Raw genomic sequence first — 57,525 nt, 5'->3', positions numbered from 1 at the left:
CGAGGGCCGCGTCGCCAGCGCCTACGACACCGGCATTACCGGATGGGACCCGGACCCGGCCGCGACCTTCTCCGGCTTCGAGGACCCGCTCCTCACCGCCATGCAGGCGCCGCTGACGAGCGCCATGATCGATCTCTACGGCACGAAGCTGAACTACCGCGTGCCCGACCTGCGCTACGAACTCCTCAACGGCTCGGTCAGCCGGGGCTGGGGATGGGGCGGCGGACGAATGGCGCCGGAATCACTGGGGGCATTGCGCGGCGCCATGGCCCTCGACGGCAATCTGCGCGTCCTCGTCGCCCATGGCTTCACCGACCTCGTGACGCCGTACTTCACCTCGAAGCTCCTCATCGACCAGCTGCCGGCGCTTGGCGGCGGCAAGCGGATCGAACTCGCGGTGTATCCGGGCGGCCATATGTTCTATTCGCGTCCCGATTCCCGCGCCGCCTTCCACAAGGATGCGTCCGATCTCTACGCGGCGGCACTGAAGGCCCGGTCCAGCCCATCGAAAGACGTGAATTGACGAATCTTTCGCCTCACCCCGCGATCGCCGCTGCCAGTTTGGCGACCCTCGTTCTTCTCGGCGCCTGCACGACCAGCGAGCGCGACGCTCCGGTGTCGGTCCAGGCGAAAGTCGTCGTCGCCCCGCCTCCCTCGCCGAGCGTCACGGGGCCGGTGCTCAACCCGGATGGGACCTGCACCCAGACCGCGCCGGGCTCGGTGAGCGCGATCGAGACCGGGATCGGCGAATGCGATCTCGTCCGCCTGAAGGCCAAGCCGCCGACGGACGTCCTGGTCGGAGAGGGGCGTTCGGGCCGCGAGGTTCAGGTTCTCTACAGCGAGCCGGGGGCGAAGGAGCTGTACTTCTTCGTCAACGGCCGCCTCGACCGGATCGTGAAATCCTGAGCCGGGCGCGTCAGTAGGCCGGCACCAGCCTGTCGTCCCGCAGGGGCGCGACCATGCGGAATTGCAGGCCGTCGGCCTCGTAGGCGATGGTCACCTCGGCATTGCATTGCTGCGCGAGGACGCGCTGGAGCAGCGTCGAGCCGAAGCCGCGCCGCTCGGGCGTCTTGACGGCGGGGCCGCCGCTTTCCTTCCAGCCGAGGTCGAGCACCCGGTCGCCCTCCCGTCGATCGATGCTCCAGCACACCGTGATCCGCCCGGACGGTACCGACAACGCACCATGCTTGGCCGCATTGGTGGTCAGTTCGTGGATGGCCATGCCGGTGGGCACCGCGAGATCCGCCGCCAACTCGATCGCCGGTCCCTCGAGGGTGATCCGCTCGGCCGACGCGTCATTGTATGGGCCGAGTTCGTTCTGGAGGAGTTCGCGCAGCGGGGCGGTCTGCCAGTAATCCTCGGTGAGCAGGTTGTGCGTCTTGCCCAGCGATACGATCCTGTCCGAGAACGAGTGGTAAAACGTGTTCACGTCGTTCGACGAGCGGGCAGTCGCTCCGAGCAAGCCCTGCACGGTGGCGAGCGTGTTCTTGACGCGGTGATGCAGCTCGCGGATCAGCAGGGCTTGCCGCTCATGCGTCCGCTGGCGCTCTTCCAGATGGACCTGGACCTCGCGCTGCCGGCGGCGTGCGCGTAGGGCCGAGCGGACCGCGTTCGCCAGCACCGCCGGGTGGAACGGCCGTTCCAGCACGGTCGCATTGCCGAGGAGATCGGTCAGCCGCACGTCCGGCGGTCCACCGCGATAGCTCAGAAGCACGAAGGGAAAGTCTGACCAGGGCGGCTGTCTCTCGACCCAAAGCGCGATCTCGCTGCGGTCCCAGCGCTGCAGCGCTTCCTCCGTCACCACCGCGCAGGCGGCGCGGTCGAGATCGGCCACCAGGGCGTCGAGGGTCGGGACGATCTCGGAGGCGATGCCGACCTCGCTCAGGATCGCCATGGCCACTTTCGCGTCGCGACCCACCGGCGCGAGGATGTGAACGATCGGATCACGATGCGGCATCGGGCCCGCGCTTGTTCAAGGGCTCGCGGCCCGTCCCGGTCCGTTCGTTGAGCAGGTCGTCCCGATTGCCGTCATAGGTCGGCACTCCGGTCAGGACGCCGCGGAAATCGTGGAGCGGATCTCCCACCCGCAATCCACGCGCGTCGATCTTGAATTCGCGGATCGTGTCCTCGTGCGGTCCGGTCCGTTTCTTCAGGACGGACAGAGCGCGCCGCACGCGGCCGGCGGCCTCGAAGAAGCGCAGCACCACGACGGTGTCGCTGACGTAGGTCAGGTCGACCGGAGAATCCATGCGCCCCACCATGCCGTGCTGGGCGAGGATCAGGATCGTGACGATGCCCTGCTGGTTCAGGTAGGTCACCAGTTCGTGCATCTGCAGGACCAGATAGGGCTGGCCAGACATGGCGCTCATGTAGCCGGTGAGGCTGTCGATCACCACGAGCCGGGCACTCTCGTTCTCGACCGCATCGCGGATGCGGCCGGCGAAATCTCCGGGCGACACGTCGGCGGGATCGATCTGCTCGATCCGCAGCAGGCCCGAATCGAGGAACTCTTCGAGCGGCATCCCGACGCTGGCCGCCCGCTGCAGGAAGATGCCGCGGGTCTCGTCGAAGCTGATGACGACGCCACGCTCCCCACGCCGAAGCCCGGCGATGAGATAGCTCAAGGCGAGGGTGGATTTGCCCGCTCCCGACGGTCCGACGACGAGGCTCGTCGTCCCCCGGTCGAGCCCGCCGCCGAGGACTCGATCGAGCTCGGGCACACCGCTCTCGACCACGTCCCTCGTGAAGCTGCGATGGTGGTCGCTGGCGACGAGGCGCGGATAGGTCCTGATCCCGCCCTTCTTGATGACGAAGTCGTGGTAGCCGCCCTGATACTGCGTCCCGCGCATCTTGATGACGTGGAGGCGACGCCGCGCGGCTCCATATTCCGGCGTCACCTGCTCCAGCCGGATCACCGCGTGGCTGATCGAATGCAGGTTGAGATCGTCATCCTCGGCGCTGAGGTCGTCGAGCATCAGCACGGTGGCGTTGTTGAGGAGGAAATAGCTTTTCAGCGCGAGAACCTGGCGGCGATAGCGCAGGGAACCCTGCGACAGCAGCCGGATCTCCGACAGGCTGTCGAACACCACGCGGCTCGGCTTCACCCGCTCGATCTCGGCGAGCGCCATCCGCACGGTCTCGCCGAGTTCGAGGTCGGACGAATGCACGAGGCTCTGCTGCTGTTCCGAATCGAGGCTGAGTTCCGGTGGAACGAGCTCGTAGATATCGATCCCGTCCAGCGACCAGCCATGGCGTTCGGCGACGGACAGCAGCTCCCGCTTACTTTCGGACAGGGTGATGTAGAGGCTGCGCTCGCCCTGCGCGTGCCCGTCGAGGAGGAATTGCAGGCCGAGAGTCGTCTTGCCTCCGCCCGGTCGTCCCTCGATCAGGTGGGCGCGGTGGGCGGCGTATCCTCCCGACAGGATCTCATCGAGGCCTGGAACTCCGGTGGGGACGGGAAGGGCGTCGGAGGCAGGATCAATCGACATCATCATGTCCGATGGTACGGCATCAGGGCACCATAGGTTCCACGCATATCCGCGTCCTCAACAAATCGGCAACGTTCCGGGCGCATCCCGCTCGACGAGGCCGCGAGTGCGGACTTTGCATAAGCCGCGTCCGGCCTTATCAGACCGTGCCGCCACGATGCGACGAGGCACTCGACGCCGCCTCGCGCGCTACCAACCCACCCGACATTCCGGAGTTCGGATCCCATATGCGCGAACCGAACGCGATCGACTTCTGGCGCGGCCTCGCCCTCGTGACGATCTACGTCAATCACATCCCGGGCAACACGTTCGAGCGCTACACCTATTCGCAATACGGCATCTCGGACGCGGCCGAACTTTTCGTGTTCCTGGCCGGATGGTCGATCGGAATCGCCACACGGGGACGTGACGGCGAACCCGAACCGCGCCTCAAGAGCGTGCTGCGGCTGCTGTCGCGCACGATCGAGGTCTATCGCGCCCAGATCACCACCATGGCGATCGCGCTGGCCATGATCGCCGGGACGGCGCTGCTGCTCGACAACCCGCTCCTCCTCGAATGGCACAATGCCGGCGGCTTCTTCGCGGACCCGATCCAGACGGTGGTCGGTTTCGTCGTGCTCACCCACCAGCTCGGCTTCTTCAACATCCTGCCACTCTACGTGGTACTCCTGGGCATCGCGCCCTTCTTCGTTCTGGTCGCCCGGGTGAGCCGGCTCGCCGCGCTCGGCCTGTCCTTTTCCCTCTACGCCGCCAGCCTCGTCTTCGAATGGAATCTGCCGTCCTGGCCGGGGGAGGGGGACTGGTTCTTCGACCCGCTCTGCTGGCAGCTCCTGCTCGTGCTCGGCTTCGTCGCCCAGGATCTCAATCGCCGGTCCACCGCGCTCCGCATCTGGTCGAAGCGGCTGATGCCCCTGGGCGTCGTCATCGTCCTGCTCGGAATCGTCCTGTCCGTGTTCGAAATCCGCCCCGACCCGTTCTTGGTGCCCGATCCGCGGCTCGTCTTCTCCTTCGACAAGACCTATCTGTCGCCGGCCCGGCTGATCCACTTCATCGGGGTGCTACTGGCCTTTCAGGGCGTCTACGCGCTCATCTTCCCGCGCATTGGCGTCGTGGGCAGATATTTGACAGGACTTGGTCGTAATTCACTGGCAGTCTTCTCCATCGGCTCGCTCTTGAGCCTTGCCGCCCAACTCGTGCGGTTCTGGACGGGCGGCGGCATCCTCGTGGATGTCGGCGTCGTAGGATCGGGCTTGTTCGCTCTGGGTTTCACCGCATGGTTCGTCGAATGGCGCTCGCGCAAACCTCGACTCTCCTGATCGCACTCGGCCTGACCGCTCTCGGGACGATCGTCGGATCGTCGTCGGCCGGAGCGGAGGGAGGCGCGACCGTGATCTCTCCGCCGACCGCCGCCGCGCCCGCCCCCGGCGGCGAGGGTTCGGAAGCGGTCGACGTCAGTCTGTCTCCGGAATGCCGGGTGCCGGGCTCCAAGCTCTACACCCTGGCCCGCCTCGGCGCGGTGAAGGCGGCGCTTAAGGAGAAGCGTCCGGTCCGCGTCCTCGCCATCGGATCGTCATCGGCCGGCGCCGGAGCCTCGGCGACCTATCCGGTCAAGCTGGAGACGGCTCTGGAGCGCTCGCTCCCCAATGTCGACGTCGAGGTCGAGAGCCGAGGCTTGCAGGGCGAGATCGCGTCCGGTGCCGCCGAGCGCCTGCGCGGCATGGTGGCGGAGGTGGAGCCCGACCTCGTGGTCTGGCAGGTCGGTACCCACGACGCGCTCGCCCGCGTCGATATCGATGCCTTCGCCAGTGCCCTCGACGAGACGGTCCAGTGGATCAAGTCGCACGAGATCGACGTCGTGCTCGTCAATCCCGTCTACACGGCGTCGCTCGCCCAGGACGAGTATTACAACAGCATCGTCCGCAAGGTGCAGGAAGTGGCTCTGCGCGAAGGCGTGCCCCTGGTGCAGCGCTACGAGGCGATGCGCTACCTGTCCGGCCATAGCGACAAGGGCGAGGGGCACATGCTCGGGCGCCAGTTCCGCCTGAACGATCTCGGCCTGCGCTGCATGGCCGAACACGTGACGCGGGCGATCACCCTGTCCCTGCTCCAGCCCGATCCGACATCGACCGGCACCGCCACCGCGCCGGCCCTCATCGTCGCGCCGCCCAAGGATGCCACTGTGAAGCCGCCGTCACCGCCCCGGGGAGGCACCGTGCCGGCCCAGGACCAGCCCTGACATGCGAGGGTTCGCTTAACCCGGACGCAACGGCCTCGCGCTAGGGTCCGGGTTCAGGTCTGGGGGTCGGAGTGGGCATAGCGACGGACGGGACGGAAGGCCGAACCCTCGGCGCGGCGCTCCTCCGCGTCAGGACGTTCCGTGCCGGTGCCGCCGGGGCGGCCCTCGACGTCTTCGCCATCCGCATCGCCGGAGCAGCCTTCGCCTACGTCGCGCAGGTTCTCATGGCGCGCCTGATGGGGCGGACCGAGTACGGAATCTTCGCCGCGGTCTGGGTCTGGATCGCCATCCTCGGACATTCCTCGACATTGGGATTCGCCCAGGGCGCCTGCCGTTTCCTGCCGGCCGATCAGGCGAGGGGCGACATCGCCCATATCCGCGGATTTCTCATCGGCGGTGCGTTCGCGACCGGAATCTGCGCCTGCGCCGTCGCGCTCATCGGCCTCGCGCTGGTCTGGATACAGGGCAGCCTGCTCAATGGGCCCTATGCCGGGCCCCTTCTCTTGGCGGCACTCGTCCTGCCGCTCTTCACGCTCCAGGATTACCTCGAAGGCGTTGCCCGCAGCCAGAACTGGGCGGTCCTCGCCATCGCGCCGCCCTACCTCCTGCGCCAGGGCCTGATCATGGCGGCGATGGTGGGAGCGGTTGCCCTCGGAGCGCCGGCGGAAGCCTGGGTCGCCGTCGCCTGCACCCTGGCCGCCACCGGCTTCGCCCTGGCAATCCAGGCCGGACTTCTCATCCTGCGGCTGAGGTCCGTGCTGCCCCCCGCAGAGCCGCGCTATCGCTGGCGGCAATGGCTGCGGGCCTGCCTGCCCATCGCCGCGACGGAACTCGCCCATTCCGCCTTCAACATGATCGACGTCGTCGTCCTCAGCGTGATGATGCCGCCGATGGCGGTGGGCCTGTATTTCGTCGCGACCCGGATCCAGCAATTCGTCCCCTTCGTGCAATTCGCGGCGTCGGCCGCAACTGCCCAGCGCTTTACCGCCATCCATGCATCCGGCGACGCGCCCGGCCTTGCGGAGCTCGTCCGCTTGCAGGCCCGGTTGACCTTCGCCGCGACGACCGCGATCGGCGTCGCCGTCATCGCGGCCGGGCCGCTCCTGCTCGGCATGTTCGGGCCGGAATTCCAGGGCAGCCTTCCGATCCTCGCGGTGCTGGTGGCGGGCAATGTCGCCGCGAGCCTGTTCGGTCCGGGAGAAGATCTGCTCACCATGATCGACGGCGAGCGGCTCTGCGCCGCGATCACCGTGGCGATGCTCGCCCTCGCGGCCCTGCTCTGCGCCGTCTTCGTTCCGCCGCTGGGCCTGCTGGGGGCCGCCATCGCCATGGCGATCGCCAACGTCCTGCGCGGCGCCGGCATGGCGATAGCGGCCTTCCTCGTGCACGGCATCGCGACGCCGGTCCTTCCGTTCTTCGGCCGTCGCCATCCATGAATACGAGGCTCGGACGGGCGGGGGACCCACGCTCCGTTTCCATCGTCACCTACTCGGACCTCGCCGCCGATCCCGCCTCGTGGGACGCGCTGATGGAACGGGCCCTCACGACTCATCCGCATTACAGCCGCCACGTCATCGCCGCCCATCATGCGGCGGGGCTCGCCGATGCGAGCCTCGCCTTCGTCGCCGTGCGGGGGGAGGGCGGGCTCGAGGCGCTGATGCCGTTCCGGTCGAGGCGCGACATCAGCGGGCTCGGACTGAATGTGACGCGCCCGTTCCTGTCGCCCTTCATCACGCAGACATGCCCGCTCGTCGCCGACGGCCCGGATGTCACCGGGACGCTGGACCTGCTGGTGGCGGGGTTGCGAAACGCATCGGCCGGACGGCCCTGGCGCTGGCCGCTGCTTCCTGCGGAAACCAGGCTCGGGCGCGGGCTGCTCGCAGCGATGGACCGGGCCGGATGGGTGCATGGCGTCGTCGGCCGTTTCCAGCGGCCCATCGTCGAGCGGCGTGACTCCTACGCCGCCTTCCTCGACGGGCATCCGCACCGGTCCCGGATGAAGGATCTGCGCCGCCGCCACCGGCGCCTGTCGAAACACGGTTCGCTCAGCCTCGGCGTCGCCACCCATGGCGATCCGCTGATCGATGCGGTCACCGGTTTCCTCAGCCTGGAACGGGCGGGGTGGAAGGGCCGGGCCGGGACGGCTCTCGCCTGCGACCCGCAACACGAGGCCTTCGCCCGGGCGCTGTTCGCCGATGGCGGCGGCCCGATCGGTCTTCGCGCGGATACCCTGCTGCTGGACGGCCGCCCTCTCTCCATCAGCCTCGCTCTGCTGGCGGGCGAGACCGCCACCCTGCTGAAGACCACCTACGACGAGAATGCGCGCTCGCATGCGCCGGGCCTCCTGCTCGAAGCGCGGATCATCGAGGCGATGCACGAGACCGGATTTGCCCGGCGGCTCGATTCCGCGACGCTGGCAGGCTCGGTGCTGGAGAACCTGTATCCGGACAGGGAAGCGATCTGCGAGATCATCGCCGTGCCGGACGGCGCGTCGCAGCTGATCTCCCTCGACCGGCGTCTTCGCCTCGCGATGATGGAGCGCGATGCCAAGGCCCTGATCAAGCGAGTGCTGGGCAGACGCTGACGGCGACGCGAAGCCGTGCTACTGCGCCCGTCCGGCACGCCAGACAGGAACCATCCGCATGCGTCGTCCGCTTCTCGCCCTCACCGGAGCCTTGTTGATCGCCATGACCGCTTCCGCATCCGCCGAGACCGTGACCACGCCCTCGGGCCTCCAATATCGTGACGAAGTCGTCGGAACCGGCCCCTCGCCGGAGACCGGCAAGAAGGTCAGCGTCCATTACACCGGCTGGCTCGACGACGGCGGCAAGCCCGGCAAGAAGTTCGATTCCTCGCGTGACCGCGGCCAGCCCTTCAGCTTCACCCTCGGCATCGGCCAAGTCATCGGGGGCTGGGACCAGGGCGTCGCCACGATGAAGGTGGGTGGCAAGCGCACGCTCATCATCCCGTCCGACCTCGGATACGGCGCACGCGGCGCCGGCGGGCTCATTCCCCCCAACGCCACGCTCATCTTCGACGTCGAACTGCTCGGCGTGAATTGAATTGAGACCAGACCTCGATGAGCGTGACTCATCGAGGTCTGCCCGAGCGGCGGCGATAGTCCGCCACGCTTCAGATGAAATCGTGAACCGCCTCGACGACGTCACCCGCGCAAGGCCGTGCGGGTGACCAGCCTCTGAGGCGCTGACGGTTCGAGACGAACGATCAGGGCGCGAGCCCGAGAATCGCGCGCGCCTCGTCGGCTTTTGCCACCGAGCGGCCGTGGCCGAGGATCCGCTCGACCGCGACACCGACCAGTTCGGCATTGCTCGCCGCCAATCTGTGCTTCGTGATCCGGATGTTGTCCTCCAATCCGGTCCGCACGGCGTCGGCTCCCCGTGCGAGCGCCCAATCCATGACGTCGGCCTGATGGCGCCCGATGCCGGCGGCGGTCCATGTCGCCTCCGGCAGAACCTGCCTCAATTCGCCGAGGAGCAGGTCGAGCAGGCGCTCGTCGGGCGGCAAGGCGTTCTTCACGCCCATCACGAACTGGACGTGGGGGCTGGCATCCATCAGCCCCTCATCGACCAGCCGCCGGGCTCCATGAAGATGCGAGAGGTCGAAGATCTCGATCTCGGGCCGCACGCCGTGGTCCCGCATCTGGCTCGCCAGATCGGTGACGAGGCGTGCCGGGTTCTCGTAGACGATGGTCGGAAAGTTCACCGATCCGGTGGAGAGCGAGGCCATGTCCGGCCGGTGACGGAGGGACAGGCCACGGCTCGCCGGATCGCGGCCCCGGCCGCCGGTCGAGAATTGCACGATCATGCCGGGGCAGTGCAGCCGTATCCCGTCCTGCACCGCCGCGAAGCGGTCGGGATCGGAGGAGGGCGTCTCGTCGTCGTTGCGCACGTGGATATGGACTAGCGCGGCGCCGGCCTCAAAAGCCTGATGCGTCGACTCGATCTGCTCTGCGACGGTGACCGGCAGAGCGGGATTGTCCGATTTGCGCGGGACGGAGCCGGTAATGGCGACGGCGACGACGACGGGTTTCATGATCCTGGCCCCGAATGTCCGACGGAGAGGAACCGGGAGATAGTGCATTCCGCCCGGGAGGCGAAGGGGCCGCGAGCCGATGGACGCGCTTCCGGCTCAGCCCTGGAACAGCAGGGTTGCGCTGGTTCCCGGGCCGTTCGGGCGATAGACCAGGACGGAGCGCAGGTTCGTGGCCATCGCCCTGACGATGCGGGAGCCGAGACCCGTACCGCGCGGCTGGCCCTCTCCGGTCCAGCCGATGCCGTCATCCTCGACGGTCAGGGTGAGGCCGTCGCTCCCGTCGCGACCGAGCGCGACCCGGATCTCGCCCACGACTTCGGGCGGGTAGGCGTATTTATAGGCATTGGTGACGAGTTCGGTGACGACCACGCCCACCGAGACGGCCTTGTCGGTAGCGAGACGAATGGGCTCGGCGATGAGGCGGATGGCATGGTCGCGGCCCGCTGCCTTCATCGAAGCCTGCAACTCTTCCACGAGGCTCGCGAGATAGGCGTCGAGCTCCACCGCCTCGACATCGTCGGACGTGTAGAGCCGGCGGTGGATCCCGGCGATGGCCGAGATCCGCGCCTGCATTTCGCGTAGCGCCGCCTTGGCCGCCGGGTCGGAGACCGCGTTGGTCTGCATATGCGTCAGCGCCGCCACAAGGGCGAGCGAGTTCGCGACCCGGTGGTTGACCTCGCGCAGGAGCATCACCGCCCGGTCGCGCGCTTCGCGCACTTCCGCCTCCGCCCGCTCTTTGTCGCGTCTCATCTCCTCCTGCCGCAAGGCCGTGTCGATCGCCTCGCCCAGGAGTTCGCGGAACTGGCCCTGAAAGTCCTTCCAGACGTAATCGACCGCCCCGGCCTTCAGCGCCGCGACGGCGACGCGGCTGTCCTCCGACCCCGTGACGTAGATGACCGGCGGAGCGGAGGGCATGGCGCGGATGATGGGAAGTACGTCGAGTCCGGTCTGGCCCGGCATGTGATGATCGAGAGCCACGAGGTCGATGCCGCCCTGGGACAGGCGCGCGAGCCCCTCGTCGCCGGTGGCGGCGAGTTCCACGACGTAACCGCGCGCCCGCAACGCTTTCTGCACGAGGCGTGCGAGACCGGGATCGTCGTCGACGTAGAGGACGCGGCCACGCTCCGGGGCGGCGGGGGCGCTCATGATCTCGACGGTCTCATGGGTTCTCGGGCACCTGCATCACCGAGAAGAACAATCCGAGCTGACGAATGGCATTCGCGAACCCCTCATAATTCACCGGCTTGGTAATGTAGACGTTCGCGCCGAGATCGTAGCAGCGCTGGACCTCGCGGCTGTCATCCGTCGTCGTGAGAACCACGACCGGCGAGCGCCGCGTATGCGGGTTCGCCTTCACCTTCTCGAGGATGTCGATGCCGGTCATGTCCGGCAGATTGAGGTCGAGCAGGATCAGGAGCGGACGCTTGGCGCTGACCTCCCCCGAACCGTCGGGGCCGAGAAGGTAGGCGAGCGCGGAGGTGCCATCCCGGAACGGGATGATCTCGTTGTTGACGCCGGCGCGGCGGATGTTGCGTTCGATCAGACGAGCGTGGCCCTCGTCATCCTCGATCATCACGATACTGACGGAGTGCACGTTCGGTCCCGACCTCATTCCGCGGCGAGGGGCGTCGGCGCGGCGCCCCTGTTCGAAGCTGTAGCGCTCTCGCGGGGCAGCGTCACGCTGAAGGTGGTGCCGTCCCCGAGCCGGGAGGTGATGTCGATCCGTCCGCCGAGCGACCGGACCAGCGCTTTGACATGGGCGAGACCGATTCCCTCGCCCGGCCGGTCCTGTGCGCCCGAGCGTCGGAACAGCTCGAACACCCGGGCGTGGTCGCGCTCGGCGATGCCCCGGCCGTTATCCGTGACGTCGATGCGGATTCGCGAGCCGACCGGAACGGCGTCGATGGCGATCCGGCCGGGGCGCGCGCGGTCGAGATACTTCACCGCATTGTCGAGGAGATTGCCGAAGATCTGCTCGACCGCCAGCCGGTCGGCTGTGATCTTCGGAAGATCCGGAGCCACGATCACCTCGGCGCCCGCGGCTTCGGTCTGGTGGCGCTGGGCATCGGCGAGGCGCTGGAATAGCGCCGTCAGTTCGAGGGTTTCGGGCATGAAACTGCGCCGGCCTTCGCGGGACAATTTCAGGATCGCGGCGATCAGGCTCTCCATGCGGGTGACGGCGGCGCTGATGAAGCCGAGCGCCTCGCCGAGATCGGCGTCGATCCTCTCGGCATCGGGATGATTGTCGAGCGCGGTGCGAATGTCGTTCCGCGTCGCGTCGAGTTCGCTCGTGAACCCCATGACGTTGACGAGGGGCGCACGGAGATCGTGGCTGACGATGTAGGCGTAGCGCTGGATCTCCTCGTTCGATTCCCGGAGCTCCGCTTCGGCCTCGCGCTGTTCGGTGATGTCGGTATGCACGCCGACCCATTCACGAATGGCGCCGTCGGGCGCCAGGACCGGGACGGCACGGATGGCGTAATGCCGCCACGTCCCATCGCTCGAGCGGACCCGGTGCTCGTGGACGAAGGTGCGCTTCTCGCGCACCGTCTCGCCCCACGCCTCGATGGACGATTCGGCATCGTCAGGGTGCACGGCGTCGGCCCATCCGAAGCCCTGATACTCCTCGCGCGACTGGCCGGTGATCGCCGACCATCCGGGCTGGTCGCCGACCATCCGGCCCTCGGCATCGTTGGTCCAGAGAACGCCGCGCACCGCCTGGACGGCGGCGCGGAATCGTTCTTCGCTGGCGCTCAAGTCGCGTTGGACGCGCTGCTGGTCGATCGAGGAGGCCAGCATGGCGAGGAACAGGATGAGAAAGGTCGCCCCGCCGACGAACAGGGCGAGGTTCTGTTGGCTCGGAGCGAGCGCCGACATATGCGCCGCATGCGCGCCGGCCTCCTCGGCGGTGAGGGTCGCGGCCGCCATGCCGGTATAGTGCATCCCGGCGACGGCGAGCCCCATCACGAAGGCGGCCGCGATCTTCTGCCAGACCTCGTGCTGACGGAAGGTCAGCCAGAGCGCGGCCGTGGCCGCCGTGACGGCGATCAGGACCGACACGATGACGACGGGAGGGCTGTAGGCGAGGTTGCCGGGCACGGTGAGCGCGGCCATACCGGTATAGTGCATGCCGGCGATGCCGACCCCCATGAGCGGGCCGCTCACCAGGATGTCGCGCGTCGCGGCATCGTTCCGGCTGACCCAGGCGAAGGCGCCACCCGTCGCGCCGATGGCGATGAGCAGCGACAGCAGGGTGAGGCCGGTATCGTAGGCCGCCGGCATCCCCATCTCGAAGGCGAGCATGCCGACGAAATGCATCGACCAGATCCCTCCCCCCATCGCGAGGGCGGCTCCGCCGATCCAGGCGAGGCGCCGGCCGGGCGCGGCACGCACCCGCGATGCGAGGTCCAGAGCGGTGTAGGAAGCGAAGACGGCGATGGCGATGGAGAGCGCGACGAGGGCGGGATTGTAGCCGGTATGGACCATCGGACGACCGCTTCTGGAAAGTGACGGGCACGCGCTGCTGTTCGCAGCCCATTTCGTAGCCGGTCGCCGCCGACGCGGCCACTCCCACCCGTATCGGGGGGAGCATCGGCTCGGAGACGAGGCGGTCAGGCGATGCCGAGGGCCCTGATGAGGATCAGGCTGATCGCGAGGAGGATGGCGAGGGAGCCGGTCACGGCGAGCGTCACCCGTCCGCCCATACGCGCCAGAACCCGCACGTCGACGCCGAGGCCGAGGGCGGCCATGGACATGATCGTCAGGAAGCCGGCCAGTTGTTTCACCGGCCCGGAAGCGGCCTCGGGGATCAGGCCGAGCGAGCGGAGCGTAGCGAGCCCGAGGAATCCGAGGATGAACCAGGGGACGAGCCTGGTAAAACCGAGCCGCCCCGGCATGGTCTTCCGTGCACCCGCTTCCGCCGGCAGGCGATGCGCGATGAGCGAGAACGCGACCACGACCGGCCCGAGCATCAGCACCCGCACGAGCTTGACCAGCGTGCCGACCTGCGTGCTGAGCAGCCCCACCGGCACGGTCGCAGCAAGCACCTGCGGCACGGCATAGACGGTGAGTCCCGCGAGCACGCCATATTGGTGGTCCGAGAGCCCGGCGAGCGGAATGAACAAGGGCAGGCCGAGCACCATCAGCACGCCGAGCACGGCGGTAAAGGCGATGGAGCCGGCGACATCCTTGCTGTCGGCCCCGATGACCGGCGCCACGGCGGCGATGGCGGAGTTGCCGCAGATGGCGTTGCCGCACGCCACCAGGATCGCCATCCGCGCCGGCAGGCCGAGGCCGCGACAGATCGCGTAGCTCGCGGCGATCGCCAGGACCACCGTGCCGACGATGCCGGTGAGCAGCGCCGGCCCCGAGGCGACGATGGCGCCGAGGCTGATCGACGCGCCGAGCAGCGTGACGGCGACTTCGAGCACCTGCTTGGCGCTGAAGGCGATCCCCGCCCGGAACCGCTCGCCGGGAGTCCAGACGGTGCGGATCGCGATCCCGAACAGGATCGCGACGACCAGGGCCTCGATATAGGGATGCCCGGTCGCTCTCTCCTCCAGAGCCTGGACGGCCATGGCGATGGCGGTGACGGCGAGGCAGAGGACGATGCCCGGCAGCAGCGCCGGGACCCTGCGGATGGTGGCCGGGCCCGCAGGAACGGTCGGGTTCGAAGATGCCTTCACGCTCGCTCTACCCACCCGGACACGCCGCCGAGGCCTTCAAACAAGAAACTTCTGCCGCGCGCTTCGAAAAGAGAAAACCGCTCTCCGGAACGTCACAACTTCAAAAGACGCATCCATTGATCGATGGCAAGCAAAACACGATCTTACCCCGGATGAGCACGCGTTCCGATCACGGCGTCCTGAACGGTGGCGCCACCAGCTTCGACCCTTACGGCGAGCCGGTCTGCGATGATCGCACCACCAGCATGACGCAGGGTGATCGGCGGGCGCGCAACGTCGCCATCGCGGTGTTCTGGATGCTCGCCCTGACGCTGACCGCCGGACGGGTCTATTTCAGCGACCAGAGCCTCGGTCAGACCCTTACCCTGGCTCAGGCGCAGATCGCTTCCTACGTCACAGCGATCCGCTGACGCGACGCGACAACCGGCCCGGTCAGTAGGTCGCGGCGAGATAGGCGGCGATCGCCTTCGCATCCGCCTCGTCGATGGGGGCGTGGAAGACATGCACCATCTTCGTGACCTCGCCGGTCCAGAACGCAGCCCCTTTGCCCGGCGGCTGCGTGAGGATGTAGTCGACCGAGTGGCAGACCGTGCAATTGGTCTGGGCGGCTTCGAACCCGGCCTCGTGGCCTTCAGCGGGGCGCAACTGGGCGGTCGCCTCCGGCACGTCGTAGGTGCGTGGCCCGGCCTCGGCACCTCCGCCGACGAAGAGGGCGACCGATAGGAGCGCGGCGGCGAAACGATAGCGGGTCATGCGATTCTCCCTCAGATCGCCTGGATGCGGGTCGTCTCGACGACGTTTCGCTGATAGCCGGCGGGGTTCCAGCGCGGATCCATCGGCTGCGTCGTGCCGTCCTTGGCCGTGGCTCGCACGCGAACCGCATGGGCGCCCGCCGACAAGTCTGCCTCGAAGGTCCAGGGTCGGAAGGAATAGCGTCCGAGATCGTCACCGAGCCGCGCCGGCGACCATGTCCTGCCATCGTCCAGGGATACGGCCACGTCCCTGACGCCCGAGCCGCCGTCGAAGGCGATACCCCGCAATGCCGCCCTGCCGACCGGGACCTTGGCGCCATCCGCCAGATTCGTGACGAAGGAGCGGATCGGGAGACGGTTGATCGGAACCGTCTTCGCCGCGCTCGTTCCCGGCTCGACGCAGGCGCATTCGTTGTCGGGAATGCGATAGGCCTTCTGCATCCAGAACCCGTCGAAGGGCGTGTCGAGCACCGTGATCGTGCTGAGGTGCTTGACCCAGTAGGTGCCGTAGAAACCAGGCACGACGAGCTTCAGCGGGTAGCCGTTGAGCCAGGGAAGGTCCTCCCCGTTCATCGCCCAGGCCAGCATCACCTCACCGTCGCGGGCATGGTCGATGTCGAGCGCCTTCGCATAGCGCGGCGTCTCGGGCAGGACCGGCCCGTCGAGGCCGGTGAAGGAGACCTGGACCGCGCCCGCCTTGACGCCGGCCTTGTCGAGCACGGATTTCAGCGAGACGCCGGTCCAGCGGGCATTGCCCATCGCGCCGTTTCCGAGCTGGCCACCGGCCACGCGCGGAACGACGAAGCCGCGCGAATTGCCCGAGCACTGGTTCACCGCGACGAGTTCCGTACCCGGAAGGCTCTTCAGCTCCGTAAGCGACAGCGAGACCGGTCCGTCGACATGGCCCTTGACCTCGAGGCGGAACAGTTCGGGATCGATGGAGGTCGGGATGTCGGCCAGATGATAGCGCACGAAGAACGCGTCGTTCGGGGTGAGCACGCTCTCGTCGAAGACCGAGAACGGTGTTTCTAGCTGGGGCGGCCGTGCGGTCGTCAGCATCAGCGGGCGTTTGCCGGGATAGGCGACCAGGGGCCGCTCGCCATTGGCGAAGGGCAGGGTCGCGACCTCGCCGGCCAAGGCCCGCAGCGATGGGAGCGCGATCCCCCCAGCCGCGACGGCGCCTCTCAAAAAGTCCCGCCTGCCGAGTTCGACCATCGCCTTCCCCCCAACCCTCCAGCATCGCGAATGCGATGGCCGGCCCCACTACGATCCGCGACGGCGCCGAGACCAGTCACTTTATGGAGGAGAAAAATGAAGGGAACGATGCAAAACGTCTGACATATTCGCGAACGAATAATTTACGACAGCTGACAGCCAGCTATCTTGAAATAGTCATATTCTTAAATCGATATGTAAAAATATAACTATCATTATATCGAAGTGCGTGCAAAATCCATTACGATAGGTATGCTGCGCGGATTTCTCAGAAATATCGAAATTGAGTATGAAACGTATAATTATAAATAATTATTCTGAATGATAAGACAACATCGGGATTTTGTAAAATTCCTTGACGCTGATAACTAAAATTTACCAAACACAAACAGACTACGTTCTTGTTTGCATGTTTTGCATTTTAAAATCAGCCCTCGTCTTGAAAACGAAAGGTTGCCACAAATTTCACACGCCGAATCTACATGATCTGCATCGATATTTACGAGTTTTGGGCGAAAAACGTCAGCAAATCGCGTTTTCGCGACTGCTTCCCAGGCGCCCGTAAATTTGATTAGCTCACCTATATTTGAATATCTTTCGACAACTGACTTTGGAAGTATAAGGTGTTCAGCAAATTTATTTGCCTGCCATTCTGCAGAGTGTTCATTTTCAAAGTACTTGATCTGTGAATTTGAATCTTTAGAGTATCCCTTCGGAATATCGGAGTGCAATAAAATATGTCCGATTTCGTGAGCGACTATGAATTGAGGGTAGCCCTCTCTCATATCAGCTCGTCGCCAAATTGAGCGATCTACATTGATTACGTCCGGCTTAAATGAAACATGAGCCGGTGGCTGTTCAGTTCCATCTCGGTCAAAAGTATCAATAGATAGAGCGGCGGTTCTATTACTCATAAAAGTGTGAATCAAGAATTCGACGACGCAAAAATCATCGCCGAATGTCATTTCATGCAAGGATCGCCATTCATTGGCGATCCTTGCAATCTTGTCCTCGCTCAAAAAGGATACTGGTATATCTCTAAATGGCGAGGACATTGCCTTCGTCCTTATGAGCAGCCAGTTGTGCTGCCACAGGTGTCACATTTCAGGCAGGTGCCATTTCGGACAAGAGTGAAGTTAGCACACTCAGGACATGCCTCGCCGACGTAACCCTTCAGCTTTGCTTCTTCTCGCTTAAAGGCCACCGAGTTACGTGGTTCTTCGGCGGGATGAGAAAATCCCAGTACGACCTGGGCATCCTTATCTTCCGCCTTCAGCGCCGTCGCGCCCCGCATGGCGTGGACGACCCCGCCGGCCGGGGCGCTCGCCCCGGCATGGCCGGAACCGATGCCCATCGTGCCGCCGGCCGGTCCGCCCTGGATCAGGGTGAGCCGGTCGGCCGAGCCGCGCAGCAGGCCGCGCGAGACGATGCTGGAGGCCACCGGGTCCGGCCGGTCGCCGCTGCGCGTGCCTTCACCCTCACCCTTGCCCATCACGGTGTTGCCGATCTCGGACGGGTCGACATGGGCCAGATCCATCCGGCCGAGATACGAGATCGCCAGTTCGCGGAACACGTAGTCGAGGATCGAGGTGGCGTTCTTGATGGCGTCGTTGCCCTGTACGAAACCGGCCGGCTCGAACCGGGTGAAGGTGAAGGCGTCGACATATTCCTCCATCGGCACGCCGTACTGGAGCCCGATCGAGATCGCGATGGCGAAGTTGTTCATCAGCGAGCGGAAGGCGGCGCCCTCCTTGTGCATGTCGATGAAGATCTCGCCGATGCGGCCGTCCTCGTATTCGCCGGTGCGCAGGTAGACCTTGTGTCCGCCGACGACGGCCTTCTGGGTGTAGCCCTTGCGCCGGTCGGGCAGCTTCTCGCGCGAGCGGATGCGTTCGACGCGCTCGATCACCCGCTCGACGATCTTTTCCGCGAGCTGTGCCGCCTTGGCGGTGGCGGGCTGCGCCACCAGAGCCTCGATCACCTCGTCGGCATCGTCGTCCTCATCGGCGATGAGTGCCGAGTTCAGCGGCTGCGACAGCTTGGAGCCGTCGCGGTAGAGGGCGTTCGCCTTGAGCGCCAGGGTCCAGGACAGCTTGTAGGCGTTCTTGCAATCCTCGACCGTCGCGTCGTTCGGCATGTTGATGGTCTTGGAGATAGCGCCCGAGATGAAGGGCTGCGCCGCCGCCATCATGCGGATGTGGCTCTCTACCGAGAGGTAACGCTTGCCGATGCGGCCGCACGGATTGGCGCAATCGAACACCGCGTAATGCTCGACCTTGAGGAAGGGGGCTCCCTCAAGGGTCATCGCACCGCAGATATGGGTGTTGGCGGCCTCGATGTCCTTCCGCGTGTAGCCGAGGAACGGCAGGATCTCGAAGGTCGGGTCGGCGAGCTTCTCGGCCGGGACCTTGAGCACGTCCTTCAGGAAATCGTCGCCCAGGGTCCAGCGGTTGAACACGAACTTGATGTCGAAGGCCGATTTCAAGCCCGCCTCGATGGCGGCGATCTTGTCGTCGGTGAAGCCCTTGGCGCGGAGCGAGCCGGCGTTGACGGCCGGCGACTGACCCATCGAGCCATGGCCGACGGCATAGGCCTCGATCTCGGCGATCTCGGATTCGCGGTATCCGAGCGAGCGCAGGGCGTCCGGCACCGCCCGGTTGATGATCTTGAAGTAGCCGCCGCCGGCCAGCTTCTTGAACTTCACCAGGGCGAAATCCGGCTCGATCCCGGTCGTGTCGCAATCCATCACGAGGCCGATCGTGCCGGTAGGCGCGATGACGGTCGCCTGGGCGTTGCGGTAGCCATGCTCCTCGCCGAGCGCCAGGGCCCGGTCCCACGCCACCTTGGCGCGTTCCGCGAGGTCGGCCTGGGGCACGTTGGGGATGTCGAGGGGGACGGGGGCGATCGAGAGGAACTCGTAGCCCGCCGCTTCGCCATGCGCCGCGCGGCGATGGTTGCGGATCACCTTGAGCATGGCGTCCGCGTTCTCGTCGTAGCCCGCGAACGGACCGAGCTCGGCCGCCATCTCGGCCGATGTGGCATAGGCGACGCCGGTCATGATCGCGGTCAGCGCACCTGCGAGGGCCCGGCCCTTCAGCGAATCGTAGGGCAGGCCCATGCTCATCAGCAGGCCGCCGATATTGGCGTAGCCGAGGCCGAGGGTGCGGTAGCGGTAAGAGAGTTCGGCGATCTCCTTCGAGGGGAACTGCGCCATCATCACCGAGATCTCGAGGACGACGGTCCAGAGACGGTTGAGATGTTCGAAGGCGGCGACGTCGAATTGGCCGCTGGCCCGGTCGTACATCGTCAGCAGGTTGGTGCTGGCGAGGTTACACGCCGTGTCGTCGAGGAACATGTATTCGGAGCACGGGTTCGAGGCGCGAATCCGGCCGGCGGACGGGCAGGTGTGCCAGTCGTTCATGGTCGTGTTGAAATGCAGGCCCGGATCCGCCGAAGCCCAGGCGGCCTCGCCGATCTGCTCCCACAAGTCGCGTGCCTTCAGGGTCTTCACCGGCTTGCCGGTGGTGCGGGCAATGAGGTTCCAGTCGCCATCCGCTTCGACCGCCCGGAGGAAGTCGTCGGTGAGCGAGACGGAATTGTTCGAGTTCTGGCCGGCTACCGTGAGGTAGGCCTCGGAATCCCAGTCGGTGTCATAGACGGGGAAGTCGATCTTGGTGAAGCCCTGCTTGGCGAACTGGATGACGCGCTTGGTGTAGGCGTCCGGCACCATCTCCTTGCGCGCGGCCTTCACGGCCTTCTTGAGCGCGGGGTTACGCTCGACGTCGAAGCAGGCATCGCCTTCGGCCTCGCACTGGGTGCAGGCCTTCATCACCGCCTGCAGGTGCTTGGAGACGATCTTCGAACCGGTCACCAGGGCGGCGACCTTCTGCTCCTCCTTCACCTTCCAGTCGATATAGGTCTCGATATCGGGGTGATCGATGTCGACGATGACCATCTTGGCCGCGCGGCGGGTGGTGCCGCCGGACTTGATCGCGCCGGCCGCCCGGTCGCCGATCTTCAGGAACGACATCAGGCCGGACGACTTGCCGCCGCCGCCGAGCTTCTCGTTCTCGCCGCGCAGCATCGAGAAGTTCGAGCCGGTGCCGGAGCCGTACTTGAACAGGCGCGCCTCGCGGACCCAGAGGTCCATGATGCCGCCCTCGTTCACGAGGTCGTCCTGGACGCCCTGGATGAAGCAGGCATGCGGCTGCGGGTGCTCGTAGGACGAGGCCGACTTGACCAGCTCGCCGGTGCGGTAATCGACGTAATGGTGGCCCTGGGCCGGTCCGTCGATGCCGTAGGCCCAATGCAGGCCGGTGTTGAACCATTGCGGCGAATTCGGCGCGACCATCTGGCGGGCGAGCATGAAGCGCAGCTCGTCGAGGAACGCCGAGGCATCCTCCTCCGAGGTGAAGTAGCCACCCTTCCAGCCCCAATAGGTCCAGCAGCCGGCGAGGCGATCGAAGACCTGGGTCGAGGAGATTTCCGAACCGGACCGCTCGGCCTCGGGCAGTTCGGCCAGCGCGGCCTCATCGGCCACCGAGCGCCACAGGAAGGAGGGGACGTCGTTTTCTTCGACGCGTCTCAGCCGGGCCGGCACACCGGCCTTGCGGAAGTATTTCTGCGCCAGCACGTCGCTCGCGACCTGGCTCCAGCTGTCGGGCACCGAGATGCCGTCCAGCCGGAACACGATCGATCCGTCCGGGTTGCGGATCTCGCTCAGCGCCTTGCGGAAGGCGATGGTCGCGTAGGGGGATTGCCCGGCCGTGGTGTATCGCCGCTCGAACCGCATGAACCCTGTATCCCTTGTCGAAGAGTCGACGATGCCGCCGCGCTCCGCGCAGCCGCCGGTTTGCTCAAGTCTGAAGAAGGCGAGTGCCCGCGAACGCTCGCGGTGCGCTGTCAGATGGCCGAAAATACTCAGAGCCGCCGTACCGACGCGACTGCTTCGGCTACCATCGAAAGCTATCGCGGTCAGGGCCCTCACGTCAACAACTTGTGTGTGCCGGCTACGTTCCGCGCTAGATGTTGTGGCGGCGATAGAATTCCTGTGGATATCGCGACCGCGCCGATAAGTGCTCTTTTTGCTTGAAGGAATCCGCCCGAGAATTTTTTGCATTCACAGGTCGGACGGCGAACTCGCGACGTAAGCTTTTGGTTAAGACGCATCGGCTGTGGGATTCCAGCCGCACTCGGGTGCTCGAACCGGGTCACGGAATGGTCGGATGCAGCCGGCGCGCCCGAGTCGCGCTGGACTTCGCCCGAGCCCCTCACCATAGTCCCGGCCAACGAAGGACGGGCGGTCGCGCCGGTCCGGTTCAGGCGAGTGCGATGGCTCTGAAGGACACGCTTCTGCGGATCTTCACCTGGTGGAACGGGCAGACCATGTCGCTCGCCGTCATGACGGCGCGGCACGGCCAGCTCGTCGGCACGGACGATTTCGGAAACACTTATTACAAGGCCCTGGGACCGCTGATCGACCGCTCGGTCGGTCCGGAACGCCGCTGGGTCGTCTATAACGGCTATGCCGACGCCTCGAAGGTGCCGCCCGGCTGGCGCGGCTGGCTCTGCCACAACGGCGATGTTCCCCCGAGCGAGGAAAGCTACACCCCGCGCGAGTGGCAGAAGCCGCACGTGGAGAACCTCACCGGAACCAGCGCCGCCTATCGTCCGAAGGGCTCGCAGCTCAATCCGGGCAACAAGCCGGCCACGGGCGGGGATTACGCGGCCTGGAGCCCCGAATAGCGCGCGGCCGATCGGGAGCCACGCGTTCGCCGCGGCCCCGCCAGACCGTCACGTCGCCCTTTTTACACCACGCTTGGCCTGTCTATCGGTGCATGACATCGCGACCGCCCGGGCTTAGGGCAGACGCCTCATCGTCCCGCTCCGGGTTAGCCGCATGCTCGTTCGCCGCACATTGCATCTCGCCTTCAGGGCCGGCCTCCTGCTCGCGGGTGCCGCGACGCTGGGCCTGCCGATGGCGGGCCAGGCCCTCGCCGACAAGATCAAGAACCCGACCGCGGTGTTCTCCGGCCTCGACAAGATCACGGGCCGGATCGTGTCGTTCGAAGTCGCCGTCGATGAGACCGTGCAGTTCGGCGCGCTGCAATTGACCCCGCGCGTCTGCTACAGCCGGCCTCCGACCGAGAGCCCGAAGACCACGGCCTTCCTCGAAGTCGACGAGGTGACGCTCGACAACAAGTATCGCCGCATCTTCACCGGCTGGATGTTCGCGGCGAGTCCGGGTCTTCACGCCATCGAGCACCCGATCTACGACGTGTGGCTCGTGGATTGTAAGGGCGGCAACGACATCATCGCCGAGGCGCGCGAACAGGAAGACGTGCCGGCCATGGCCTCGAAGCCCGAGAAGACCAGGCGCCAGAAGAACACCGACCCGACGCGGACGGCCCAGCAGGTCAACCCGAACGGACAGGTCGACGTCGAGGCGCCGCGCGGCGTTCCGGTCCAGCCCAAGCAGAAGCCATCGCGGAAGTTCTTCCCGACCAACGAAGGGCCGGCACCCGCGCCGCCGCCGCCGGCACAGCCGCAATCGATCTTCGATTCCATATTCCGCTAGGATCTGCACCCGGCAGAATCCGGCGGCCGACAGGATACTGTGCCATGCCCGACAGCGTCACCCTCCTCGCCTTCGCGGGCGTGTCGCTCGGGATGGTGCTGACGCCGGGGCCGAACATGGCCTATCTCGTCTCGCGCGCCATCTGCCAGGGCCGCGGCGCGGCCCTCGTCTCCCTCGGCGGCGTCGCCCTTGGTTTCGTCTTCTACATGCTCTGCGCGGCCTTCGGCATCACCGCCCTGGTGCTGGCGATCCCCTATGCCTACGACGCGCTCAGGCTGACCGGCGCACTCTATCTCGGATATCTGGCCTGGCAGGCCTTGAGGCCCGGCGGCCGCTCGCCGTTCGAAGTGCGCGAATTGGCGCCCGACAGCAGGACGCGCCTGTTCGCCATGGGCTTTCTCACCAACCTGCTCAACCCGAAGATCGCGATGCTCTACCTCGCGCTGCTCCCGCAATTCGTGGCCACGTCGGGCGGCAGCATCCTCGGCCAGACAGTCATGCTCGGCTCGGTCCAGATCGTCATCAGCGTCGCGGTCAATGCCCTGATCGCCCTGGCAGCGGGCTCCATCGCCCACTTCCTGTCGCGAAATCCGGGATGGCTCAAGGCTCAGCGCTGGATCATGGGCGGCGTGCTCGGCGGCCTCGCCATCCGCATGGCGCTCGATAGTCGGCGCTGACTATTCAGGATCGGGGAGCGAGCGCGGCGAGCGCGTCCTGCCCGCTGACGGCCCGGTCCCTCGGCCAGACGTACCAGTTCGCATCCTCGACGATCGCTTCGGCGAGGCGCCGCTTGTAGACGTGGCGCGGCAATTCCTCGGCACCGAACTGCGTCAGATGATCGGTGACGAACTGGGTGTCGGCGAGACGATAGCCCCCGAGCCGCAGCCTCGCCATCAGATGCACGAGGGCGACTTTCGACGCGTCGCGGGCGATGTGGAACATGCTCTCGCCGAAGAATGCCGCCCCGAGCGAGACGCCGTACAGCCCTCCGACGAGCCGTCCCTCGGCATAGACCTCGATCGTATGCGCATGTCCGGCATCGAACAGGGCACCGTAAAGCTCGCGGATGCGCGCGTTGATCCAGGTCCGCTCGCCATCACCCCGTGGGGCCGCGCAGCCGGCGATGACCGCATCGAAGTCGAGATCGGCCCGGACCTCGAACTGATCGGACCGCACCGTTCGCGCGAGCCGGTGGGAGACGTGGAAGTGATCGATCGGCAGAATGCCGCGCGCCTTCGGCTCGACCCAATAAATCGTCGGGTCGTCGGCATCTTCCGCCATGGGAAAGATCCCGGCGGCATAGGCCTTCAGCAAGATCTGTGGGGTGATCTCCACGCGTTCGCCGTCGTGGTCGTGCTGCATGGCCATCAATGTGACCCCTCCGGCGGCCGAATGCCAGAGAAACGATGCCGCGCCGAGGCCTACGCGCAACGAAAGACGGCAGGGCTCTCGCCCTGCCGTCTTGTCCGTCCGAATGCAGCGGAATTAGAATTCGGGACCGCCCGAGGTCGTGCCCAGATTCGGGTTCGCGCGCTGGTTCTGCTCGGCATTGCCGCCTTTCGCCGAATCCTCGAACACGGCCTCGCGATTCGAGATGAAGGGAGCGCCGCGGACGCTGCCGGTATCGTCGACATCCAGGCGGTCGTCGGCATTGCGATAGGCGCCGTAGACGGACGGATGATCGATCGGACCACCGGCAGTGGTCCCGGCCTGCGGGTAGGCCCGCTCGGGCTGGCCGACATTGCCGGAGGGCGACTGGGCGAGGGCAGCGGTCGCGCTCAAGGTCGCGGCGACGAGGGCGAGGGTCAGGGTGCGCATGATCGTAGCTCGGTATCCGGTGGAGATGATCGGCCTCTCGGTAGCTGCCTCCTGAAAGAAGCGGGGCGCTTGCCGGGCCGGCATGTTCCAACAAGACGTTCCGACCGCCAGCGTTCCTGAACAACTGAGCCGGCGATGTGTCGCAGTGTCATGGGGATGACAGAGGATCGACCGTTCCCATGGGCTCAAACGACCGGGCCGCAACTGGAAATTTCTTCTCTTTCGGCGAGAGGAACAATCCGAATGGGGATGAAAGCAACCTCGCGGCACCAATGCTGCTAGTATTGAACTATCCGTGATCGGTGACGCTGCGCACAAGCCGATGAATGCAATAGCCTTCTCGTCATTCAAAATAAAAGAGCCGGCCCCTCGGGGCCGGCTCTTCTCATCGATCGATCGCTGCGTCGGATCGGGTCAGCGTGCGGGACCACCGGAGGTCGAACCGGTATTGGCGCCCATGCCCTTGTTGGTCTGGTCGGCGTTGCCGCCCTTGGCGGAATCGACCGCGCCTGCGCCGGGCGCCATGCCGTTTTCACCCGCCGGGCGGCTGGTGCTGCCCGTCGCGGGCGGCATATCGCGGGTCGAGGGGTTGTCGAGCGGCCCGCCCGTGGTCGTGCCCGCCTGCGGAACCGCCCGTTCCGGCTGCGAGACGTTGCCCGACGGCGACTGGGCCAGGGCAGGGGAGGCTGCGAGGAGCAGGGCGGCGACGGTCAGCTTCGCAAGACGCATGGAGTTCATCCTTCTCGATTCGTCGTCACGTTGCGCGGGGCCATCGCCCTGAATTGCGCGCAACGAAACACACTTCACCGAGAGAACGAGATTCAAGCGGGGCAGTTCCTCTTAGCCGCCTCCCGAAGGCGTTCAGTTCGTGGTGTCAGCGAGGCCGCCGGCCTCCAGGAAACCTTCCAGCCAATGGATGTCGTAGTCGCCATCGAGGACCTGCGCATTCCTCACCAGGGTGCGGAACAACGGCAGGGTGGTATCGACCCCGTCGACCACGAACTCGTCGAGGGCCCGCCGCAGGCGCATCAGGCATTCATGCCGGGTGCGGCCGTGAACGATGAGCTTCCCGATGAGGGAATCGTAGTTCGGTGGAATGCGGTAGCCCTGGTAGGCCGCCGAATCCACGCGCACGCCGAGTCCGCCCGGCGGGTGGAAATAGGTGATGAGACCGGGCGACGGCCGGAAGGTCGCCGGATGCTCCGCGTTGATCCGGCATTCGATGGCGTGGCCGGTCACCTTGATGTCGTCCTGCGTCACCGAAAGCGGCAGGCCGGCGGCGACGCGAATCTGCTCGGTGACGAGATCGACCCCGGTGATCATCTCGGTCACCGGATGCTCCACCTGGATACGGGTGTTCATCTCGATGAAATAGAAACGGCCATCCTCGTAGAGAAACTCGACCGTGCCGGCGCCGATATACTGCAATTCCTGCATCGCGCGGGCGCAGATGCCGCCGATCTCGGCGCGGGTCGCCTCGTCGATCACCGGCGAGCCGCCTTCTTCCCACACCTTCTGGTGCCGACGCTGGAGCGAGCAATCGCGCTCAGCGAGGTGGACCGCCTTGCCGCGACCGTCGCCGAGCACCTGCACCTCGATATGGCGCGGCTTCTCGAGATACTTCTCAAGATAGACCGCATCGTCGCCGAAAGCCGCCTTGGCCTCGGTGCGGGCCATGCCGAGCGCCTGTTCCAGGTCGGCCTCGGTGCGCGCCACCTTCATGCCGCGACCGCCGCCGCCGGAAGCGGCCTTCACCAGCACGGGGTAGCCGATCTCGGCCGCGATGCGCTTGGCTTCCACCGGATCCTCGACACCACCCTCGGAGCCGGGCACGCAGGGGATGCCGAGACGCTTGGCCGTGCGCTTGGCCTCGATCTTGTCGCCCATGATGCGGATATGCTCGGCCTTGGGGCCGATGAAGCCGATATTGTGGTGGGCGAGCACCTCGGCGAACCGCGCATTCTCCGACAGGAAGCCGTAGCCGGGATGCACCGCATCCGCCCCGGTGATCTCGCAGGCGGCGATGATCGACGGGATGTTGAGGTAGCTGTCGCGGGCGGCGGGCGGGCCGATGCAGACGCTCTCGTCGGCGAGCCGCACATGCATCGCATCGGCATCGGCCGTGGAATGCACCGCCACGGTGGCGATCCCGAGCTCCTTGGCCGCGCGCAGGACGCGCAGGGCGATCTCGCCACGATTGGCGATCAGGATCTTTTCGAACATGGGGGGCGCCATCACTCGATGACGAGGAGAGGTTCGCCGAACTCGACCGGCTGGCCATCCTCGAAGAAGATCGCGGTCACGGTCCCGGCGCGGGGCGCGACGATCTCGTTGAAGGTCTTCATCGCCTCGATCAGGAGCAGCTTCTCGCCCGCAGCGACCTTGGAGCCGACATCGACGAAGGCCTTGGCATCCGGCGAAGGCCGGCGATAGGCGGTGCCGACCATGGGAGAGGGCACGGCGCCCGGTTGACCGGCCCCGGCCTTGGCACGCTCGACGGCTGCACCCGGACCGGCGACGGACAATGCCGCCACGGGAGCGTGCGCCACCATGGCTGGGGCGGGGGCCGCCACCTGCACATGGACGGGCTCGATCCGGCGCACGACGCGGATGCGCAGGTCACCCTTCTCCACCTCGATCTCGGTCAGATCCGTCTCGGTCACGAGTTTGGCGAGTTCGCGCACGAGTTCGGGATCGAAAGGTTCGTTCTTAGGCATCGGCACCTTGGCCATTCCGGTCAGTCTTGAGAGGTGGCGCCCGACGAGACGTCGGACGGGAGAGGAGGCAAACGATCGCGCATCAGCCGCGCCAGGGCATCCAGGCCGAGACCGTAGCTGTGCGGGCCGAAGCCGCAGATGAGTCCGGCGCAGACCGGAGCGATGAGCGAGACGTGCCTGAAGGCTTCGCGCGCATGCACGTTCGAGAGATGCACTTCCACCGCGACCGCCCCGCTGCCCGCGATCGCATCGCGAAGCGCAATGGAAGTATGGGTATAGGCCGCCGCGTTGATCAGCACGCCGGCACCGGCGAGCCCCGCTTCCTGCACGAAACCGACCAGCTCGCCCTCGTGGTTGGTCTGGCGCACGGTGAGCGCGACGCCGAGAGTCTCCGCGCGCGCGCGCAGATCACGCTCGATGTCGGCGAGCGTCGCGGTTCCGTAGATGCCGGGCTCACGGCGTCCCAGGAGGTTGAGGTTCGGTCCGTGAAGGACGTGGATCGGGATCATGCCATCGCGTTCGAAGCGCCGGCTGCGCCGAGCAGCCGGGCCGGTGGTCCTAGACGATCGCCGCGGATTGCGACAGGTGCATACCGGGACGATCGCCTGCGAGGGTGTGCCTCAGCAGCTCGCGTGGCCGCATTGGCGGATGTCGCCGATGGTCTTGCGGATCGGGTCCACGCCGACGGCACCGGGGATGATCTCGTCGCCGATGATGAAGGCCGGCGTGCCCGAGAGGCCGAGCTTGTCGCCGAGGCCGACATTCTCGGCGAGCGCGGCCTTCACCTCGGCACCTTGCGCATCCTTCTGCAGCTTGGCGACGTCGAGGCCCATATCCTTGGCCAGCGCGATCGCGCGCTCGCCGTTGACCCGGCCCTTGCTCTCCAACAGCTTGACGTGGAACTCGAACAGCTTGTCGCCCTTGAGCTGCTGCTTGGCCGCGAGCGCGATCTTGCTGGCCTCCAGGGATTCCGCGCCGAGCACGGGGAAATCCTTGAGGACGACGCGCAGCTTCGGATCGGCCTTCACCAGGGTCTGGATGTCGGCGAGCGCCTTGCGGCAATAGCCGCAATTGTAATCGAAGAACTCGACCAGGGTGACGTCGCCGGTCGGGTTGCCGACCACGACGCCGTGGGGCGAATTCACCAGGGCCTCGCGGGATTCCTTCAGAGCGGCGGATTGCGCCAGCTTCTGGGTCTCCTGCTGGCGCCGCTCGCCCTCGGCGATGGCCTCCTGAAGCACGTCGGGATTCTTGACGAGGTAATCCTTGATGATCGCCTCGATCGCCGAACGCTGCCCATCGGTAAAGGCCGCGGCCGGAGCCGTCTGCGCCGGAGCAGGCGTCGTCTGCGCGAAGGCGGTGGAGATGCCGGAAGCCAGCGCGCCCGCGAGGGCGACGGTCGAGAGAAGGTGGCGAAGCAGGCGCATTGATCCTCGCGGGGTCGCGTCCCGTCGGCCGTGATCGGGCGCGGGACAACCGGTCGTTAGTCTCCGGGTTAGGCGTTTTCGCGGCGGCGGGTCAATCGTGCCGATCGACGTGATGAATCTTGCAGCCCCGGCGTCGAAGGCACCGGCGGGTCGTGAGGACAAGCCGGCTTGGAAGCGAAGGCCGTGGCGGAGTAAGCCGGGGACATGACAGCATCAGCCGATCGTCCAGACGCCGAGGCCCCGTTGAGAGCCTCATTGCGTGCGAGCCGCGTGGCCCCCTTCCTCGCCATGGACATCATGGCCGCCGCCGCGATCCGTGACCGGCAGGGCGACGGCGTGATTCATATGGAGGTCGGTCAGCCCTCGGCTCCGGCCCCGCGCGGCGTGGTCGAAGCGGCGCGGCGCGCCCTCGAATCCGGCAGGCTGCCCTATACCGACGCGCTCGGGATGCCGGCCCTGCGCGAACGCATCGCCCGGCATTATCGCGACACCTACGGCGTCGCGGTGGCGCCCGAGCGGATCATCGTCACCACCGGCTCGTCGGCGGGTTTCGTCCTGGCTTTTCTTAGCCTGTTCGATGCCGGCGCGCGGGTCGCGGTGCCGCAGCCGGGCTATCCGGCCTATCGCAGCATCCTCCATGCGCTGGACTTGATCCCGGCGCCCATGATCCTGCGGGACGAGGACCGCTTCGCCCCGACGAGCGAGGCGTTGCGGGCCCTTCATCGCAAAGAGGCCTTGTCCGGCATCCTGGTCATGAGCCCGGCCAACCCGTCGGGCACGGTGATCGAGCCCGCCCGCCTCGCGGACCTCTGCGCGACCGCGCGCGATCTCGGCCTGCCCTTCATCTCCGACGAGATCTATCACGGGCTCAGCTACGGCGTTCCGACCGAGACCGCGCTGAAGTTCGACGACGACGCCATCGTCATCAACTCGTTCTCGAAGACCTATTGCATGACCGGTTGGCGCATCGGCTGGATGGTGGCGCCGCCCTGGCTCGTGCGGCCGATCGAGCGGCTGGCCCAGAATCTCTACATCTCGCCGCCCTACCTGTCGCAGGTGGCGGCGCTGGCGGCCTTCGACGCGATGGAGGAAGCGGAGGCGATCCGCCTCGGCTATGCCGCGAACCGGGCGCTGCTCCTCGACGCATTTCCCTCCCTCGGCCTCGGACGGACCCATCCGGCGGACGGCGCCTTCTACCTCTATGCCGATATCGCCAACCTCACCGACGACGCCTCCGCCTTCTGCAGGCGGATGCTGGACGAGGCCGGCGTGGCGGCGACCCCCGGCCTCGATTTCGATGCGGCGGAAGGAGGCCACCATGTGCGGTTTTCCTTCGCGGGCTCCGAGCAGGATTGCGTGGAGGCCGTTCGACGCCTGAAGGCTTGGCTGCGCTAGCAACTTGATTCGCCCGAAGCGTTTCCGGCGATCGGGCATGAAAAAGGCCCCGGAGCGATCCGGGGCCTTTCTGGTCCGTCGAACAGGTCGGCGCTTAGCGGAACAGGTTCAGGAAGCCGCCCGGCTCGGCATAGATGCCGGGCGCCGCGGTGGAGGTCTGGAACGTGATCGAGCCGATCACCGCATCGCCACACCATTTCGAGGTTCCGCCATTGGTGATCTGGCGGAAGTCGCCGGAGAACGCGGCGCACTCGGTCTTGGTCAGGTCGGTATTGTGGTAGCGGACATCGAGGACGATGTTCTTGTAGGTGTAGGACAGTCCGACATTCCCGTAGAGGTAGCTCGGCAGGTTGAACGAGGCGAAGCGACCGATGCTGGCATCGAAGCCGGTGGCCGAGCTCTTGGCGGAGCCGAGGAAGAAGTAGCCGAGTTCCGACGAGAGGGAGAAGCCGCCGGCATAGGCCTCGGGCAGGAACGGGAAGAAGCTCGCCGGCAGCGTGTAGGCGAGGGTACCCGACGCGTAGGTGCTGTTGGCGTGGGTTCCGAGGAAGTTCGGCGAGAAGAAGACGTTGGTGCCGACGGTCAGCGAGTCGGTCGCCGTGTACAGCATCTTGCCGGCGGCTTCGTAGTAATCGGTATTGCGCGTGGTGAACGGGCTGCCGTTGTTATTGAACAGCTGCTGCTCGTTGGGATAGAAATAATACAGGATGCCGAGATCGAAGGCGAACTTGTCGAAGGTCGGGCGAATACCGGCAACGAGATCGAATTCCATGTCCGGCTTGGTCGGCAGGCGCACCTGATAGGTCGCGAAGCCGGCATAGGCGAAGTTGTTGAAGAACTGCGCCTCGAAGAAGGTCTGGTAGCTGCCCTGCAGGTTCGACTGCGACACGCCGCGGAAATTGTAGTCGGTCTGGTAGCGCGTGCCGAAGGAGAAGCCGATCAGTGGATCAGCGGCCTTCGCCTCGACCGGCATGGCCTTGGGAATGGCCAGATCGGCCGACAGGGCCGGCGACATCGCCAGTCCGGCGATCGTGCCGAGGGCCAGTATCGAAGTGTTCAAGCGGCGCATGGCCCGGTCCCCTTAGTGAAAGACGGAGGGGAGGTGCTGCCACGCCCCCCGTTCTGATGAGATCTACCGGGCTGCTACACCGACGTGTCGATACGCCGGTCTTCTCGCGCCAGTTAAGGCTCCCTGGCAGCAGCCGCCTCTTCCGACGTCGCAGCCCTGGCATCCAACTCAGGCTTGACCGTATGGGATGGCAACTTGGGAAAAAAGGACATTGCTGCAACAGCTCTGCCCAATCACATATATTGGACTGGAAATCGGGCTTGATTGGCAGATCGGCGGCAATCTGCACAATATTGATACTGGAGATGCACAATAATTGGATAGCTGATGCGGAGTATCAGGGCACGGCGGCAGCGTGAGACGCGCAGGTCGCCGAGCTGACGGGCCGTTGTCCCCATTCCCGATCATGCATGGCGTCCGCGAAATGGCGTTCTCGCCTTTTTGCCCCCCCGAAACGTCGCGTTTCTGAACCGGACACGAAAACGGGCCGCATCCCTGCTGGGATGCGGCCCGGTCAACCATTCTGAGGGCGTGCTGGCGTGTCGAACTTATTCGCCGGTGAGCGCGGCCTTGGTCCTCGACCACCATCCAGCGCGCTTCGGGCGATCGGGATCGCTCGGCGTCAACACCACGGCCACCGGCTCCGGTGCCGGGGTGGGCGCGGGTGCCGGTTCGGCGACGACGTCCGGTCGGGTCGCGACGCTTGCCTCCGGTTCGAAGGTCGCCGTCTCCGGAGTGACGATCTGCTGAGTGACGATCTGCTGAGTGACGATCTCTTGGGTCACTGCATCCTGGGAACGGGCTGAGGGCTCGTCGTCCACCGGCAGGTCGACGGAGACGGGCTCGGGCGCAGCCTCCGTTGCTGCCTGTGCAGAGTCGGTCGGGGCGGGGGCAGAATCCTCCGCGGAGACGGCCTCGCCCCGGTCTTCACTGGCTTCGTCGCGCGGCCGGCTTTCATTGCGGTCGCGGCCACGTCCACCCCGACGTCCACGGCGGCGGCGGCGGCCGGCGCCTTCGTCGTCGGACGATTCGGGGCGAGGCGCTGACGCCGTCTCGCCGTCCTGAGCTTCGACCGCGACGGCCCGATCGGCCTCGCCGCCGTCATTCTCGCGATTGTCGCCGTCACGGCCATCACCGTCCTGGCCCTCGCCATCCGCGTCGTCGTCGCCGGACTGATCGTCCTCGCCCGCACTCTGTTCGCCCGTCGACTCACCGGTCTCGTGACGACCACCGCGACGGCGACGGCGACGGCGGCGACCGCTGGAGCGGCCCTCGCCATTACCCTCGGCCGACTTCTCGCGCGCGGCCTCGGTCTCGGGCTCGGCCACGTCGGCCTCAGCCTCTGCAACCGCCTCCTCCTCGTCATCGCCCTCGAACTCGTCGTCGGCATCGAGGAGCGGAGAGATCGCCACGGCGCGCACGCCGGTCACCGGTGCTTCGTTCCGGATCGCGAGCTCACCGCGATCGAGCTGGAAGGCCGACGTCGCGGCCAGCCGCTCGTCGGCGGCGATGGTGACGCTGACGCCGAAGCGGATCTCCAGCTCGCGCAGATGCGCGCGCTTCTGGTTGAGGATGTAGAGCGCCGCCTCGGTGCGGGTGCGAAGCACGAGGTTGTGCGTCGTGCTCTTGAGCAGCGATTCCTCGATGGCGCGCAGGATCTGCAGGGCCACGGACGCGGTGGCGCGGACATAGCCCGAGCCGCCGCAATGGATGCAGGGGAGGGAGGAGCTTTCCAGCATGCCGGTGCGGATGCGCTGGCGGCTCATCTCGAGCAGGCCGAAGGGGGAGATGCGGCCGACCTGGATGCGGGCGCGGTCGTTCTTCAGGCAGTCGTTGAGCTTCTTCTCGACGGCGCGGTTGTTGCGCTTCTCCTCCATGTCGATGAAGTCGATCACCACGAGGCCGGCAAGGTCGCGCAGGCGCAACTGCCGGGCGACCTCCTCGGCCGCCTCCAGGTTGGTGCGAAGCGCGGTGTCCTCGATATCGTGCTCGCGCGTCGAGCGGCCCGAGTTCACGTCGATGGAGACCAGCGCCTCCGTCGGGTTGATAACGAGGTAGCCGCCGGATTTCAGCGTGACATGGGTCGAGAACATCGCATCGAGCTGCTGCTCGACCCCGTGGCGCGCGAAGATCGGCGTCGGGTCGCGGTAGGGCTGCACCACCTTGGACTGGCCCGGCATCAGCATGCGCATGAAGTCGCGGGCCTCGCGGTAGGCGTCGTCGCCCGCCACCAGGATGTCGTCGATGTCCTTGTTGTAGAGGTCGCGGATGGCGCGCTTGATCAGCGAACCTTCCTCATAGACCAGGGCCGGTGCGGAGGAGGACAGAGTCAGCTCGCGCACGCTCTCCCACAGGCGCATCAGATATTCGAAGTCGCGCTTGATCTCCGGCTTGGTGCGGGAAGCACCGGCCGTGCGCAGGATGACGCCCATCCCCTCGGGCACCTCCAGATCCTGAGCGACTTCCTTGAGGCGCTTGCGGTCGGCCGCCGACGTGATCTTGCGGGAGATGCCGCCGCCACGACCGGTATTGGGCATCAGCACCGAGTAGCGGCCGGCCAGCGACAGGTAGGTGGTGAGCGCCGCACCCTTGGTGCCACGCTCTTCCTTGACGACCTGCACGAGGATGATCTGGCGGCGCTTGATCACCTCCTGGATCTTGTAGTGACGACGGTAGCTGCGCGGACGCTCGGGGATCTCGGCGAGCGCATCGCCATTGCCGCCGACCTGGGCGATCTTGTGCTCGCCGTCCTCGCCTTCATGCTCGTCGTCCGAATCCTCGTCGTCGGATTCGTCCTCGTCCTCGTCGTCCGAATCGTCGTCTTCGTCCTCGTCGGATTCCTCATCCTCGTCGGATTCGTCCACGGCGGCCGCGAGATCGGGATGACCCTCGGCGACCGGCTCCGGGGCGGGCGCCTCTGCGGTCGACACCTCGGATGAGGTGGCCTCATCGGAGGCGGCTGCAATCGGCTCGGCCGAGGGTCCGGCATCGCCTTCGAGGGCGGCGGGCGGCAGGTCGGACGAGGCGTCCGAGCCCGGCTCGACGGGCACAGCCTCGACAGCGGCGGCCTCCGACGATTCAAGTCTGTCCGTCGTGCCTTCATGGGCAGCGTCGTCAACAGCAGCGTCGGGTGCGACCGGATGCTCGCCGGACTCGTTGTTCTGCGGCTCGTGCTCGTCGGGACGACCACCCTCGACGGCCTCGGACACGTCCTCGGAGCTCACCGTCTCGCCGGTCTTGGCGGACGCGGCCTCGGCGCGGCGGCCACGCGAACGGCGGCGCGGCTTGCGCTCCTCGCGTTCGCGATGTTCCTCGGCGTCGCGCGCCTCGTCCTCGAGCAGCGCCTGACGATCGGCGAGCGGGATCTGGTAATAGTCGGGATGGATCTCGCTGAAGGCGAGGAAGCCGTGGCGGTTGCCGCCGTATTCGATGAAGGCGGCCTGGAGCGACGGCTCCACCCGGGTCACCTTGGCAAGGTAGATGTTTCCGCGAAGCTGACGCCGGTTGGCGGCTTCGAAATCGAATTCCTCAACCCTGGAACCGTGAACCGTGACGACCCGAGTCTCCTCCGGGTGCATCGCGTCGATGAGCATCTTGTTGTTGTTGGCCATGACAAGCTTTCATGGCGGTCGACGTCGTCCTTCTGGAGCCGAACTGTCCCGGCGAAGCGCTGCCCGGTCCCGGCCCATCGGCCGTCGAGGGGAGTGCGCGCCAAGGCCCGAAGACGCGGGCCAGGGGGGCTTTGGGGAAAGGATTGCCGTCAACCGCCGCTGGGCGCCGGCGATCGGCGCGCGTGGGGTTGAACCTGGCCAGGGCCGACGGCGAACCGGCGCCACGCGAAACGCGTACGCTGTGAACACGAGCAACGGCAACCGATGCTGTGCGTCCGTCCATCCGCTCCCTGACCTCACGAAGACTTTGAGGCCGGTCAAATGCCGGCCGCTGATTTCAAGAACGGCGCGTCGGCGAAAAAACCGCCGCATGAACCGATACCCACCCGGACTGAAGACGCCGACGAACTTGACGCGGAGAGCCGACTGCGAGGCGACACGGCGACATGCCATGACGCACCCGCGGGCCGCGGATGAGACCGCACGACACCCGGGAAGGGGACATTACCATTACAGATCGTCGCGGGCGCTTGGCAAGCAGCAACGCTCGCGCCGCCACAACTTTGCCGACGTTCCGCGAATGCCGCCATGCTCCGGATCATAGCGTCGACCCTGTTCCCCGACAGCAACAGGCTGGCCGCTTCGTCGTCGCGGCCGAGAGGAACGGTTAACCATCCCGGCCGTATCCCTTACCAACGCCGGTCAAAACCCGCGCCGCGAAACATCCCGCGTTCTCAGGACAACGACTGCCGGATCGATGCCGCCTCTCGCTCGCCTGCTCCGCCGCGCCCTCATCCTGTCCGCCCTCGCGATCGCCGTACCGGTCGCGGCTCAGGATGGCGTGCGCACGGGCGCGACGGTTCCGGGCCAGCAATCGGCCGTTGCCATCGCCGCCGACCTGTCCACCGGCGCGGGCGGATTGACCAAGCTCACTCTGACCCTGTCGAAGCCGATCGAGGCCCGCGCCTTCGTGATGGAGCGGCCGGACCGGGTGGTGATCGACCTGGCGGAGGTGAACTTCCAGCTCGGACCGGAGACCGGGCGTCGCCGGGAGGGACTGGTCTCCTCCTTCCGCTACGGATTGTTCGCTCCCGGCCGCTCGCGCATCGTCGTCGACCTCGCCCAGCCGGCCACGGTCGGGCGCATCGAGACCACGACCCGGACGCGCGACGGCGCGATCCTCCTCTCGGTGGAGTTCCAGAAGGCCGATCGTGACGCCTTCCGCCGCGCCGCCGTGGCCAACGATCCCGCTCCTCCGAGCCGTAAGGCCACTCTCTCCGAACCGACGGATTCGCGTCCGCTGATCATGATCGATGCCGGGCATGGCGGGATCGATCCGGGCGCCATCGCCGCCACCGGCATCTTCGAGAAGGACATCGTCTTCGGCTTCGCCCAGGCCCTCGTCGGCAAGCTCGAAGCCTCCGGCCGCTACCGCGTGCGGATGACCCGCGACCGCGACGTCTTCGTGCCCCTCGCCGATCGGGTTCGAATCGCCCGCGAGGCCAGTGCCGACCTGTTCGTCTCGATCCATGCCGATTCGATCTCGTCGGCGCCGCAGGTGCGCGGCGCCACCATCTATACCGGCTCCGAGAAGGCCACCGACGCCGAATCGGCCAAGCTCGCCGAGCGCGAGAACAAGGCGGATGCGGCTGCGGGCACGGATTCGAGCGAAGGCCCCGGCCATATCGCCGACATCCTGCAGGAACTGACCCTGCGCGAGACCCGCACCTTCTCCTCGGGCTTCGCCAAGGGGCTGATGTCCTATCTCGGACCCGTCATGGAGATGAGCAACAAGCCGCATCGCGAGGCCGGTTTCGTGGTGCTGCGCTCGCCCGACGTGCCCTCGGTGCTGGTGGAACTCGGCTACCTGTCGAGCAAGCGCGACCTCGACCTGCTCCAGTCCGAAGCCTGGCGGGCCGACGTCACGGGCGGGATGGCGAAGGCCATCGACGCGTTCTTTGCCAACCGCACCTCCCTGACCCGGCCGGTGCCGCCGCGCCGCTCTGCGGCAATCGCCCCAGTTTCACCATAGATACGGTGTGAAACCGGGGCTCACGGCGCCCCGGCCCGGAACTGGCGTTCAACGTCTTCCGAACGATCGCGGGTCGTCGCGTCACTCTTGCCTTTCCGGGACAATCGAGGTCTCGGTCATCCTCGCCTCTCGGCCGGACCGGCAGCGGCAGATCATCGACGGACGGGACCCGGATGCGCTTCATCCTTCGTTTCTTCGGCTTCCTGTTCAGCATCGGTGCGATGCTGTTGGTGCTTGTGTCTGCGGCCGGCTCATATTTCCTTTATGTCTATAGTCGGGATCTTCCCGATCACGCCGCGCTCGCCAATTACGAGCCGCCGGTGATGAGCCGCGTCCACGCGGCGGATGGCAGCCTGCTCGCCGAATATGCCAACGAGCGCCGGCTCTACCTGCCGATCCAGGCGATGCCGAAGGTCGTCGTGGCGGCGTTCCTCTCGGCCGAGGACAAGAATTTCTACAAGCATGGCGGCATTGACCCGGAGGGCATCGTCCGCGCGATCCTGACCAATGCCAAGAGCGGCAAGAAGCAGGGCGCCTCGACCATCACCCAGCAGGTGGCCAAGAACTTCCTGCTCACCAACGAGCAGACCTTCGACCGCAAGATCAAGGAGGCGCTGATCGCGCTCCGGATCGAGTCGACCTATTCCAAGGACAAGATCCTCGAACTCTACCTCAACGAGATCTTCCTTGGCACCATCGTGCCCGGCCGCAACCTGCACGGCGTCGCCGCCGCCGCGCTCGATTATTTCGGCAAGTCCGTCCACGAGCTGACGATCAACGAGGCGGCCTATCTCGCCGCGCTGCCGAAGGGCCCGAACAACTACCACCCCTATCGCCAGACCCAGAAGGCCCTCGACCGCCGCAACGAGATCATCGGCCTGATGGCTCAGAACGGCTACATCACGAAGGAAGAGGGCGAGGCCGCCCGCAAGATGCCGCTGGGCGTGAACCCGCGCGTCGCCTTCGCCAATGCCGCCAACGCCAATTACTTCACCGAAGAGGTTCGCCGCGAGATCAGCGAGCGCTACGGCGAGAAGAAGCTCTACGAAGGCGGCCTCTCCGTGCGCGCCACCCTCGACCCGAAGATGCAGGCCTGGGCGCGCAAGGCCCTGGTCGACGGCCTGATCCGCTACGACCAGTCCCACGGATGGCGCGGGGCGCAGGCCAAGGTCGATCTCGTCGGTCGCGACTGGGGTCTGGCCGTGGCCGAAGTTCCGGCTCTCGGCGACGTGCAGCCCTGGCGGCTCGCCGTCGTGCTGAGCACCACCGGCGGCGCCGCACAGATCGGTCTCCAGCCCCGCCGCGAGGCCTCCGGCCAGGTCTCCAAGGACCGCGAGACCGGCACCATCGCCGCCGACGGCACCCGCTGGACCGGCCGCTCGCCCTCCGCTGCTCTGAGTGCCGGCGACGTGGTCTATGTCGAGGCGATCGACGGCGGTCGCGGGCTGTTCCGCCTGCGCCAGCGCCCGGAGATTTCCGGCGCCATCGTCGCGATGGACCCCTATACCGGGCGCGTTCACGCCATGGTCGGCGGCTTCTCCTATGACGAGAGCCAGTTCAACCGCGCGACGCAGGCCCAGCGCCAGCCCGGCTCGTCGTTCAAGCCGATCGTCTATTCGGCTGCCCTCGACAACGGCTACACCCCGTCCTCGATCGTGCAGGATTCGCCGATCACCATCGAGGCCGGCCCCGGCCAGGAGGCGTGGACGCCGTCGAACTACGACGGCAAGTCCGGTGGGCCGCACACGCTCCGCTACGGCATCGAGCATTCGAAGAACCTGATGACGGTGCGGCTGGCCAAGGATGTCGGCATGCCGCTCATCGCCGAATATGCCCGCCGCTTCGGCGTCTACGACGACATGCTCCCGGTCCTGCCGATGTCGCTCGGCGCCGGCGAGACCACCGTCATGCGCATGGTCACCGCCTATTCCATGCTGGCTAATGGCGGCCGCCGCATCCGCCCGACCCTGATCGACCGCATCCAGGACCGGGTCGGCGAGACGATCTACAAGCACGACAACCGCAAGTGCCTCGGCTGCGACGCGGAGAAGTGGTCCGGCCAGGACGAGCCGAAGCTGGTGGACGATTCCGAGCAGGTGCTCGATCCGCTCACCGCCTACCAGATGGTCTCGATCATGGAGGGCGTGGTCCAGCGTGGCACGGCGACGATCCTGAAGCAGATCGGCAAGCCGCTGGCCGGCAAGACCGGCACGACGAACGACGCCAAGGACGCGTGGTTCGTGGGCTTCTCGCCGGATCTCGCCGTCGGCGTCTATCTCGGCTTCGACAAGCCGCGCTCGCTCGGCGACCGCGCCACCGGCGGCGGCCTCTCAGCGCCTATCGCCCTCGACTTCCTGAAACAGGCGCTGAAGGACAAGCCGCCGACGCCGTTCCGCGTGCCGCCGGGCATCAAGCTGATCCGCGTCAACGTGGCCTCCGGCATGCGTGCCGGCTCGGGCGAAGGCGCCGGCACCATCCTTGAAGCGTTCAAGCCGGGCACCGCCCCGCCGGACGCCTATGTCGCCGCACCCGCCGCTCCGGGCGGCGCACCCGCTGCCGCCCCGGCCGATGCGGACCGCGCCGCCCAGGCCGGCGGTCTGTACTGAGAAGCGGTTCTTACTGAGCATGCGCGGGCGATCCACGATCGGATCGCCCGTGCCTGGACCGTCGTCGCGTGTGTGGAACGCGACTCGGATCGTGAAGCGGCCGGGATAGTCGTTCTCAGAACGACGCCCGCACGCCTCCGAAGAAACTCCGGCCGACACCGGGATAGAAGGCCGTCGGGCCACCGGCGAAGGTGGAGGCGTTGTTCACCACCGAAATGTCCGAGACGTAGCGGACATCCGCCAGGTTCCGGGCGTCCAGGAACAGCGACACGCCGTTGGAAAAGTCGATCCCGGTCTGGACGTTGACGAGCGTGTAGCCCGGCACCTGCAGCGTGTTGGCATGGTCGACAAAGGCCCCCTGCGGCACCCAATCCACCGACGGGCTGAGATAGAATCCGCTCGGGTGGTTGTAGGTGACGACGCTGCGAAGCACGTCCTGCGGGATGCCGGCGATGCGGTTGTCGCCGAATTGCGGGTCGCCGACGAAGCGGAAGTCGTTATGCGTCCAGATCTGCTTGGCCGAGATGCGGTCGCCGATGCCGCTGAGGTCGCGGACGATGTCGAGCGAGACCGCCGCCTCGACCCCCTGGTGAAGGGTGCGCGGCGCGTTGAAGGTCGCCGCCGGGATATTGATGGTGGGATTGACCGAGAAGTTGATCAGTTCGTCGCGAATTTCCGAGCGGTAGAGCGTCACGTCCCAGGATAGCCGGTCGAGCCGGCCGCGCGTGCCGGCCTCATAGGTCCAGGCGCGCTGGGCCTGGAGCGGCACGAACTGCGTCGTCGTCCCGATGGTCTGGGTGAGATCGGTGAAGTCGGGCACGTCGCGCGAGCGGGTGATGTCGCCAAACACCTGGATATCGGGAAGCGGCTGCCAGATCAGGCCGAGTTTCGGGTTGATGCCCTGATAGGTCCGGTTGTCGAACTTGGCGCCGGGGCTGGTGCCGAACCCGCCCTTGTCGCTGTAGGTCCGGTTCGACGAGAAGGCCTTCGCCCCGACCATCAGCGCGACATCGGGCAGGAACCAGAAGCGGTTCTCGCCGTAGGCCTCGTAGCTCGACGAACTCTGCAGGGCGTTCAGGGTCTGCGCGCCGCGCTGGCCGGACTGGTTGATGAAGCGCAGGGACGAATTCTGCCCGGCAAAGGCGCGCAGCCCGAGAATCGTGTCGTTGCGATAGCCCGCGATGTCGAACGTTCCGGCCCAGTGCGGCGAGATCCCGTAGGTCCAGCCATCCTCGTCGATCACCTGGAAGATCGGGTGATAGAGCGACTTGTGGATCGCCCAGGTGTCGATATCGAGCTTGCCGACATCGAGGGCGAACGAGGTTCGGTTGGCGACCCGCTCGGTCTCCACCTTCCGAGACTGGTTGCCGGCAATGGCCGATGGGTTGGCGCGGGTCGGATTCCCGAAAACGTCGGTCAGACCGAGCGTGCCGGGCAGCTTCTGATCGGTGAGGTAGAGGCCGACATAGAACCGCGTTTCGACGCCGGGGGCGAGCTGATAGCCGAGATTGGCGTTGAAGTTCTGCGTGCGCTGAGTTTCGTGATCGCGGTAGCCGGCGGAATTGGTGAGCGTGCCGCTGATCAGGAAATCGGCCGGGCCGGACACGCGCGAGAACTGGAAGTGCTCGCGGATCGTGCCGAAGCTCCCGCCGTCGATGCGCAGGATGTTGGGCGCGATGGCCGTCTGCGCCGTCGGCGTGACGAAGTTGATCGCGCCGCCGAGCGTGGTGGCGCCGAAGGTCAGGGCGTTGCCGCCCTTGTAGACCTCGACCGAGCGCAGGGCGAGCGGATCGATCTGGTAGAAGTCGCCGCTGCCATCGGCGGCGTTCACCGGGATGCCGTCCTGCAGGAGCTCGATTCCGCGCAGGTGAAAGCCGCGCGAGATTCCGGAGCCGCGCACCGACAGGCGCATTTCCTGCCCGTAGCGCTGCTGCACGAACACGCCGGGCGTGTCCTTCAGGACGTCGCGCAGGGTGTTGGCGTAGCGTTTCTGGAAATCGTTGGCATCGACGAAGGCGACGGAGCCGACAGTGGCGTTCAGTGCCGCCCGCTGCGCGGTGACGCTCGGCACCGTCAGCGAGCCGGCCGACGCGCCCTGGACGCTGAGCTCCGGCAGTTCGGCATTGGCCACCCCTTGCGCGATGGCGGAGGTGGACGACAGGAGGAGGAGCGCGAGGGCACCCCGGAGACGGGAGGACGGCATGGCGAAAGGCTCCGGACGCCGCGCCCTGAAACACTCCGCGCGATCGAGGCGGAGGAGCGGCGGGTCCAAAAAGGGAAGGGGGTGGAAGCGCTGGCCGGGGCCGCCATGCGCGATGGCGGCCCCGGATCCGAAACGTCAGTGCTGGTGATGTCCGGCGGCCGGTTCGGCCGCGGCGGGCGCGCTCGGCGCCTTGGCGTCGATGGGCGCCTTGGCCCCGATCGGCGTCTTGGCCCCGATGGGCGCGACAGCGAAAGTGACCGGCACGCTGCCGGCGCGCGCGAAGACCAGCGTTCCCGAGATCGATTCACCGACCTTGGGCGACGCTTTCAGCCCCTCGAACATCAGGTGATAGCTGCCGGGCTTCAATTCCACGGTCTCGCCGGGCTTGAGCACGAGACCGCCTTCGACCGAGGCCATCTTCATGACGCCGCCATCCATGGTCATGGAATGGATCGATCCCGAGGCTGCGAGCGGGATGGTGGCGGAGACCAGGGTGTCGGCCTGCGCGCCGGTATTGGTGATCCGCACGTAGCCGCCGGCCACGGTTGCGCCGCCGGGCGTGGCGCGCATCCACGGCGTGTCGATGGTGAGGTCACCGGCCTTGATCGTGCCCGATGAGGCGGATGCGGTGCCCGACGGAGCCTTGGCCTGCGCCGCGACGATGCTGACGCCCGGGGCGGGAGATTTCAGCGCGTGCGAATCCTGGCCCGGAGCGGGGATCTCGCTCCAACGGTAATTGCCCTTCGCGCAATCTTGCTCGACGGGGAAATACACGGTCGCGCCGGGGGCGAAGGCATCGGTGATCCGGGCGACGAAGGTGAACTCGTCGACCTGATCGTCGGGCAGCTGCCCACCGCTCCAGGTGATGGTCTTCACGCCTTCGGAAATGTCGCCGTGATAATACGGATAGGCCTTGGCGTAGGGGCCTTTCTCCGTGGTCAGGGTCCAGCCGGGCTTCGGCATCGGCTTGGCGCCGATGACACCCTCGGGGATCGTCACGCTCACCCGGTTGGTCGGCTCGCCGTTGCAGCCGTGGTTGATCTGGACCACGCCGCGATAGGTCGAATTCGGGCTGGCTTCCCTGCGCTCCAACCCGGCATGGGAAAGGGCCGCACCGGTCGAAAGGGTGACGAGGAGCGCCGCGGCGAGCTCCGCCTGCAATATCCGTTTCATGATGGCCGTCCGTGTCTGAAGGGATCGAGATGTCGAATCGCTTCAGGTGACGGGCGGCCCTCGCGGCTGGGAGATCGATCCCGGCGGCCCACGGGCACCGGGGCGAGCCTCGTCGCGCCACGTCAGGCGGGTCACCGCTTGCGCCGGCCAGACCGTCTCGCTCGATGAAAGGCCGGGTTGAACCGCTCCCGAGACCGCGGCGACGGAGGTGCAGCAGAGCTTGTGCGCGCCATGACCGGACCCGGCCGGTCCTCGGTCGGCATCGACTGCAACCCCATCGACGAGTCCGGAGCAGAGCGGGTCGGCATGACCGTGTGCGGGCAGCGGCATTAGGGTGCCGAGGAAGACCTGCAGCACGAACGCGTAGAGCGCGATCACCGCCGTGATCGCGCGCAAGCCGCCCGCTTTCTGGTCTCCCGCCATCATCCTCCAGCGCTTAGCGCAAGGGACACAATCCCGCCATCTCTTTCACGGTTCGCCGGGCAGTCGTGTTGCATGTGCGCTGCAGTACAGGACAGCCTGAGATTAATCGTGGCCGTGCCACATTCTAGCCCGGACTGCATGACTTCTTAACCGTGCCCCGACACGTTCGCGGCACAGGACTTTCGGTGGCCGTTATCCATCACGGCCATGCCCCGACGGCCTCGTGCCGCTTCACAGGTCAGATCAGAGTTTCCGTCCGATGCTGAAACAGGCTTCCACCGCTCGCACGCTGGGCTTCGCGCTTCTCGCCGGCGCCGCCGCGTTCGCCCAGACGGCCTCCGCCCGCGAGGCGGCCGGGTTCTCCCAGGCTGAATGGGCGCAGGATTACGCGTCGCCAGCGGCGATGCAGGTGCAGCGTTCCTCGACGCCGATCCTGTCGCCTCAGACGATGGCGGCCACCGAACAGATGGTCGAGCGCTACAAGGACATCGTCGCCCGCGGCGGATGGCGGCCCGTCTCCGGGGCGGATCGTCTGCGCGTCGGCGGCAAAGGCCCCGCCGTGGCGGCGCTTCGCGCCCGCCTCGCCGTGACCGGCGACATCGATGCGGCCTCGGGCAGCTCCGGCGTCTACGATTCCTACGTCGCCGCCGCGGTGAAGCGCTTCCAGGCCCGTCACGGCCTGAGCCAGACCGGCTCCATGAGCATGGCCACCCAGCAGGCCATGAACGTCTCGGCCGACATCCGCCTGAAGCAGCTCGAGGTGAACGCCGTCCGCCTGCGCTCCTATTCGGGCAACCTCGGCAACCGCTTCGTCATCACCAACATCCCCGCCGCCCTGGTCCAGACGGTGGAGAACGGCCAGGTCGTGACCCTGCACGCTGCCGGCGTCGGCAAGATCGACCGCCAGTCGCCGATCATGAACACCAAGGCGACGCAGATCAATTTCAACCCCTTCTGGACGGTCCCGGCTTCCATCGTGAAGAAGGACCTCATCCCCAAGATGCAGAAGGACCCGAACTACCTCACCGAGAACAAGATCCGCATCTTCACCGGCGAGACCGAGATTTCGCCGGCCTCGGTGAACTGGAACTCGGACGAGGGCACGCGCTACCGCTACCGCCAGGATTCGGGTGCCGATTTCAACTCGATGGGCATCGTGCGCATCAACATCCCGAACCCGCACGGCGTGTTCATGCACGACACCAATTCGAAGGGTGTCTACGGCGACGATTTCCGATTCATCTCGTCGGGCTGCGTCCGCGTTCAGAACGTGCGCGAGTACATCACCTGGCTCCTCAAGGACACGCCCGGCTGGGGCCGCGATCAGGTCGAGCAGGCGATCGAGAGCGGCAAGCGCGTCGACGCGACCCTGAGCACCCCGGTGCCGGTCTACTGGACCTACATCACCGCCTGGGCGACCCCGGACGGCCTCGTGCAGTTCCGCGACGACATCTACAAGCGCGACGGCGTCAACGTCCCCTCGACACTGTCCGGCCCGACCCCAGTCGCGAGTGCCGAACCGGTCCAGACCTTCGAGCCGGGCGACGAAGAGAACTAGACGGCCGACACCGGACCGTATTTCGGCGAAAGGGGCGGACGAGACCATCGTCCGCCCCTTTCGCGTGTCGCCATGACCGCCCCAACGGCGGCGGAATCTCTCGGACATCGCGGGTGGCGGGGGAAATCCCGATATCGCGCCCCGGTTCGGGGCGCGATGAAGCGCTCGGCGTCGGGGATCATTCGCCCGATGCGCCACCTGAGTCGTGACATAGGGTCGCCGGTACGTCGCCGAAACGGGTCGTTCCAGCATCGCGCCGGTCGACGCGACCTGGATTCATAATGCACCGAATTTTTTTTGGTCGAGGCTACAAATTAGCTGTGCTTGGCCTCGCCGCACCGCACGTGTAGTAAATTGCGCATCGAGCGCCCGCCCGCCTCAACGCCAGCGGATAACGGACGCCCTCGCCCGTTCAACAATCGAGGCTTTCCATGAGCGCCGGCACCGCAAGCGACAAGCATTTTTCGAACTCCTTCTTCAATGCATCCCTGGCCGACGCCGACCCGGAAGTCGCCAAGGCCGTCGGTCAGGAACTCGGCCGGCAGCAGCACGAGATCGAGCTGATCGCGTCGGAGAACATCGTCTCCAAGGCCGTGCTCGAAGCTCAGGGTTCGGTGCTCACCAACAAGTATGCCGAAGGCTATCCGGGCCGCCGCTACTATGGCGGCTGTGAGTTCGTCGACATCGCCGAGAACCTCGCCATCGAGCGCGCCAAGCGCCTGTTCGGTTGCGGCTTCGCCAACGTGCAGCCGAACTCCGGCAGCCAGGCGAACCAGGGCGTGTTCATGGCCCTCATGCAGCCGGGCGATACCTTCCTCGGTCTCGACCTCGCCGCTGGCGGCCACCTCACCCACGGCGCCCCGCCGAACGTGTCCGGCAAGTGGTTCAAGCCCGTCTCCTACACCGTGCGCCGCGACGATCAGCGCATCGACATGGAGCAGGTCGAGGCCCTCGCCCACGAGCATAAGCCCAAGGTCATCATCGCCGGCGGCTCGGGCTACCCGCGTCATTGGGACTTCGCGAAGTTCCGCGAGATCGCCGACGCGGTCGGAGCCTACTTCTTCGTCGACATGGCCCATTTCGCGGGTCTCGTCGCGGCCGGCGTCCACCCGTCGCCGTTCCCGCACGCCCATGTCGCCACCACCACGACGCACAAGACCCTGCGCGGCCCGCGCGGCGGCATGATCCTGACGAACGACGAGGCGCTGGCCAAGAAGTTCAACTCGGCGATCTTCCCCGGTCTCCAGGGCGGTCCGCTCATGCACGTCATCGCCGGCAAGGCCGTGGCCTTCGGTGAGGCGCTGAAGCCCGAGTTCAAGATCTACGCAAAGCAGGTCATCGAGAACGCCAAGGCGCTGGCCGACACCCTGATGTCGGGCGGCTACGACATCACCTCCGGCGGCACCGACAACCACCTGATGCTGGTCGACCTGCAGAAGAAGGGCCTCACCGGCAAGGCGGCGGAAGCCGCGCTGTCGCGCGCCCACATCACCTGCAACAAGAACGGCGTGCCGTTCGATACGCAGAAGCCCACCATCACCTCGGGCATCCGCCTCGGCACCCCGGCCGGAACCTCGCGCGGCTTCGGCGTCGCCGAATTCAAGCAGATCGGCGGCTTCATCGTCGAGGTGCTCGACGGTCTGGTGGCCAAGGGTGAAGGCGGCGATCCGGCGATCGAGGCTGCGGTGAAGGACAAGGTCCACGCCCTGACCCACCGTTTCCCTATCTACGGCTGAAGCCTCCGTCTGCGGGTGCACCCGCGGGCGACCTCATGATAGAGACGGCCGCGGATCGACGATCCGCGGCCGTTCTCGTTTCTTAGCCTCCGAACCCCACTCATGCAGGTCTCCGCCCGATGAGGTGTCCCTATTGCGGCGGCCCCGACACGCAGGTGAAGGATTCCCGCCCCAGCGATGATTCGGCGGCGATCCGGCGGCGGCGGGTCTGCCCGGATTGCGGCGGTCGCTTCACGACGTTCGAGCGGGTTCAGCTGCGGGAACTCACGGTGCTCAAGCGCTCGGGCAAGCGCGTGCCGTTCGACCGCGACAAGCTCCAGCGTTCCATCGACGTGGCGTTGCGCAAGCGCCCGGTGGAGCCGGAGCGGATCGAGCGTCTGGTCAGCGGGATCACGCGGCAATTGGAGAGCGGCGGCGAGGCCGAGATCGCCAGCGAGGCGATCGGCGAATTGGTGATGGAGGGGCTCAAGGGCCTCGACGACGTCGCCTACGTGCGCTTCGCCTCGGTCTACAAGAATTTTCGCGAGGCCAGCGACTTCAAGGCCCTGCTCGGCACCCTCGGGGACACGTCCGAGGTCGCACCGTCGCTCGCCGACCACGATCCGCCGGGTGACGACGCGCTCGACGACGCCCCGCCGAGTGACGCCTTGCCCGCGAAGGCACCGGCGAAGCGCGCGGCACGGGTGCGATCATGACCGCCTCAGATACGGGCGGCGCTGCGGATCGTCGCTACATGCGCCTCGCCCTGGCCTTGGGCCGGCGTAACCTTGGGCGCACCTGGCCCAACCCCTCCGTCGGCGCGGTGATGGTGGCGGGGCCCGAGGGCAGTGAGCGGATCGTCGGACAGGGCGTGACGGCGCCCGGCGGCCGCCCCCATGGCGAACCGATCGCGCTGGACATGGCCGGAGAGGCCGCGCGCGGCGCGACGCTCTACGTCACCCTCGAACCCTGCTCGCATCACGGCGCGACGCCCCCTTGCGTCGATGCCATCATCGCCGCCGGGATCGCGCGGGTCGTCACAGCCATCGAAGATCCCGATCCCCGCGTCGCGGGGAGGGGCCATGCGCGCCTCACCGAGGCCGGTCTCGCCGTGACGCGGAACATCCTGCGGGACGAGGCGGCGCGGGATCATCGCGGCCACATCACCCGCGCGACGAAGGGGCGTCCGAGCCTGCATCTCAAGCTCGCCCGGACGCAGGACGGCTTCGCGGCCGGCGCGCCCGACGAGCGCCTGCGCATCACCGGCCCCATCGCCGATGGTGCGGTTCATCTCTGGCGCGCCCACGCCGACGCGATCCTGGTCGGGATCGGCACCGCGCGCGCCGACGATCCTTCGCTGACGGTGCGGCTTCCCGGCCTGTCGCAGCATTCGCCCGTGCGCATCGTCCTCGATTCGACCCTGCGCCTGTCGCCCGCCTCCCATCTCGTGCGCAGCGCCCGCGATATCCCGACCCTGGTAGTGACGACCCGGTCGGCGCCCATCCATGCCAGGCGCATGCTGGCGTCGTTCGGTGTCGAGACCATCCAGGTCGATGCCTGCTCGCATGGCAGGATCGACCTGTCGGCCGCCCTCGCGAATCTGGCCGAGCGGGGCTTCACGCGCCTGTGCTGCGAAGGTGGGCCCCACCTTGCGGATTCGCTGGCGGCGGCCGATCTCGTGGATGTCTGCACCCTCATCACCGGCCCGCGTGCCATCAGCGGAGGCGGTCTTCCGGCCGTCGGCGAGGCCTTGAACGACCGCGTTCACGGACCCGGCTTCAGGGTGAGCGAGACCCGCGCCTTCGGACCCGACCTGTCCGTCACCTACGAACGGAGCGTCTAGATGTTCACCGGCCTCGTCAGCGATGTGGGATCGGTCCTCGGCGTCGAGGGAGACGACCGCCTGCGCCGCATCCGCATCCGTTCGTCCTACGATTCCGCCACCATCGCGCTCGGCGCCTCCATCGCCTGTTCCGGCCCCTGCCTCACCGCCGTGGCGATCGAGCCCGCGAAGGACGGCTGCATCTTCTCCGTCGATGCCGCCGCCGAGACCCTCGCCCGCACCAATGTCGGCAATTGGGTCGAGGGCACGCGGCTGAACCTCGAACGCTCGCTCAAGATCGGCGACGAACTCGGCGGCCATCTCGTCACCGGGCATGTGGACGGCGTCGCGGAGATCGTCGCCCGCGAGAGCGTGACGGGCGGGACCGGCGATCCGCAATGGGCGCCGAGCGACCGCTTCGTCCTGCGCGCACCGTCGTCGGTGTCCCGCTTCATCGCGGAGAAGGGGTCGGTCTGCCTCGACGGCACCTCGCTCACCGTGAACGCGGTCGACGGCGATCTGTTCTCGGTCCTGCTCATTCCCCACACTCTGGCCGTGACCACCTGGGGCGAGCGGCGCATGGGCGACCGGCTCAACATCGAGGTCGACCTGATCGCCCGCTATGCGGCCCGCCTTTTCGAGAACCGCCCCGTCTGAGAGGCCGTCTTGTGATGCGGCCCCCTTCGGTCTATCGCTCGCCCACCGGCCGGGCGAGGCGCTGATCAGCGCCTGCGATGCGGCCGGTCGCGAGACTTAGAACCGGGTCAACCCGGTCGCACTGGGTGGCGACGCCGAGACTTCCGCGCGCAGGGCCGATTGCGCCCTCCGCCACCGCAGACAAGGCCCACGATGGTTTCGACCCCACCCGCCGCCCGATCGGCCGCTCCCGCGAACGTCAAGGGCGCGCGCGTCCTCGTGGTGGAAGCCCGCTATTACGACGACATCGCCGATGAACTCCTTGCCGGCGCCCAGGGGGCGCTCGATGCGGCGGAGGCCGAAGGCGTCGTGGTGACGGTGCCCGGCGCCCTCGAAATTCCGTCGGCCATCGCCATCCTCGTGGAGGAGGCGGCCCGGGCCGGCCAGCCCTACGATGCCGCCGTCGCCCTCGGTTGCGTCATTCGCGGCGAGACGGGCCATTACGACATCGTCGCCGGCGAGAGCGCGCGTGCGCTCATGGACCTGTCCGTCATGGGGCGCCTGCCGCTCGGCAACGGCATCCTGACGGTGGAGACGATGGAGCAGGCCCTTGCCCGTGCCCGCGTCTCCGAGATGAACAAGGGCGCCGGCGCCGCGGAGGCGGCTCTGTCCGTCCTGGCGCTGAAACGCGCCGCAGCCGCCGCGCCGGTGGGAGAGGACTGAACAACCCATGGCCAAGACGATCGAGCGCAGCGGCGCACGCCTCACCGTGGTGCAGGCACTCTACGAGATGGAAATTTCCGAGAAGGGCGTGATCGAGGCGGTGGCCGAGTTCGAGACCTTCTGGATCGGCCGTGAGATCGAGGGAATCGAGCAGCCTCCCGCCGAGATCGCGTTCTTCCGCGACCTCCTGCGCGGCGTGGTCGAGGAGCAGCGGTCCATCGATCCGCAATTGGACAAGGCCCTGTCCCAGGGTTGGCCCCTCAAGCGCATCGAGGCGGTGTTGCGCGCGATCCTGCGCGCCGGGGCCTACGAGCTGATGTTCCGCAAGGACGTGCCGGCCCGTGCCGCGATCTCGGAATATGTCGACGTCGCCCACAGCTTCTATGCCGGCGACGAGCCGGGCATGGTCAACGCCGTCCTCGACAAGGTCGCCCGCGAGGTCCGCGGCTCGGAATTTATCGGGCTGCCCGGCTCCGGTCGCGCTTGACGACAGCGATGCCGGGCGCCCGCTCCAGCGAAGACGGGCTGATCGCGCGCTATTTCGCGCCGCTGGCCGGACACGGCGCCGACGGGTTGCGGGACGACGCCGCCACCCTGACGCCGAGCCCCGGCTGCGATCTCGTCCTGACCGCCGACGCCATCGTCGCGGGCGTGCATTACCTGCCGGACGATCCGCCGGCCTCGATCGCGCGCAAGGCCCTCGGGGTGAATCTGTCCGATCTCGCGGCGAAGGGGGCGACGCCGCGCGGCTTCCTCCTCACCCTCGCACTGCCCGATGACTGGACCGAAGACTGGCTCGCCGGCTTCACCGCCGGGCTCGGCGAGGCCGCGACGGCGTTCGCATGTCCGCTGCTGGGCGGCGACACTGTCCGCGCGGCCGGACCGGCCCTCATCGGGGTCACGGCTCTGGGCGAAGTGCCGAGCGGCGGCATGGTCCGCCGAATGACGGCGCGGATCGGCGATATCCTCTGCGTCAGCGGCACGATCGGTGACGCAGCCCTCGGCCTGCCGCTCCTGAACGGCCCCAGGCCGGAATGGGACGAGCGTATCGGCCCGGATGCGCGGGGCTTCCTCATCGACCGGTACCGCCATCCCCGCCCGCGCCTCGCCCTAGCCCCGATCCTACGGCGCCATGCGCGAGCCGCCATGGACGTCTCGGACGGGCTGGCCGGCGATCTGACGAAGATGCTGGCGGGCGAGGGCCGCAGCGCGGAGATCGGATTGTCCGACGTGCCGCTCTCGGATGCCGCCCGCGCCGTCATCGCGAGCGAACCCCGGCTTCTCGACACGGCGCTGACCGGAGGTGACGATTACGAGATCCTCTGTGCCGTGGCGCCGGATCGGGTCGAGGATCTCCTCGCCGAGGCGTACGCAGCCGATATCCCGCTCGCCCGGATCGGAACCGTCGTCGCCGGCGACGATCCCCCGGCCTTTCGCAGGCCGGACGGCAGCGAGCATGCCTTCGCAGCGCGATCCTTCAGCCACTTCTAGGCGACCGGCCGCCGCCGCGATGAACCGTGTCGCGTCCGGGAGCGGGCGATGACGGTCCCGTTTCCATCACGAGCAACCCGGCCAAACGCCTGCGTCGTCGCGCCGACCTTGCCAGCGTGCCTCAAACGACGCCACACTCTCTCCCCAGGCTGCAATTAGTCTGCACTGTCTTGCCGCACCGGCCCGTCCTTCGGGCGCCGTGGCGAACCGGGATCCAACGCATGACTTCAGGCACCACCCCGGCTGCGGCCACCTCCCTCGACGACGGTATCGTCGCGACCGCGGAGGCGTGTCTCGGTCAGGTGGGACTGGCGCGCGAGGCGATCCACAAGGTCATCTTTGGCCAGGAGACGGTGGTCGACCTCGCCCTCATCACCATTCTCGCCGGCGGCCACGGCCTCCTCGTCGGCCTGCCGGGCCTCGCCAAGACCAAACTCGTGGAGACGCTCGGCACCGTGCTGGGTCTCGACGCCCGCCGGGTGCAGTTCACCCCCGACCTGATGCCCTCCGACATTCTCGGCACCGAGATCCTCGACGAGGATCAGGACCGCCGCCGCTCGTTCCGCTTCGTGCGCGGCCCGGTCTTCACGCAATTGCTGATGGCCGACGAGATCAATCGCGCCAGCCCGCGTACCCAATCGGCACTGCTGCAGGCGATGCAGGAGAATTTCGTCTCGGTGGCCGGCGAGCGCCACGACCTGCCGCGCCCGTTCCACGTACTGGCGACGCAGAATCCGATCGAGCAGGAGGGCACCTATCCGCTGCCCGAGGCACAGCTCGACCGCTTCCTTCTGGAGATCGACGTCGGCTATCCCGATCGCGCCGCCGAGCGCCGTATCCTGATCGAGACCACCGGCATCGCCGACCATGCTCCGCAGGCGGTGATGTCCACCGACGCCCTTCTCACCGCCCAGCGCCTGGTCCGGCGCCTGCCCGTGGGCGACGCGGTGGTGGATGCGATCCTCGACCTCGTCCGCTCGGCCCGCCCGGAAGGGGGCGATCCCTCCCTGAAAGGCAAGCTGCTCTGGGGTCCTGGCCCCCGCGCCAGCCAGGCGCTGACGCTGGCGGTGCGCGCCCGCGCGCTGATCGAGGGCCGCGTCGCGCCCTCCATCGCCGACGTGAAGGCGCTCGCCGAGCCCGTGCTCAAGCACCGCATGGCGCTCAGCTTTGCGGCGCGCGCCGATGGCGAGACCATCCCCGGTCTCGTCGCCCAATTGGCCGCGAAGCTCTAGCCGGATGATCGCGACCCGGGTTCTCGACGCGACCCAGCGCAATCCTGGCCGACACGAGACTGAAGGTGCGCTCTCCCTCGCCGAACGGATGCCGCGACTGATCCTCGAATCGCGCCGCGTCTCCTCGACCCTCGCCCATGGCCTTCATGGCCGCCGCCGGGCGGGGCAGGGGGAGAGCTTCTGGCAGTTCCGGCCCTTCGTCGCGGGCGAGGCCGCGGCGCGGGTCGATTGGCGCCGCTCGGCCCGCGACGACCGGCTCTACGTCCGGGAGCGTGAATGGGAGGCGACCCACAACATCTGGTTCTGGATCGACCGTTCCGCTTCCATGGGGTTCTCATCGAGCCTCGGGCAGGGGCCGAAGGTGGAACGCGCGCTCGTGCTCGGCCTCGCCGTGGCCGATGCCCTGGTCGAGGGCGGCGAGCGGGCAGGACTCCTCGGTCTCACCCGCGCCACCGCCTCCCGCCGCATCGTCGAGACCATGGCCCACGCCCTCGTGGCGGACAAAGCCGGGCTCGAACAAGACATGCCGCCGCGCGCCGCGCCGGGGCGTTTCGACGAGGCCATCCTCATCGGCGATTTCCTCTCGCCGCTCGGCGACCTCCGCGAGGCGGTGGGCTCCCTCGCCGGGTCCGGCACGCGCGGTCATCTCGTCATGGTGGTCGACCCGGTGGAGGAGACCTTCCCCTTCGCCGGTCAGGCCGTCCTGCACGATCCCGAGACCCGGCAGAGCCTCGATATCGGTGACGCGGCGGCCTGGGGGGCCGCCTACCGCACGCGCATCGCCGCCCACCGCGACGGCCTCGCCGAGATCGCACGCGCCCAGGGCTGGACATTGACGATCCACCGCACCGATCGGCCGGCGAGCGAGGCGGCGCTTCGCCTCCTCACCCTGGTCGCCGCCGCGCGCGGCACGGGTTGAGGAGCATCGCGTGTTCGGATTGCCCCTGACCTTCGCCGCCCCCCTGGCCCTCGCTGCGCTGATCGCGCTGCCGGCCCTGTGGTACCTCCTGCGCGTGACGCCGCCGCGTCCGCAGCGCATCGAGTTTCCGCCCCTGCGGATCATGGCCGACCTCATCGGCAAGCGCGAGACGCCGGCGCGGACACCGCCCTGGCTGCTGATCCTGCGGATGATCGCAGCGGCCTGCCTGATCCTCGCGGTCTCCGGCCCGGTCTGGAATCCGTCCGGTATCGGCGCGACGTCGGGACGGACGCCGCTTCTCGTGATGCTCGATAACGGGTTCGCTGCCGCGCATGATTGGCGCGAGCGGATGCGTGTCGCCATCGACGAGATCGAGGCCGCCTCCCGGGACGGACGCCCAGTGGCGGTCATCGCCCTCGCCGACGCGCCGGCCGCCTTCGAAGCGAGAACGCCCGCCGCCGCCCTCGACCGGGTCCGGGCCGTCGCTCCCAGGTCCCATCTGCCCGACCGCGACGGGCATCTGTCCACCATCGCCGCCTTCCTAGACCGCGCCCCCGGATCGGCCGTGGTCTGGATCAGCGACGGGATTGCCGGCACCGGCGCCGACGCGTTCGGGAAGGGCCTGTCCGATGCGGTCAATAAGGCCGGCGCCCGGCTGACCATCCTGCGGGCGGACCAATCTCCGGCGCTCGCGCTGTCCGCGGCCGAAAGCGGGGGAAAGCTGACGGCCCGAGTGCTGCGCGCCTCGCCCAATGGCCGCGATTCCGGCCTCGTTCGCGCTCTCGATCAGAAGGGCCTCCCCCTCGCCGAGCACGATTTCCGTTTTTCCGATGGTGCGACCGAGGCCAAGATCGTGTTCGAGCTCCCGGTGGAGCTTCGCAACGGGATCAGCCGGCTGGAGATCGCGGCCGAGCGGTCCGCCGGCGCCGTGACGCTGATGGACGAGCGCGGCAAGCGCCGCCGCGTCGGCCTCGTCTTCGGCGGCACCAGCGATCAGGCCCAGCCACTTTTGGCCCCGACCTACTATCTCTCCCGCGCCCTGACGCCGTTCGCCGACGTGCAGGAAGCTCGCGGCGCTAAGGGGGTCGCCGATTCGGTGGGGCAGCTCCTCGACAATCAGGTCTCGGTGCTGGTGCTCGCCGATGTCGGCGCCCTCGACGAGCAGACGATGCGGCGCGTAGCGAAGTTCGTGGACGAAGGCGGCCTGCTGCTGCGCTTCGCGGGACCTCGCCTGGCGGCGGGCAACGACACCCTGGTCCCCGTCCGCCTTCGCCGTGGCGGCCGGACACTGGGCGGCACGCTGTCCTGGGACAGCCCCAAGACCCTGGCCGCCTTCGCGCCGGAGAGCCCCTTCGCCGGTCTGGTGCCGCCGGCCGATATCGGCGTGCGCCGCCAGATCCTGGCGGAGCCGGATGGGGACCTGCCGGGCCGGACCTGGGCCTCTCTCCAGGACGGCACGCCCATCGTCACCGCCGAGAAGCGCGGTCAGGGGCAGGTGGTCCTGTTCCACGTCACCGCCGACACGACGTGGTCGAACCTGCCGCTGTCGGGCCTCTTCATCGACATGCTGCGCCGGGTCGTCGCCCTCTCGGGGAGCACCTCGCCGAACGGAACCGAGGGTGCGGCGCGGCCGGCGGCCGCCGTGCTCGCCCCGCGCCTCACCCTCGACGGGTTCGGAGCGCTGGGCAGCCCGCCCGCCGGTGCCACGGCGGTGCCGGCCGATTACGGCGAGCGCGCGAGCCTCGAGCATCCGGCCGGGTTCTACGGCCCGGCCGATGGCGGCGTGGCGGTGAACGCCCTGCGGCCGGACGACCGGTTGAAGCCTCTCGACCTGGCTTCGCTGACCGATGCCCGCACCGGATCCCTCACCGGCGGAGACACACTCGACTTGCGCGCTACGCTGTTTACGCTGGCCCTGATGCTCCTGATCCTCGACACCCTCGCCGGTCTGTGGCTCGGCGGCCTGTTCAACCGTTCGCGCGGCGGCCTGTTCGGCCGTTTCGCCGGCCGGTCGGCTGCCATCCTCGTGCTGGCCGGGCTCGGCATGACGGCGCTCTCCAGCGGCCCGCATGCGCAGGAAGTGGCGCGGCCCAACACGTTCGACTCGGCGCTTGCCACCCGCCTCGCCTATATCGTCACCGGGGACGAGGCGACCGATACGGCGAGCCGGGCCGGGCTGAACGGCCTGACCCAGATGCTCGCGAGCCGCACGGCCCTGGAGCCGGGCGACCCGATCGGCATCGATCCGTCCAAGGACGAGCTTGCGTTCTATCCGATCATCTACTGGCCCATCGTCGCCAGCCGCCCGCAGCCGAGCGAGGCCGCGATCCGCCGGATCGACGCCTTCATGCGCAATGGCGGCACCGTCCTGTTCGACACCCGCGACGCGCTGACCGCGCGCCAGGGCGGTCCGCCGACGCCGGAGGCCGCCTATCTGCGCAAGATGCTGTCGACCCTCGAAGTGCCGGAACTGGAGCCGGTTCCCGCGGACCACGTGCTGACCAAGGCGTTCTATCTCGTCGACAGCTTCCCCGGTCGCTACGCCACCGGACAGACCTGGGTCGAGACCCTGCCGCCAGCCGGAGACGGTGCCGAGCGCCGTCCCGCCAGGGCCGGGGACGGTGTCTCCCCCATCGTCATCACCGGCAACGACCTCGCCGCCGCCTGGGCGGTTGGCAAGCGCGGCGAAGCGCTCTACCCGATCGTCGGCGGCGACCAGCGCCAGCGCGAGATGTCCTTCCGCGGCGGCATCAATCTCGTGATCTACACCCTCACCGGCAACTACAAGGCGGATCAGGTCCACGTGCCGGCGCTGCTCGAGCGGTTGGGGCAGTGATGGCCGTCGAGACGGCGCGCCCGCGAAGCATGCCCTCCCCCCTCTGCGGGGGAGGGATGTCGGCGGCGACGTTCTGCCCTTTCATCACTATGCCGGAGGCGGCTAGCCCATGCTGAGCCTCAGTTTCACACCCCTGGTGCCCTGGCCGGTCATCACCGGCCTCGGCGTCCTGGTGGCGATCTTCGTGGTCCTCGCCTTCGTCGCGCGCGGTCGCACCGCGATCCTGCGGGCGCTGGCGCTCGGTCTGGTGCTGCTGGCCATCGCCAACCCGGCCCTGGTGCGCGAGGATCGCGAGCCGGTGAAGGACATCGCCGCCATCGTCGTCGATCGCTCGGGGTCGCAGACGCTGGGCGACAGGCCGGCCATGACCGACGCCGTCCGGGCCGAATTGCAGCGCCGCTTCGGGGCGCTGACGAATATCGAGCCGCGCTTCATCGACGTGCCCGACGCCAAGGACGGCGATGACGGCACCAAGCTGTTCACCGCCCTGTCCCAGGGCCTCGCCGACGTGCCGCCGGACCGGCTCGCAGGCGTGGTGATGCTCACGGACGGCGTCGTCCACGACATCCCGGCCTCCGTCGCCGCACTCGGCATCAAGGCGCCGCTCCATGTCCTCGTCACCGGACATCCCGACGAGCGCGACCGGCAGATCAAGCTGATCGAGGCGCCGCGCTTCGGCATCGTCGGGCGCGATCTCACCATCCGCGCCGAGGTGATGGAGCGCGGCGGCACCGGCAGCGCCACCGTCACCGTGCGGAGGGACGGCGAGGAGATCGGACGCCGCACCTTCCCCACCGGCCAGCCGTTCTCGCTGACGACGAAGATCGAGCATGGCGGCCCCAACGTCGTGGAGATCGAGGTCGAGCCGCTGCCGGGCGAGTTGACCACGATCAACAACCGCGCGGTGCTGCCGATCGAGGGCATCCGCGAGAAGCTGCGCGTGCTCCTCGTCTCGGGCGAGCCGCACCAGGGCGAGCGCACCTGGCGCAACCTGCTGAAATCGGACGCCAACGTCGATCTCGTCCACTTCACCATCCTGCGTCCGCCGGAGAAGCAGGACGGCACGCCGATCTCCGAACTCTCGCTCATCGCCTTCCCGACGCGCGAGTTGTT

At 67.2% G+C, this 57,525-nt stretch carries 49 protein-coding genes (2 of these 49 cut by a window edge); 26 read left to right on the top strand and 23 right to left on the bottom strand.

The annotated features are described in order from the left end of the window. Together A3OK_RS0111780 and A3OK_RS0111775 are read left to right on the top strand one after the other, a co-directional pair. Positions 1-523, top strand: the end of a protein-coding gene (locus A3OK_RS0111780) for a peptidase S10 (RefSeq protein ID WP_245259428.1). It extends 971 nt beyond the left edge of the window; only the last 523 of its 1,494 coding nucleotides appear in the window; its start codon lies beyond the left edge, outside the window; it ends in the stop codon at positions 521-523. Positions 524-561: 38 nt separating this feature from the next. Then, complete coding sequence (locus tag A3OK_RS0111775; RefSeq protein ID WP_245259345.1) at positions 562-906, top strand: hypothetical protein; 345 nt, start codon at positions 562-564, stop codon at positions 904-906. 10 nt (positions 907-916) lie between these two features. On the opposite strand, the gene A3OK_RS0111770 is transcribed toward A3OK_RS0111775, so the two are convergent. Further along, positions 917-1,957 carry a sensor histidine kinase gene (locus A3OK_RS0111770; RefSeq protein ID WP_019905069.1) on the bottom strand — a complete coding sequence of 347 codons (1,041 nt, stop codon included), beginning with the start codon at positions 1,955-1,957 and terminating at the stop codon, positions 917-919. After that, entirely contained in the window at positions 1,944-3,488 is a 1,545-nt protein-coding gene (locus A3OK_RS0111765; protein WP_051093004.1) for an ATPase domain-containing protein, read from the bottom strand. Before A3OK_RS0111765 ends, A3OK_RS0111770 begins: the two co-directional genes overlap by 14 nt. A gap of 227 nt (positions 3,489-3,715) precedes the next feature. On the opposite strand from A3OK_RS0111765, the gene A3OK_RS0111760 reads away from it, so the two are divergent. From A3OK_RS0111760 to A3OK_RS0111740, 5 genes are all read left to right on the top strand, one after another. Beyond that, complete coding sequence (locus tag A3OK_RS0111760; RefSeq protein ID WP_019905067.1) at positions 3,716-4,804, top strand: OpgC domain-containing protein; 1,089 nt, start codon at positions 3,716-3,718, stop codon at positions 4,802-4,804. Further along, positions 4,774-5,724: a GDSL-type esterase/lipase family protein gene (locus A3OK_RS0111755; protein ID WP_019905066.1), complete on the top strand. Its 951-nt coding sequence runs from the start codon at positions 4,774-4,776 to the stop codon at positions 5,722-5,724. The genes A3OK_RS0111760 and A3OK_RS0111755 overlap by 31 nt, the downstream gene beginning before the upstream one ends. A 71-nt stretch (positions 5,725-5,795) precedes the next feature. After that, positions 5,796-7,160 (top strand): lipopolysaccharide biosynthesis protein, encoded by a 1,365-nt coding sequence (locus A3OK_RS0111750; RefSeq protein WP_019905065.1) that lies wholly within the window; start codon positions 5,796-5,798, stop codon positions 7,158-7,160. After that, complete coding sequence (locus A3OK_RS0111745) at positions 7,157-8,308, top strand: GNAT family N-acetyltransferase (protein ID WP_019905064.1); 1,152 nt, start codon at positions 7,157-7,159, stop codon at positions 8,306-8,308. Before A3OK_RS0111750 ends, A3OK_RS0111745 begins: the two co-directional genes overlap by 4 nt. Positions 8,309-8,366: 58 nt before the next feature. Then, entirely contained in the window at positions 8,367-8,786 is a 420-nt protein-coding gene (locus A3OK_RS0111740; protein ID WP_019905063.1) for an FKBP-type peptidyl-prolyl cis-trans isomerase, read from the top strand. Between the two features lie 163 nt (positions 8,787-8,949). On the opposite strand, the gene A3OK_RS0111735 is transcribed toward A3OK_RS0111740, so the two are convergent. From A3OK_RS0111735 to A3OK_RS0111715, 5 genes are all read right to left on the bottom strand, one after another. Beyond that, a complete protein-coding gene (locus A3OK_RS0111735) occupies positions 8,950-9,777 on the bottom strand; it encodes a 3-keto-5-aminohexanoate cleavage protein (RefSeq protein WP_019905062.1) in 828 nt (275 codons plus the stop codon). Between the two features lie 96 nt (positions 9,778-9,873). Continuing rightward, positions 9,874-10,923 (bottom strand): response regulator, encoded by a 1,050-nt coding sequence (locus A3OK_RS0111730; RefSeq protein ID WP_019905061.1) that lies wholly within the window; start codon positions 10,921-10,923, stop codon positions 9,874-9,876. Between the two features lie 13 nt (positions 10,924-10,936). After that, the gene (locus A3OK_RS0111725; RefSeq protein WP_019905060.1) at positions 10,937-11,350 is read right to left on the bottom strand and encodes a response regulator; all 414 of its coding nucleotides are present in this window, start codon (positions 11,348-11,350) and stop codon (positions 10,937-10,939) included. A gap of 35 nt (positions 11,351-11,385) precedes the next feature. Continuing rightward, positions 11,386-13,263: an MHYT domain-containing protein gene (locus A3OK_RS0111720; protein WP_019905059.1), complete on the bottom strand. Its 1,878-nt coding sequence runs from the start codon at positions 13,261-13,263 to the stop codon at positions 11,386-11,388. Between the two features lie 125 nt (positions 13,264-13,388). Next, complete coding sequence (locus A3OK_RS0111715) at positions 13,389-14,462, bottom strand: putative sulfate exporter family transporter (RefSeq protein WP_019905058.1); 1,074 nt, start codon at positions 14,460-14,462, stop codon at positions 13,389-13,391. A 152-nt stretch (positions 14,463-14,614) separates the two neighbouring features. Here A3OK_RS0111715 and A3OK_RS0111710 point away from each other — a divergent pair, with 152 nt between their 5' ends. Then, positions 14,615-14,872 carry a hypothetical protein gene (locus A3OK_RS0111710; RefSeq protein ID WP_019905057.1) on the top strand — a complete coding sequence of 86 codons (258 nt, stop codon included), beginning with the start codon at positions 14,615-14,617 and terminating at the stop codon, positions 14,870-14,872. A 22-nt stretch (positions 14,873-14,894) separates the two neighbouring features. Here the strand turns inward: A3OK_RS0111710 and A3OK_RS0111705 are convergent, their stop codons facing one another. From A3OK_RS0111705 to A3OK_RS0111695, 4 genes are all read right to left on the bottom strand, one after another. Further along, on the bottom strand, positions 14,895-15,215 hold the full coding sequence (locus tag A3OK_RS0111705) for a hypothetical protein (RefSeq protein WP_019905056.1): 321 nt from the start codon (positions 15,213-15,215) through the stop codon (positions 14,895-14,897). An 11-nt stretch (positions 15,216-15,226) separates the two neighbouring features. Then, positions 15,227-16,429: a molybdopterin-dependent oxidoreductase gene (locus A3OK_RS0111700; protein WP_019905055.1), complete on the bottom strand. Its 1,203-nt coding sequence runs from the start codon at positions 16,427-16,429 to the stop codon at positions 15,227-15,229. 368 nt (positions 16,430-16,797) lie between these two features. Continuing rightward, positions 16,798-17,484 carry an ImmA/IrrE family metallo-endopeptidase gene (locus A3OK_RS23595; protein WP_081631189.1) on the bottom strand — a complete coding sequence of 229 codons (687 nt, stop codon included), beginning with the start codon at positions 17,482-17,484 and terminating at the stop codon, positions 16,798-16,800. An 11-nt stretch (positions 17,485-17,495) separates the two neighbouring features. Further along, positions 17,496-21,221 (bottom strand): vitamin B12-dependent ribonucleotide reductase, encoded by a 3,726-nt coding sequence (locus tag A3OK_RS0111695; RefSeq protein ID WP_019905054.1) that lies wholly within the window; start codon positions 21,219-21,221, stop codon positions 17,496-17,498. A gap of 539 nt (positions 21,222-21,760) precedes the next feature. Here A3OK_RS0111695 and A3OK_RS0111690 point away from each other — a divergent pair. From A3OK_RS0111690 to A3OK_RS0111680, 3 genes are all read left to right on the top strand, one after another. After that, positions 21,761-22,174 (top strand): NADH:ubiquinone oxidoreductase subunit NDUFA12, encoded by a 414-nt coding sequence (locus A3OK_RS0111690; RefSeq protein ID WP_019905053.1) that lies wholly within the window; start codon positions 21,761-21,763, stop codon positions 22,172-22,174. 232 nt (positions 22,175-22,406) lie between these two features. Then, positions 22,407-23,006, top strand: a complete 600-nt coding sequence (locus A3OK_RS0111685; RefSeq protein ID WP_081631247.1) for a DUF2155 domain-containing protein — start codon at positions 22,407-22,409, stop codon at positions 23,004-23,006. Positions 23,007-23,050: 44 nt separating this feature from the next. Next, positions 23,051-23,683: a LysE family translocator gene (locus A3OK_RS0111680; RefSeq protein ID WP_019905051.1), complete on the top strand. Its 633-nt coding sequence runs from the start codon at positions 23,051-23,053 to the stop codon at positions 23,681-23,683. 4 nt (positions 23,684-23,687) lie between these two features. On the opposite strand, the gene aat is transcribed toward A3OK_RS0111680, so the two are convergent. The 7 genes from aat to A3OK_RS0111645 all read right to left on the bottom strand — a co-directional run bounded on the left by aat (position 23,688) and on the right by A3OK_RS0111645 (position 28,968). After that, entirely contained in the window at positions 23,688-24,374 is a 687-nt protein-coding gene (gene aat, locus A3OK_RS0111675; RefSeq protein ID WP_019905050.1) for a leucyl/phenylalanyl-tRNA--protein transferase, read from the bottom strand. Between the two features lie 117 nt (positions 24,375-24,491). Further along, positions 24,492-24,824, bottom strand: a complete 333-nt coding sequence (locus A3OK_RS22725; protein WP_036302798.1) for a hypothetical protein — start codon at positions 24,822-24,824, stop codon at positions 24,492-24,494. A 414-nt stretch (positions 24,825-25,238) separates the two neighbouring features. Continuing rightward, complete coding sequence (locus tag A3OK_RS22720; protein WP_036302795.1) at positions 25,239-25,553, bottom strand: hypothetical protein; 315 nt, start codon at positions 25,551-25,553, stop codon at positions 25,239-25,241. 132 nt (positions 25,554-25,685) lie between these two features. Then, positions 25,686-27,047 (bottom strand): acetyl-CoA carboxylase biotin carboxylase subunit, encoded by a 1,362-nt coding sequence (gene accC / locus A3OK_RS0111660; RefSeq protein WP_019905047.1) that lies wholly within the window; start codon positions 27,045-27,047, stop codon positions 25,686-25,688. 11 nt (positions 27,048-27,058) lie between these two features. Next, positions 27,059-27,541, bottom strand: coding sequence for an acetyl-CoA carboxylase biotin carboxyl carrier protein (accB, locus tag A3OK_RS0111655; RefSeq protein WP_026597178.1), 483 nt, complete (start codon positions 27,539-27,541; stop codon positions 27,059-27,061). A gap of 20 nt (positions 27,542-27,561) precedes the next feature. Next, positions 27,562-28,050: a type II 3-dehydroquinate dehydratase gene (gene aroQ / locus A3OK_RS22715; RefSeq protein ID WP_019905045.1), complete on the bottom strand. Its 489-nt coding sequence runs from the start codon at positions 28,048-28,050 to the stop codon at positions 27,562-27,564. A 111-nt stretch (positions 28,051-28,161) separates the two neighbouring features. Continuing rightward, on the bottom strand, positions 28,162-28,968 hold the full coding sequence (locus A3OK_RS0111645; RefSeq protein ID WP_019905044.1) for a DsbA family protein: 807 nt from the start codon (positions 28,966-28,968) through the stop codon (positions 28,162-28,164). A 204-nt stretch (positions 28,969-29,172) separates the two neighbouring features. On the opposite strand from A3OK_RS0111645, the gene A3OK_RS0111640 reads away from it, so the two are divergent. Beyond that, entirely contained in the window at positions 29,173-30,363 is a 1,191-nt protein-coding gene (locus tag A3OK_RS0111640) for an aminotransferase class I/II-fold pyridoxal phosphate-dependent enzyme (RefSeq protein ID WP_051092923.1), read from the top strand. Between the two features lie 94 nt (positions 30,364-30,457). Here A3OK_RS0111640 and A3OK_RS0111635 read toward each other — a convergent pair whose 3' ends face one another. Further along, a complete protein-coding gene (locus tag A3OK_RS0111635) occupies positions 30,458-31,432 on the bottom strand; it encodes a TorF family putative porin (RefSeq protein WP_019905042.1) in 975 nt (324 codons plus the stop codon). A 548-nt stretch (positions 31,433-31,980) separates the two neighbouring features. Further along, the gene (locus A3OK_RS0111630) at positions 31,981-35,043 is read right to left on the bottom strand and encodes an Rne/Rng family ribonuclease (protein ID WP_019905041.1); all 3,063 of its coding nucleotides are present in this window, start codon (positions 35,041-35,043) and stop codon (positions 31,981-31,983) included. Positions 35,044-35,800: 757 nt separating this feature from the next. Between A3OK_RS0111630 and A3OK_RS0111625 the strand changes: the two genes are divergently transcribed. Then, positions 35,801-37,075 (top strand): N-acetylmuramoyl-L-alanine amidase, encoded by a 1,275-nt coding sequence (locus A3OK_RS0111625; RefSeq protein WP_019905040.1) that lies wholly within the window; start codon positions 35,801-35,803, stop codon positions 37,073-37,075. A 173-nt stretch (positions 37,076-37,248) separates the two neighbouring features. Then, complete coding sequence (locus A3OK_RS0111620; RefSeq protein WP_019905039.1) at positions 37,249-39,681, top strand: penicillin-binding protein 1A; 2,433 nt, start codon at positions 37,249-37,251, stop codon at positions 39,679-39,681. 115 nt (positions 39,682-39,796) lie between these two features. Here A3OK_RS0111620 and A3OK_RS0111615 read toward each other — a convergent pair whose 3' ends face one another. The 3 genes from A3OK_RS0111615 to A3OK_RS0111605 form a co-directional block, all read right to left on the bottom strand. After that, on the bottom strand, positions 39,797-41,884 hold the full coding sequence (locus A3OK_RS0111615) for a TonB-dependent receptor (RefSeq protein WP_019905038.1): 2,088 nt from the start codon (positions 41,882-41,884) through the stop codon (positions 39,797-39,799). Between the two features lie 135 nt (positions 41,885-42,019). Next, positions 42,020-43,057, bottom strand: a complete 1,038-nt coding sequence (locus tag A3OK_RS0111610) for a DUF1775 domain-containing protein (RefSeq protein ID WP_026597176.1) — start codon at positions 43,055-43,057, stop codon at positions 42,020-42,022. A gap of 42 nt (positions 43,058-43,099) precedes the next feature. Beyond that, a complete protein-coding gene (locus tag A3OK_RS0111605) occupies positions 43,100-43,483 on the bottom strand; it encodes a hypothetical protein (RefSeq protein WP_026597175.1) in 384 nt (127 codons plus the stop codon). Positions 43,484-43,739: 256 nt separating this feature from the next. On the opposite strand from A3OK_RS0111605, the gene A3OK_RS0111600 reads away from it, so the two are divergent. From A3OK_RS0111600 to A3OK_RS0111545, 12 genes are all read left to right on the top strand, one after another. Further along, positions 43,740-45,038 (top strand): L,D-transpeptidase family protein, encoded by a 1,299-nt coding sequence (locus A3OK_RS0111600; RefSeq protein WP_019905035.1) that lies wholly within the window; start codon positions 43,740-43,742, stop codon positions 45,036-45,038. A gap of 431 nt (positions 45,039-45,469) precedes the next feature. Then, entirely contained in the window at positions 45,470-46,774 is a 1,305-nt protein-coding gene (gene glyA, locus A3OK_RS0111595; protein ID WP_019905034.1) for a serine hydroxymethyltransferase, read from the top strand. Between the two features lie 119 nt (positions 46,775-46,893). Continuing rightward, a complete protein-coding gene (gene nrdR / locus A3OK_RS0111590) occupies positions 46,894-47,469 on the top strand; it encodes a transcriptional regulator NrdR (RefSeq protein ID WP_026597174.1) in 576 nt (191 codons plus the stop codon). After that, positions 47,466-48,596 (top strand): bifunctional diaminohydroxyphosphoribosylaminopyrimidine deaminase/5-amino-6-(5-phosphoribosylamino)uracil reductase RibD, encoded by a 1,131-nt coding sequence (ribD, locus tag A3OK_RS0111585; protein ID WP_036302253.1) that lies wholly within the window; start codon positions 47,466-47,468, stop codon positions 48,594-48,596. Before nrdR ends, ribD begins: the two co-directional genes overlap by 4 nt. Beyond that, positions 48,597-49,232, top strand: a complete 636-nt coding sequence (locus A3OK_RS0111580) for a riboflavin synthase (RefSeq protein ID WP_019905031.1) — start codon at positions 48,597-48,599, stop codon at positions 49,230-49,232. It begins immediately after the preceding gene. A 192-nt stretch (positions 49,233-49,424) separates the two neighbouring features. Then, positions 49,425-49,934 carry a 6,7-dimethyl-8-ribityllumazine synthase gene (ribH, locus tag A3OK_RS0111575; protein ID WP_019905030.1) on the top strand — a complete coding sequence of 170 codons (510 nt, stop codon included), beginning with the start codon at positions 49,425-49,427 and terminating at the stop codon, positions 49,932-49,934. A gap of 7 nt (positions 49,935-49,941) precedes the next feature. Then, positions 49,942-50,421, top strand: a complete 480-nt coding sequence (nusB, locus tag A3OK_RS0111570; protein ID WP_019905029.1) for a transcription antitermination factor NusB — start codon at positions 49,942-49,944, stop codon at positions 50,419-50,421. A gap of 8 nt (positions 50,422-50,429) precedes the next feature. Continuing rightward, on the top strand, positions 50,430-51,425 hold the full coding sequence (gene thiL, locus A3OK_RS0111565) for a thiamine-phosphate kinase (RefSeq protein ID WP_019905028.1): 996 nt from the start codon (positions 50,430-50,432) through the stop codon (positions 51,423-51,425). A 221-nt stretch (positions 51,426-51,646) separates the two neighbouring features. Next, entirely contained in the window at positions 51,647-52,657 is a 1,011-nt protein-coding gene (locus A3OK_RS0111560) for a MoxR family ATPase (protein WP_019905027.1), read from the top strand. Positions 52,658-52,661: 4 nt separating this feature from the next. Next, positions 52,662-53,576: a DUF58 domain-containing protein gene (locus A3OK_RS0111555; protein ID WP_019905026.1), complete on the top strand. Its 915-nt coding sequence runs from the start codon at positions 52,662-52,664 to the stop codon at positions 53,574-53,576. A gap of 10 nt (positions 53,577-53,586) precedes the next feature. After that, positions 53,587-56,412 carry a DUF4159 domain-containing protein gene (locus A3OK_RS0111550; RefSeq protein WP_019905025.1) on the top strand — a complete coding sequence of 942 codons (2,826 nt, stop codon included), beginning with the start codon at positions 53,587-53,589 and terminating at the stop codon, positions 56,410-56,412. Positions 56,413-56,521: 109 nt separating this feature from the next. After that, on the top strand, positions 56,522-57,525 hold the beginning of the coding sequence (locus tag A3OK_RS0111545) for a membrane protein (RefSeq protein WP_019905024.1). The gene runs 1,081 nt beyond the window's last position; 1,004 of the gene's 2,085 nt are visible here — the first part of the coding sequence; it begins with the start codon at positions 56,522-56,524; its stop codon lies off the right edge, out of view.

The sequence above is a fragment of the Methylobacterium sp. 77 genome (assembly GCF_000372825.1).
In the GTDB taxonomy this organism is placed as follows: domain Bacteria; phylum Pseudomonadota; class Alphaproteobacteria; order Rhizobiales; family Beijerinckiaceae; genus Methylobacterium.
This window is presented reverse-complemented; position numbering and strand designations above follow the sequence as displayed.

Coding starts and splice junctions, on each gene's coding strand:
- A3OK_RS0111635 (WP_019905042.1), bottom strand. CDS start 31,432: ATGCGCCGCTTGAACACTTCGATACTGGCCCTCGGCACGATCGCCGGA.
- A3OK_RS0111680 (WP_019905051.1), top strand. CDS start 23,051: ATGCCCGACAGCGTCACCCTCCTCGCCTTCGCGGGCGTGTCGCTCGGG.
- A3OK_RS0111730 (WP_019905061.1), bottom strand. CDS start 10,923: ATGAGCGCCCCCGCCGCCCCGGAGCGTGGCCGCGTCCTCTACGTCGAC.
- A3OK_RS0111735 (WP_019905062.1), bottom strand. CDS start 9,777: ATGAAACCCGTCGTCGTCGCCGTCGCCATTACCGGCTCCGTCCCGCGC.
- A3OK_RS0111760 (WP_019905067.1), top strand. CDS start 3,716: ATGCGCGAACCGAACGCGATCGACTTCTGGCGCGGCCTCGCCCTCGTG.
- accC (WP_019905047.1), bottom strand. CDS start 27,047: ATGTTCGAAAAGATCCTGATCGCCAATCGTGGCGAGATCGCCCTGCGC.
- A3OK_RS0111685 (WP_081631247.1), top strand. CDS start 22,407: ATGGCGGGCCAGGCCCTCGCCGACAAGATCAAGAACCCGACCGCGGTG.
- thiL (WP_019905028.1), top strand. CDS start 50,430: ATGCCGGGCGCCCGCTCCAGCGAAGACGGGCTGATCGCGCGCTATTTC.
- A3OK_RS0111745 (WP_019905064.1), top strand. CDS start 7,157: ATGAATACGAGGCTCGGACGGGCGGGGGACCCACGCTCCGTTTCCATC.
- A3OK_RS0111740 (WP_019905063.1), top strand. CDS start 8,367: ATGCGTCGTCCGCTTCTCGCCCTCACCGGAGCCTTGTTGATCGCCATG.
- A3OK_RS0111630 (WP_019905041.1), bottom strand. CDS start 35,043: ATGGCCAACAACAACAAGATGCTCATCGACGCGATGCACCCGGAGGAG.
- A3OK_RS23595 (WP_081631189.1), bottom strand. CDS start 17,484: ATGTCCTCGCCATTTAGAGATATACCAGTATCCTTTTTGAGCGAGGAC.
- A3OK_RS0111640 (WP_051092923.1), top strand. CDS start 29,173: ATGACAGCATCAGCCGATCGTCCAGACGCCGAGGCCCCGTTGAGAGCC.
- aat (WP_019905050.1), bottom strand. CDS start 24,374: ATGGCCATGCAGCACGACCACGACGGCGAACGCGTGGAGATCACCCCA.
- nrdR (WP_026597174.1), top strand. CDS start 46,894: ATGAGGTGTCCCTATTGCGGCGGCCCCGACACGCAGGTGAAGGATTCC.
- A3OK_RS0111770 (WP_019905069.1), bottom strand. CDS start 1,957: ATGCCGCATCGTGATCCGATCGTTCACATCCTCGCGCCGGTGGGTCGC.
- A3OK_RS0111620 (WP_019905039.1), top strand. CDS start 37,249: ATGCGCTTCATCCTTCGTTTCTTCGGCTTCCTGTTCAGCATCGGTGCG.
- accB (WP_026597178.1), bottom strand. CDS start 27,541: ATGCCTAAGAACGAACCTTTCGATCCCGAACTCGTGCGCGAACTCGCC.
- A3OK_RS0111555 (WP_019905026.1), top strand. CDS start 52,662: ATGATCGCGACCCGGGTTCTCGACGCGACCCAGCGCAATCCTGGCCGA.
- A3OK_RS0111765 (WP_051093004.1), bottom strand. CDS start 3,488: ATGTCGATTGATCCTGCCTCCGACGCCCTTCCCGTCCCCACCGGAGTT.
- nusB (WP_019905029.1), top strand. CDS start 49,942: ATGGCCAAGACGATCGAGCGCAGCGGCGCACGCCTCACCGTGGTGCAG.
- A3OK_RS0111720 (WP_019905059.1), bottom strand. CDS start 13,263: ATGGTCCATACCGGCTACAATCCCGCCCTCGTCGCGCTCTCCATCGCC.
- aroQ (WP_019905045.1), bottom strand. CDS start 28,050: ATGATCCCGATCCACGTCCTTCACGGACCGAACCTCAACCTCCTGGGA.
- A3OK_RS22720 (WP_036302795.1), bottom strand. CDS start 25,553: ATGCGTCTTGCGAAGCTGACCGTCGCCGCCCTGCTCCTCGCAGCCTCC.
- ribH (WP_019905030.1), top strand. CDS start 49,425: ATGGTTTCGACCCCACCCGCCGCCCGATCGGCCGCTCCCGCGAACGTC.
- A3OK_RS22725 (WP_036302798.1), bottom strand. CDS start 24,824: ATGCGCACCCTGACCCTCGCCCTCGTCGCCGCGACCTTGAGCGCGACC.
- A3OK_RS0111645 (WP_019905044.1), bottom strand. CDS start 28,968: ATGCGCCTGCTTCGCCACCTTCTCTCGACCGTCGCCCTCGCGGGCGCG.
- A3OK_RS0111560 (WP_019905027.1), top strand. CDS start 51,647: ATGACTTCAGGCACCACCCCGGCTGCGGCCACCTCCCTCGACGACGGT.
- A3OK_RS0111600 (WP_019905035.1), top strand. CDS start 43,740: ATGCTGAAACAGGCTTCCACCGCTCGCACGCTGGGCTTCGCGCTTCTC.
- A3OK_RS0111615 (WP_019905038.1), bottom strand. CDS start 41,884: ATGCCGTCCTCCCGTCTCCGGGGTGCCCTCGCGCTCCTCCTCCTGTCG.
- ribD (WP_036302253.1), top strand. CDS start 47,466: ATGACCGCCTCAGATACGGGCGGCGCTGCGGATCGTCGCTACATGCGC.
- A3OK_RS0111705 (WP_019905056.1), bottom strand. CDS start 15,215: ATGACCCGCTATCGTTTCGCCGCCGCGCTCCTATCGGTCGCCCTCTTC.
- A3OK_RS0111700 (WP_019905055.1), bottom strand. CDS start 16,429: ATGGTCGAACTCGGCAGGCGGGACTTTTTGAGAGGCGCCGTCGCGGCT.
- A3OK_RS0111610 (WP_026597176.1), bottom strand. CDS start 43,057: ATGAAACGGATATTGCAGGCGGAGCTCGCCGCGGCGCTCCTCGTCACC.
- A3OK_RS0111690 (WP_019905053.1), top strand. CDS start 21,761: ATGGCTCTGAAGGACACGCTTCTGCGGATCTTCACCTGGTGGAACGGG.
- A3OK_RS0111695 (WP_019905054.1), bottom strand. CDS start 21,221: ATGCGGTTCGAGCGGCGATACACCACGGCCGGGCAATCCCCCTACGCG.
- A3OK_RS0111755 (WP_019905066.1), top strand. CDS start 4,774: ATGGCGCTCGCGCAAACCTCGACTCTCCTGATCGCACTCGGCCTGACC.
- A3OK_RS0111725 (WP_019905060.1), bottom strand. CDS start 11,350: ATGATCGAGGATGACGAGGGCCACGCTCGTCTGATCGAACGCAACATC.
- A3OK_RS0111710 (WP_019905057.1), top strand. CDS start 14,615: ATGAGCACGCGTTCCGATCACGGCGTCCTGAACGGTGGCGCCACCAGC.
- glyA (WP_019905034.1), top strand. CDS start 45,470: ATGAGCGCCGGCACCGCAAGCGACAAGCATTTTTCGAACTCCTTCTTC.
- A3OK_RS0111625 (WP_019905040.1), top strand. CDS start 35,801: ATGCCGCCTCTCGCTCGCCTGCTCCGCCGCGCCCTCATCCTGTCCGCC.
- A3OK_RS0111605 (WP_026597175.1), bottom strand. CDS start 43,483: ATGATGGCGGGAGACCAGAAAGCGGGCGGCTTGCGCGCGATCACGGCG.
- A3OK_RS0111580 (WP_019905031.1), top strand. CDS start 48,597: ATGTTCACCGGCCTCGTCAGCGATGTGGGATCGGTCCTCGGCGTCGAG.